Origin of the sequence: Mycobacterium sp. 663a-19 (assembly GCF_035616495.1) — a bacterium.
GTDB lineage: Bacteria > Actinomycetota > Actinomycetes > Mycobacteriales > Mycobacteriaceae > Mycobacterium.
Window position 1 is genome coordinate 56,256 of the sequence record NZ_JAPJAV010000008.1, and the last position, 56,218, is coordinate 112,473.

Here is a 56,218-nt window from a genome sequence, read left to right on the forward strand (position 1 = left end):
CAGTGCGGGTATGTCTTCAGCGTATTCGATTGGGCCGGTGTGTGATTCGATCAGGTGGCATGCCAACGCGGTGGACGCGGCGAACTCGTCGCGCCGCACGGTGTAGCGGGCCAGCACGTCCCCCTCGACTGCGCCGACCTCGGTTACGGGAAGCGCGGTGGTGGGGTGCTGCAGCCGGGCGTCGGTGCGCAGGCCGCTCGCCCGCGCCACATAGCCCAGGCAGCCGAGGGCGTGGGCATCTTCCTTGTCCAGCACCGCCGTGCCGGCGAACCTGTCGTACACCAGGGAGTTGCGAAGGGTCAGTTCGGCGATCTCGGCGACGTCGTCCGCAATGGACCGCAGCTCGGCGATCTCCGGCAGCGCCCGCAGCGCGACCGAGCCGGGTCGGATGGCGCCACGCAGCAACCGGTGTCCGGCGACATTCGCGTTGAGTCGCAGCAGTTGTTCGCGGACCCGTTGGGCGTGCGCATTGGCGAGGGCGAACCCGGCATCGTTGGCCAGCGCGCCCAGGTCCGCGACGTGGTTGTAGAGGCGTTCGAGTTCGACGAGCAGTGCGCGCAGCCGGTGTGCCTCGTCGGGAAGTCGAATCCCGAGCGCGTCTTCTATTGCGAGGCTGTGGGCGAGCGCGTGCGCAGCGGAGGTGTCGCCGCTGACGCGTTCGGCCAGGTCGACCGCGCCTCCTGCCGGCCGGCCCTCGAAGAGCTTTTCCACGCCGCGGTGGACGAACCACAGCCGGGCCTTGAGGCGCAGCACGGTCTCGCCGGCGACCGAGAAGCGGAAATGGCCGGGCTCGATCAACCCCGCGTGGACCGGACCCACCGGGATCTCGTACACCCCGGGCCCCTCGACGGTGAGGAACGGGAAGTGGCCGCTGCCATCAAGTTTGGGCGCAGGTGGGGCTGTGCGCCGCATGGGGTACCATTCCTCGGGCCAATGGGCATGCCGCACCAGCCGGCGCGCCTTGGGATGCCCGACGGGCCGGATCCCGTACAGGTCCGCCATCTCGCGCTCGAAGCGACTGGCCGGGAACGAAAGATATGCCAGTGAACGCACGGCCGGATCAGACGCGGGCACAACGCATTCGAGTTCGACGCGGCGATCGGGGTCGCCTGCGAGGAACAAGTAGATCACGCGGTATGCACCGTCGTCGTCGTGAGCGGCCACCAGTCCCAGGTGAAAGCCATTGCCCAGCAAGTCTTCCGCCATCTCGGCCAGTGAATCCTGAGACAGCCTGTGCTGCAACCGGTCACGGTTCACGGCGATGCACCGACGCTACTGGCCGCGGCGGTGAACAGGCCGGTGAGCGGACCCGCCGTCACACCGAGGGCGATCGACATGGCAACGCCGGCGGTTAGCGAAGCCGCCACCGTTCGCGGCACCGTGATCTCCGGTGTGTCAACGGGGCTGGCGCCCAACAGAATTCGGCCCCAGTTGCGCGCCAGCGCGGCGAAGGCGATCGCGACCAACAGAAGGCCAACCCCGATGGCCCAGGTGAGCCGGGCGTCGACCAGCGAGCGGACGATGGCCAACTCGCTGGCGAACATCGCGAACGGTGGCAGCCCGAGTAGCACTATCACACCGACGGCCAGCGACACACCGATAACGCGGGAGCGCCGCAGCACGGCGCTGATGTCGGCGATCGCGGTGGAGCGGTGCGCCGCCTGCAACTGACCACTCGCCAGGAACAAGACCGTCTTGCCGATCCCGTGGGCCAGGACGTGGAGCAGTAGCGCGGCGACGGCCAGCGTGGTTCCGGCGGCCGCGGCGATCGCGATCAGGCCCATGTTCTCCATGGAGGAGTACGCGAGCATGCGTTTGATGTCGGGTGTCACCGCCAGCATCAGCGCCGCGACCACCAGCGTCGCCAACCCGATGACCAGCAGCCAAGACCGCATGAAGGTGGGCCCGGCGGCCGCGTCGATGATCGGCTTGATGCGCACCAGGACCGAGAATGCCACCGCCAGGAGCACCCCGCTCATCAGCGCCGAAACCGGTGCCGGGGCCTGGCTGTGGGCGTCGGCCAACCACGTGTGGAACGGAAACAGCCCGACCTTCGCGCCGTAGCCGATCAGCAGCAATCCGCCTGCCAGCCGGGCGATGTCGGGTTGCAGCCCTCCTGCGTGCGCCGCCAGCACGTCGAGGTTCAGCGCGGCAGCGGCCGGCGCGCCGGCGTGCTCGGCGGCGTAGTAGAGCAGCACCGTGCCAAGGAAGGCGATCGCGATGCCGACGGAGCAGATCACGACGTATTTCCAGGTCGCTTCGAGCGCGCCACGGGTGCGGCGGTGTCCGACCAGGAAGGCGGTGATCACCGTGGTGGCTTCGACGGCGATCCAGATGACGCCGATGTTGTTGGCGCACACCGCGACAACCATCGCGGCCAGGAATGCCGCGGTCAGCGCACCGTAGACCCGGGCGCCGCGCATGTCGGTTTCGCCGTGCACAAGTTCGGCGTCGATGTAGCCGATGCTGGCCCAGGTGGCCAGTGCGGCAACGATTCCGATGACGATGAGCATCGTGACGGTGAGCGCGTCGACCCGCAGCAGCCCGCCCAACGCGAACCTCGTCCCCGATCCGACGCGGAAGCGGAGCGCCACGCCGCACCCGAGCACCGCCACCGCCGACAAGACCACCAGGGTCGCCGTCGCCCTGCGCCATCCGGCGACCAGTATGGCGATCGACGCGCCGACGGGCGCGAGGATCGCGGTGAGCAGCAGGCCGGTCATCAGTCGTGCAGCTCCCGTAACGCGTCCAGGTCGGCGCCCCCGAAGGTGCGCGACAGCCGGCCGGTCAGGACGCCGATCACGATGACGGCGAACAGCACGTCCAGCGAGGCGCCGAGTTCGACGATCAGCGGCACCCCGGCGGTGAGCAAGAATGCGGTGGCGGCGATTCCGTTGTCCAGCATGAGAAATCCCGCGGCCTGCGACACCGCGTGACGCCGCGTGACCATGACGAGCAACGCGATGAGCACCGCGGCGGTGGCCGCCGGGACGGCGGTGGTCGTCGCCCCGGGCTGCAGATTCACCAGGGGCCGGGTTGCCGCGAAGGCCGCCAGGGTCAGGGCGGCGGTGATGAGCAGCGAAGTGGCGGTGTTGACCAGGGGAGTGGCTTCGCGGTGCGATTGCGGCCCGGACCCGACCGCGCGGGCGAGCAGCCGCGGCAGCACCGCCGCGCGCAACACCAGCACGGCGACGCCGACACCGATGAGCGCGGCGTCGCCGTCGTACACACCGCGCAGCACGGGGATGGCCGTCAGGGCGACGCCCTGCCATGCCAGCAGCCGGACGATGGCAGCCAGGTTCCGGCGCCACACGATCAGCACCGCGGCCAGGAGCAGCCCGCCGGCGGCGAGGTCGACCAGTACCGAAAAGGCGTTGTACGTCATGCCGGCACCGCGAAGAAGTTGGCCGCGACGACCGCGAGCAGCGCCAGCAGAAACGATCCGGCCAGCAGTTCGGGAACCCGGAACAGCCGCAGCTTGGCGACGAACACCTCGACGGTCGCCAGCAGTCCGGCCAGCATGGCGACCTTCGCCGCCACCGCCGCCACGCCGACGACGAGGTCCAGCGCGCTGGGCCGCCCGCCGGCGATCCCCCACGGCGCGAACAGGTTTGCCAACAGCGCCAGTAGCACCGTCAGCCTCATCCCGGCCGCCCATTCGACCAATGCCAGCCGCGGACCGGCGTATTCGAGAACCATCGCCTCGTGGACCATCGTCAGCTCGAGATGGGTGGAAGGGTTGTCCACGGGTAGCCGCCCGGTTTCGGCGACGATCACGATCACCAGCGCGGCGCACGCCAGCACCGTCGCCAGCGACACCACCTGCCCGGGATGAGCGACGGTGTGCGCCACCAGGGCACCGAGGTTGGCCGACCCGGCCGGCATCGACACCGCGAACACCGCCAGCAAAATGGTGGGTTCGACCAGCGCGGCGATGGTGATCTCGCGGCTGGCGCCCATGCCGCCGAACGAGGTGCCCGTGTCGATGCCGGCCAGGGTCAGAGCGACGGTGCCCAGGAACAGCAGGCCGACGACGGCGAACAAGTCGGCGCTGTCATCTAGCGGCGATCCGGTCGCGACCAGCGGTGCGATCGCGGCGATCAGCAACGTCGAACCGGCGACGACGGTGGGTGCGGCCGTGAACACCACCGTCGTGCCACGCGGCGTGATCTTTTGTTTGCCAAGCTGTTTGACGAGGTCGCGCCACGGCTGCAGGACTCCACCACCCACCCGGCCCTCCCAGCGTGCGCGCACCTGGCGGGTAAGGCCCACCACCAACGGCGCCCCGGCCATCACGCCGGCGATTTGCGCCGCGCCCGCGACGTAGGACAGGAAGGTCATCGGGCGACCACCAACACGGTCAGAACGCCGAGCGCACCATAGGCCAGGTAGAGGTGCACGCTGCCGGTGTGAGCCCGCCGGACCAACCCCGCCGCATCCGAGATCGCCCGAAGCACCGGCGTGTAGAAGCGCTCCTCGATCGCGTCCGCGATCCTGGTGCGGTAGGTGATCTTGTCGGCCAGATACCGCGACTCGGAGGTGTGGGTGACTTCGATGTCGGTGTCGGGACGCAGGACATCGTCGAAGACCCGTTGCAGCGGCTCCGCGAACGACGTGGCCGTGTATTGCATGCGTGCAGTGAGATCCTCTGCGCCGCAAGCCCATAACGGCGCCGTCACGGGCGCCGGGCGCAGCCTGCGGCGCCATCTCGCCAGCACGGCGACGGTCAGGGCGGCCACCGCAACGCCGGCAGCGATCACGCCCGGTGCGATCGACCCCTGCAGGCCCGGCAACCGCACCAAGGCGCCGAGGTCGGTGAATTCCACTGTGCGCGCTGCGGGTAACGCGGCGACCGCCCGACGCAGCGCGGGTGCGACGACCGAGGGCGCCACGGCCAGCACCATGCACGCGGCCGCCGCCGTTGCCATGCCGGCCAGCATGCTGCCCGGCGCCTCGCGAGCCCGGGCGGCCTGCTCGGATCGCGGCCGCGCCAGGAATCCGATCCCGAACGCCTTGACCATCGCCGCCACGCCCAGACCCGTGGTGAGCGCGACCGCGCCCACCGCCAGCGGCGTGGTCAGCGCCAGGGCCGCGACATGTTCCGGGGCCGTGTGGATCAGTGACTGGATCAGCAGCCACTCGCTGACGAACCCGGCGCCCAGCGGCAGCCCGCACGCGCCGAGCGCCGCCACCCCGAACAGGGTGGTGGTCGCCGGCATCCGGGGGGCCAAGCCGCCCAACCGGTCGAGGTCACGCAGCCCCGTTGCGGCCAGCACCGAACCCGCCGCCAGGAATCCGAGGCTTTTGAAGGCCGCGTGCGCGATCAGGTGCAGCATCGCCGCGACCGCGGCGATTGTTGCCGGCGCGTGCGCACCGGAGGCCGCGAACAGGGTCGCTGCTCCCAACGCCAGCACGATCAGCCCCATGTTCTCCGTCGTCGAATAGGCAAGCAGCCGTTTGAGATCCGTGGCCACCGACGCCTGCACCACGCCATAGAGCGCCGACACCGCGCCGGCGGCCATCAAGGCGAGCCCCCACCACCGCGGACCCGGGCCGAGCAGCTGCAGGTCGATCCGGCATATGCCATAGACGCCGAGGTTGACCATCGCAGCGCTCATCAGCGCCGACACCGGGCTGGGCGCCTCGGGGTGGGCGCGCGGCAACCAGGCGTGCAGCGGCACCAGCCCGGCCTTCGATCCGAACCCGGCAACCGTCAACAGGAACACCGCGGTGCGTGCGCCCTGCGGTATCCGGTGCAGGTCGGCAAGGCGGTCGGTGCCACCTGCCGTCGACAACACCATCAGCCCGACCAGGATCGCGACGAACCCCAACTGGGTCATCACCGCGTACACCAACGCGGCGGAACGAACCTGCGGTCGAGTGTGCTCGGCCAGCACCAACACCAACGACGCGAGGGCCATCAACTCCCACGCGAGCAGGAAGGTGGTGACCGAGGCAGCGGCCGGCACCAGCAGCATCGCCGCGACGAACAACGGCAACACCGCCAGTGCCACCCGACTTAGATGACCGCGCCGGGCGTACCCGATCGCGTAGAGCCCGACCCCGACCGCGACGGCGCCCGTCAGGGCCATGAAGAATCCGCCCAGCGGGTCGAGGCCCAGCTGCACCCCCGACAGGGGAAGCAACCATCCGATGCGCACCGTGCGTGCAGAGCCGAACATGCCCAGCGCCCCCGCCCATACGCCGGCCCCACCGAGCAGCGACGTCAGCGCGCCGGGCAGTGCGGGTCCGAAGTCCTTGCGGGCCACCGATTCCGCGGTCACTTGCCCGTCACCGATCTGAGAGCCTCGATGATCTGGCTCGGCGTCGGGGGGCAGCCCGGGATCTCCACGTCGACGGGAACCACGTCACCCACCGGGCCGACCACGCCGTAGGCGTCCTGGAACGCCCCTCCGTTCAGGGCGCAGTCGCCGCACGCGATCACCCGCCGGGGCCGCGGGGTGGCGTCGACGGTGGTGCGCAACGGGCCGGCCATGTTGTGTGTCACGACGCCGGTCACCAGCAGCGCGTCCGCGTGGCGGGGGGAGGCCACCAGCCGCGCGCCGAACCGTTCGGCGTCATACACCGGCCCGAACGCGCCCGCGATCTCGACCTCGCACCCATTGCACGAACCCGCGTCAACGTGGCGGACCTGAAGCGAACCACGCACTCCGGCAGGCGGTTTCACTGTCTGCCGGGGTGCAGGCCCCGCCCGTTCGGTGATCCGACCAACACCGAAGGCTTTACGAAACCAGCCCATCAACGCTACTGCCCGCTGCCGGCGCGCAGATCCTCCAACACCGCCACGCGGTCACTCAACACCCCGGTGAGCACCTTGCGCGCAACCACGAGCAGTTCGGCGATGTCCCGTGAGGCGATCGAGTAGACCATCGTGTTGCCGTCTCGCTGCGCGTCGACCACGCCGGCCCGGCGTAGCACGCCCAGCTGTTGGGACAGGTTCGACGATTCGAGTCCGACCTCGGGCAACAGTTCGGCCACCGACTTGTTCCCGGTGACGAGCAGCTCGAGGATCCTGATCCGCGCCGGATGCCCCAGCGTCTTGAAGAATTCCGCCTTGACCTTGTACAGCGGTTCCGACACGAGGGCTCCTGAAGACTACAAACTTTCTATATTCGAACGATTGAAGAATTTATCAGATAGTCTTTCCCGGCGCGCGCCGAGCGACCCGGCGCGGGGTCAGGAGGCGAGCCCGGCGAGGAATGACTCGACAGCCTGGCGGTAGACCTCGGGCGCCTCGTCGTGGACCAGGTGACCCGCCTGCGGGACCGCCAAATATGTTGTCGGAGAATCGGTCTGGGTCATCGCGCGCATCTGGCCCGGCGGGGTGACCGAGTCGCCGGCCTCGATCAGCAGCGCCGGCGCCTGCACGGCCTGCCACTGCGCCCAGTAGTCCCGGGTGCCCCACTCGGCGGCGATCTCGATCCAGCGCGAGGTGTGGCCGTGCAACCGCCAGCCGGAGGGGGTGCGATCGAAGGCGTCCAGGAAGTACTGCCCGGCGATCGGCCCGAATTCGTCGAATACCTGCTGCGCGGAGGCGAATTCGACCGGAAGCGCATGCAGCCAGGGCTCCCACGGGCCGGTGGTGCGGCCGCGGAAGTCCGGGGCCATGTCCTCGACCACCAACGCCGACACCAGATCGGGCCGCTCGGCGGCCAGACACCACGAGTGCAGGGCGCCCATCGAGTGCCCGACCAGCCGGGCCGGTTCCCCCAGGTCGCTCACCGCGTCGGTGAGGTCGGCCACGAACCGTTCGGTGCTGATCGGGTGCGGGTCCGGCACGTCGCGGCCGCGGTGCCACGGCGCGTCGTAGGTGTACACGGTGCCCAACCGGGTCAGCCACGGCAGCTGCCGCGACCAGGTGCTGCCCCGGCCCATCAGGCCGTGCACCAACACCAACGGCGCCCCCTCGCCGCCGTGGCAGGTCAACAGATCGCCGGGCATACGACGCGGTAGCCTAGCGGAATGCCAGTGGTGAAGATCAACGCAATCGAGGTGCCCGCCGACGCTGGCCCCGAGCTGGAGAAGCGGTTCGCCCACCGCGCGCACGCGGTGGAGAACCAGCCCGGTTTCCTCGGCTTTCAGCTGCTGCGGCCGGTCAAGGGTGAGGACCGCTACTTCGTGGTGACACACTGGGAGTCCGATGAAGCATTCCAGGCGTGGGCGAAGGGGCCTGCCATCGAGGCCCATGCCGGTCACCGGGCCAACCCGGTGGCGACCGGCGCGACGCTGCTGGAATTCGAGGTTGTGCTGGACGTTGCAGCCAACGACAAGACCGGCTAGCAAGCAGCGCCGGGTGGCCGCGCTCAGCGCCGCCGCAGCACTCGTGGTGACCATGGCGCCCGGTTGCGCACCCTCACCTTCCCCGCAGGCGAATGCGGCGAACCCGGGGCGACAGATCGACACCCGCACTCCTCCCGGTATCCGGGCACAGCAGACGTTGGACATGCTGAACTCCGACTGGCCCATCGGCCCGGTCGGTGTGCGCACCCTGGCCGCACCCGACAAGGTCGAGTCGGTGGAAACGACGATGGAGGGGTTGTGGTGGGACCGCCCCTTCACCCTCGGCGGGGTGGACATCGGCGCCAGCGTGGCCACACTGCACCTCGTCTCCTCCTACGGTGCGCGGCAGGAGATCCGGATCCACACCGACGACGACGGGCGAGTCGACCGGTTCGACCTCGACACACCACCGCCGACGATCAGCTCGTGGCGCGACGTCGACGCCGTGCTGGCCAAGACCGGTGCCCGCTACTCCTACCAGGTGGCCAAGGTCGACAACGGTCGCTGCGATCCGGTGCAGGGCACCAACACCGGCGAATCCCTGCCGCTGGCATCGATTTTCAAGCTGTATGTGCTGCACGCCCTGGCGGGTGCGGTGAAGAGCGGCGCGGTGTCCTGGGATGACCAGTTGACGGTCACCGAGAAGAGCAGGGCCGTCGGCTCCTCGGGCCTGGAACTGCCTGCCGGAGCGCATGTTTCGGTTCGCACGGCCGCCGAGAAGATGATTGCCACCAGCGACAACATGGCCACCGACCTGCTGATCGAGCGGATGGGCACGCACGCGATCGAGGAAGCGCTCGCCACGGCCGGCCACCACGACCCGGCGAGCATGACGCCGTTCCCCACGATGTACGAGCTGTTCTCGGTCGGCTGGGGCCGACCCGATCTGCGCGGCCAGTGGAAGCGGGGCTCCCAGCAAGTGCGGGCCCGGCTGTTGGCGCAGGCGAATTCCACTCCGTATCAACCCGATCCGGTCCGCGCCCACACCCCGGCCTCCAGCTACGGCGCGGAGTGGTACGGCAACGCCGAGGACATCTGCCGCGTCCATGCGGCGCTGCAGGCCGACGCCGTCGGCGCGGCCGCCCCGGTGCGACAGATCCTTTCCGCCGTGTCGGGCATCCAGCTGGACCGCAACGTCTGGCCGTACATCGGCGCGAAGGCCGGCGGCCTGCCGGGCGACCTGACGTTCAGCTGGTACGCCGTCGACAAGACGCAGCAGCCGTGGGTGGTCAGCTTCCAGTTGAACTGGCCGCGCGATCACGGTCCGACCGCGACCGGGTGGATGTTGCAGCTCGCCAAGCAGGTCTTCGCGCTGATCGCACCGCAGTAACTAGAGCCGCAGCGTCCAGCGCCCGTCCCGGAAGTTCATCGCGGTGCGGCTGAGCGGCGCAATGTCGATGCGCCAGAACGACTTCGGCGGGGCGTCGAGGGTCAGCAGGACGGCCGCCCGGATCACCGCGGGATGCGTCACCGCGACCGTGCGCGACGCCTCGCCGGTCAGCGAGCCCAGCCACCCGTCCACCCGTTCGATCAGGCCGGCTACCGAGTCGCCGCCGTGCGGGGCTTCGGCGGGTTCGGTCAGCCACGCCTGCAGATCAGCGGGATCGATGTCGGCGAGCGCCTGCCCGCGCCACCGTCCGCAGTCGAGGTCGGCCAGCCGCGGCTCCGTCGCGGCCTCCAGGCCCAGCAACTGCGCGGTCTGGCGGGCCCGCCGCTCGGGCGCGGTGAGCTGCCGAACGTCGCCGCGGACCTCGAGTGCGGCAACGGTTTCCACCAGGCGGCGGCCGGTGTCGTTGAGCGGCTCGTCGGCGGGAAAACGCCCGGCCGTCATCGCGTCGGTCATCGCGTGCGACACCAGCGTCAGCCGGACGGTCACGCCGCGGTGCTCGATGACGGCTCGGCCCGCTCCCCCAGCAGCCGCCCCGCCAGCGTCGCGAACACCACGCCGATGGTCGCCCACAGCACCAGCTGCGTGCCCAGGGAAACCAGCCTGAACTCGTAGAGATCGTCGGCGGGAAAGCCCGGATAGACGATCGCGCCGGACGCGTCACGCAGGGGCGCCGGCGTCTCGTCCACCGTCGGCAGCAACACCAGCACCACCGCGATCGCCGCCAGGTAGGCCCCGGCCGCCAGCAGCCAGCCGTTGGGTGTGCCCAGCCGGGCGGCGAGCCGGCGGGCCAGCCACACCCCGGCGATCGCCACCAGCACCGACGCGCCCACCATCACCAGATACCAGCCGGTGCGGCCCCCGATCGTGTCCGCCTGCCCGACGGCCGGCGGGTTGGGGGGGTACTTCAGGAACGGCACCAGGTACACCGCGCCGAAGGCGGCCGTCGCAAGCAGCACCGAAAGCGCCTGCGGCCCAATGCTTCTCACGCGTGTGGCGACGACGCAGAACAGCGCGGCGAACAACGCGCCCATCGCGACGCCGAAAATCAGCACACCGAAACCCAACCCGGCGTTCGCCTGCACCCCACGGGTGAACAGCTCCGCGCCGTGCTCGTGCACGCCGTGCGCGTTCTCGGCGTCGGCCCGGCCCTCCTCGAAGGCGATCGCACGGCCGATGACGGGCTCGGCGCACAGGCGGGCGAACGCGAACGCCACCACCGCGGCGACCGCGCCGGCCACCAGACCGCGCGCGATCAGACGCTTCTCCACGGGGTCAGTGGCAGGGGAAGCCGAGCAGATGCCGGGCGTCGTGCAGGAATTCGTGCACGTGGGAATCGCTGCCGAACAGCGACACCGCGCCCTGATCGATACCGACGAAGTAGAGCGCCAGCAGCGCCAGGAAGACGGTTCCCGCCAGCCAGAGCGCCGCGCTCGCCGCCGACAGATCGATCGAGCGGGTGCGGGGGCCGGTCAGCTGGGGATTGGACATGGACACCTTGGACACCATCGGGCTCCTTCCGGGGATAACGCGTCCCCGCTGGTGATGACGGGCTACGGGTCTGACTTTGGACAGTGGCGCGACCGCTCTGGAGTTTCACCAGATTCCGTTACCCATCAGGACAGGGGTCAGTGTAGACCGTCACTGCTGCGGCGGCGCGACCCCGTAGCCGAGTTGATTGGCCGTGTACTTCGCCGCATCGGTGACGGGCACCGCCTGGACCGCCGTGCCGTAGGCGCAGATCTCGGTCCACACGTCGCCGATCTCGGTGGTGTCGAACCGCATCGCGACGATCGCGTTGCCGCCGCGATTGCGCGCCTCGGCGATCAGCCGGCCCATCGCCTCGTTGCGGCTCTCGGCCAGATTCTTCGTCATCCCGGCCAGCTCGCCGCCGAACATCGACTTCAACCCGGCGCCGAATTGGGAGAACGCGTTTCGGGAGCGAACTGTCAGCCCGAAGACCTCGCCGCACACCCGCTGGATCTCCCAGCCCGGAAGGTCGTTGGTGGTGACGATCAGCACGGCGGGCCCTTCCCTCGAGCAAACGAAAACGGGCGGCTAGTCCCGTCAGAGAGTAGCCGCCCGTTTCCTGCGATCGCTACTGCGTCTCGGGCGCGCTGTGCGCCCCGGCCTTCGCCAGATCCGGCTCGGCCGGCGGCTTGCGGGTTCCGGTGAACGTGAACGTCGCGTCCTCGCCGGGGCCCTCGCCGTCCCAGTTGTCCACATCGACCGTGACGACCTGACCGGGACCGACCTCCTCGAAGAGGATCTTCTCGGACAGCTGGTCCTCGATCTCGCGCTGGATGGTGCGCCGCAGCGGGCGAGCACCCAGCACCGGGTCGAAGCCGCGCTTGGCCAGCAATGCCTTGGCCTTGTCGGTCAGCTCCAGGGCCATGTCCTTGCTCTTGAGCTGCCCGGCGACCCTGGTGATCATCAGGTCCACCATCCGGATGATCTCCTCGCGGGTCAGCTGGTGGAACACGATGATGTCGTCGATGCGGTTCAGGAACTCCGGGCGGAAGTGCTTCTTGAGCTCGTCGTTGACCTTCTGCTTCATCCGCTCGTAGTCGTTCTCCCCGCCGCCCTGGGTGAAGCCCAGGCCCACCGGCTTGGAGATGTCGGAGGTGCCGAGGTTGGACGTGAAGATCAGCACGGTGTTCTTGAAGTCCACCGTGCGGCCCTGCCCGTCGGTGAGCCGACCGTCCTCGAGGACCTGCAACAGGCTGTTGTAGATCTCCTGGTGCGCCTTCTCGATCTCGTCGAACAGCACCACGGAGAACGGCTTGCGGCGCACCTTCTCGGTGAGCTGGCCGCCCTCCTCGTAGCCGACGTACCCCGGCGGGGCGCCGAACAGCCGCGACGCGGTGAACCGGTCGTGGAACTCGCCCATGTCGATCTGGATGAGCGCGTCGTCGTCGCCGAACAGGAAGTTGGCCAGCGCCTTGGACAGCTCGGTCTTACCGACGCCGGACGGGCCGGCGAAGATGAACGAGCCCGACGGGCGCTTCGGGTCCTTCAGCCCGGCGCGGGTGCGGCGGATGGCCTTGGACACGGCCTTGACCGCATCCTCCTGCCCGATGATCCGCTTGTGGATCTCGTCCTCCATGCGCAGCAGCCGCGTGGTCTCGGCCTCGGTGAGCTTGAACACCGGGATGCCGGTCCAGTTGCCCAGCACCTCGGCGATCTGCTCGTCGTCGACCTCGGCGACGACGTCGAGATCACCTGAGCGCCACTGCTTTTCGCGCTCGGCACGCTGCGCGACGAGCGTCTTCTCGCGGTCGCGCAGGCTGGCCGCCTTCTCGAAGTCCTGGGCGTCGATCGCCGATTCCTTCTCGCGGCGGGCCTCGGCGATCTTCTCGTCGAACTCGCGCAGGTCCGGCGGCGCCGTCATCCGGCGGATGCGCATGCGCGCCCCGGCCTCGTCGATCAGGTCGATCGCCTTGTCCGGCAGGAACCGGTCGTTGATGTAGCGGTCGGCCAGCGTCGCCGCGGCCACCATCGCGCTGTCGGTGATGGACACCCGGTGGTGGGCCTCGTAGCGGTCGCGCAGACCCTTGAGGATCTCGATGGTGTGCTCCACCGTCGGCTCACCCACCTGCACCGGCTGGAACCGGCGCTCCAGCGCGGCGTCCTTCTCGATGTACTTGCGGTACTCGTCGAGCGTGGTGGCGCCGATCGTCTGCAGCTCGCCGCGGGCCAGCTTCGGTTTGAGGATGCTCGCCGCGTCGATCGCGCCCTCGGCGGCGCCCGCCCCGACCAGCGTGTGCAGCTCGTCGATGAACAGGATGATGTCGCCGCGGGTGTTGATCTCCTTGAGCACCTTCTTCAGGCGCTCCTCGAAGTCACCGCGGTACCTCGACCCCGCGACCAGCGACCCCAGGTCCAGCGTGTAGAGCTGCTTGTCCTTCAGCGTCTCGGGAACCTCGCCGTGCACGATGGCCTGCGCCAGGCCCTCGACGACGGCGGTCTTGCCGACGCCGGGCTCCCCGATCAGCACCGGGTTGTTCTTGGTGCGCCGGGACAGCACCTGCATCACCCGCTCGATCTCCTTCTCGCGGCCGATGACGGGGTCCAGCTTGCCCTCCATCGCGGCGGCCGTCAGGTTGCGGCCGAACTGGTCGAGGACCAGCGAGGTGGACGGGCTCCCGGATTCGCCGCCGCGGCCACCGGTGCCGGCCTCGGCCGCCTCCTTGCCCTGGTAGCCGCTCAGCAGCTGGATCACCTGCTGACGGACCCGGGTCAGCTCGGCGCCGAGCTTGACCAGGACCTGGGCGGCCACGCCCTCGCCCTCACGGATCAGGCCCAGCAAAATGTGCTCGGTGCCGATGTAGTTGTGGCCGAGCTGCAGCGCCTCGCGCAGGCTCAGCTCCAGGACCTTCTTGGCGCGCGGGGTGAACGGGATGTGCCCGGACGGCGCCTGCTGGCCCTGGCCGATGATCTCCTCGACCTGGCTGCGGACGCCCTCCAGCGAGATTCCCAGCGATTCCAGCGACTTCGCCGCGACGCCCTCGCCTTCGTGGATCAAACCCAACAGGATGTGCTCGGTGCCGATGTAGTTGTGGTTGAGCATCCGGGCCTCTTCTTGCGCCAGGACGACGACCCTGCGGGCACGGTCGGTAAATCTTTCGAACATCGGGTTACCTGCTCTCCCTCACCATCGGTACAGCTGCGTTTCCGGCCAGTGGGGCCGGACTCGCGTACCTGCCATCCACTGTAATGGTCGGCCTTCGGGGTTCCTAACCTTGCGGTTCCTTGTCCTTGGGGGTCGTTGGGGACTCGTTCGGCCGATCCGGGCGGTCTTCTCGCCGCCAACACGGCGGTCACTGAGAAAACGCGGCGCGCCATCGATTCGTTTCCCCATTCGCCGCCGATCGTTTCGCCGCCAGCGAAAGACAAAGAACCGGCGCCCGGGGCCGTCGCGGCCCGGGCGCCGGCCAGGATGTCTCTAGGTCGCCGCGTGGAAGGCGTCGATGACGTCGGCCGGGATGCGGCCCCGGGTGGACACGTTGTGCCCGTTTCGGCGGGCCCACTCGCGGATCGCCGCGCTCTGCTCGCGGTCCATCGCGCCGCGGCCGCGCCCGGAGCCTCGGCCGCGGCGTCGGCCACCGACCCGACGGCCGGCCGCTATCCACTGCTTCAGATCGTTGCGAAGTTTTGTCGCATTCTTGGAAGAAAGGTCAATCTCATACGTCACCCCGTCAAGCCCGAATTCGACGGTTTCGTCGGCCGCGCCCGAACCGTCGAAATCGTCGACCAAGGTGACGGTCACTTTCTTCGCCATCAGATTACCCTCGCATTTCTTCCTGAGCAGTTGCTTTGCAGATTGGATAGGCTCCCCGGCCACCAATCTGCCATAGAAACGCAGCATACTCAATCCGGAAGCACGCCGCACAGTTGAACTTCAGTGCGGGCGAACAATCGGGAACAAAACTGTGTCCCTAATTGACAGCCCGGTCAAAGTCATCAGCAACCGATCGATACCCATTCCGGTTCCGGTGCACGGCGGCATCCCGTACTCGAGGGCGGCCAGGAAATCTTCGTCGAGCACCATCGCCTCGTCGTCGCCGGCGGCCGCGGCGCGAGCCTGTTCGGCGAAGCGCTCGCGCTGCACCACCGGGTCGTTCAATTCGGAATACCCGGTCGCCAGTTCGACGCCGCCCAAGTAGAGGTCCCACTTCTCGGTGACGCCGGGAATGCTGCGGTGCTGACGCGTCAAAGGCGTTGTCTCGACCGGGAAATCCTTGACGAACGTGGGCGCGGTCAGGGTGCTTCCCACCGCGTGCTCCCACAGCTCCTCGACCAGCTTGCCGTGCCCGTAGCCACGATTGGCGGGGATCTCGATGCCAAGCCGGTCCGCGATGGCGCTCAGCCGCTCGACGGTCGTCTCGGGCGTGATCTCCTCGCCGAGTGCCGCCGACAGCGACGGATACATTTGTATCGACGCCCATTCTCCGTCTATGTCGTAGACGCCACCGTCAGGCAACGGTAGTTGTCGGGTGCCGATCGCCTCGTCGGCCACCTCTTGAATAAGCTCGCGGGTGACTACTGCCGAATCGTCATACGTTCCGTAGGTCTGATAGGTCTCCAACATGGAGAATTCCGGAGAATGCGTGGAATCGGACCCTTCGTTTCGGAACACGCGATTTAGTTCGAAAACCTTGTCGAATCCACCGACGATGCAGCGCTTGAGGAACAGTTCCGGCGCGATCCGCAGGTACAGATCGATGTCAAGAGCATTGGAATGCGTGACGAACGGCCGGGCCGCCGCCCCACCCGCCAGCGTCTGCAACATAGGCGTTTCGACTTCGAGAAACCCGCGCCGCTCCAATGCACCGCGTATTGCGCGGACGACGGCGATGCGCTGCCGGGCCACCGAGCGAGCCTGCGGGCGGACGATCAGATCGACGTAGCGCTGCCGCACCCGGGCCTCTTCGCTCATCTCCTTGTGCGCGACGGGCAGCGGCCGCAGCGACTTGGACGTCATCCGCCAGGAGTCGGCCAGGACGGACAGTTCGCCGCGCCGCGAGCTGATCACGTTGCCGTGCACGTAGACGATGTCGCCGAGGTCGACGTCGGCCTTCCAGGCGTCCAGCGCCTCCCGGCCCACCTTGTCCAGGCTGATCATCACCTGCAGGCTGGTGCCGTCGCCGTCCTGCAGTGTCGCGAAGCACAATTTGCCCGAGTTGCGCGCGAAGATGACTCGGCCGGCGACGCCGACGACGTCGTCGGTCGCGGTGTCGACCGGCAGGTCGGGGTGGGCGGCGCGAACCTGGGCCAGAGTGTGGGTGCGCTCGATGGCAACCGGGTAGGGCTCGCGGCCCTCGGCCAGTAGGCGAGCGCGCTTGTCCCGGCGAATCCGGAACTGCTCGGGAAGGTCTGCTGCGTCGGCAGAGTTCACGACGTGCCAGCTTAGTGACACGGCTTGGCGCGAGGTCAGCGCGCCGTCTTGAGCCGGCCGCGCTGGGCGTCCCGGTTGCGCTCGAAGACCAGTCGCAGGCCGTTCAGGGTCAGGTGCTCGTCGTGGTGGGTGACGGTGCGCAGCTGGGGCAGCAGCAGCGGCGCGGTGTGTCCGGTCGCCACCACGACGACGTCGTCGCCCAGGTCGTCGGAGAAGCCGTCCACGTCCTCGCGGATGCGCTGGACCAGGCCGTCGACGAGCCCGGCGAAGCCGAACACCGCGCCGGCCTGCATGCATTCCACGGTGTTCTTGCCGACCACCGACCGGGGCCGCGCCAGCTCGACCCGGCGCAGGGCGGCCGACCGGGCCGCGGCGGCGTCGGAGGAAACCTGCACCCCGGGCGCGATCGCGCCGCCGAGGAACTCGCCCTTGGCCGACACCACGTCCACGCAGATCGACGATCCGAAGTCCACGACGATGGCGGCCTTGCCGAACTTGTGAAAGGCCGCCAGGCAGTTGACGATCCGGTCGGCGCCGACCTCCTTGGGATTGTCGACCAGCAGCGGGATGCCGGTGCGCACCCCCGGCTCGATCAGCACGTGCGGCACCGACGGCCAGTACTGGTCGAGCATGATCCGCACCTCGTGCAGCACCGACGGGACGGTGGACAGGGCGACGGCCCCGGTGAGCCGCTCGGAATCCTCGCCGATCAGGCCGTCGATGGTCAGCGCCAACTCGTCCGCGGTGATCTCGGATTCGGTGCGAATGCGCCACTGCTGCACGACCTTTGCGTGCTCCTTGGAGCCGGACAGCAGCCCGACGACGGTGTGCGTGTTGCGGACGTCGATGGCCAGCAGCACGGTTATCGCGCACCCATCCGGGGGTCGAGCAACTCGGCCGCGTCATCGGGCACGAAGGCCGGATCGTGCCCCAGGTCGATCGGCCTGTTGTCGGCGTCGACGAAGACGATCCGCGGCCGGTAGGCGCGGGCCTCGGCGTCCTCCATCGTCCCGTAGGCGATCAGGATCACCAGATCTCCGGGGTGCACCAGATGCGCTGCGGCCCCGTTGATTCCGATCACCCCGGAGCCGCGCTCGCCGGTGATGGCGTAGGTGACCAGCCGGGCGCCGTTGTCGATGTCGACGATGGTCACCTGTTCGCCCTCGAGCAGGTCGGCGGCGTCCATCAGGTCGGCGTCGATGGTCACCGAGCCGACGTAGTGCAGGTCGGCCTGCGTGACGGTGGCGCGGTGAATCTTCGATTTCAGCATCGTCCGCAACATCAGTTCCTCCAATGTGATTGGGCGAGTTCGTCCGGCCCGTTGGTGCCGGCGAGGTTTGCGACTTCGATCGCGATGTTGTCCAGCAGTCGGGTGCCGCCCAGCCGGGCGGCGATCAGCAGGCGCCCGGGCCGGCCGGCCTGCGGCGGTCCCAGCTCCGCGTCGCGCAGCTCCAGGTAGTCGACCTCGATCGCGGGCGCGGCATCGAGCACCGAGCGGGCCGCGTCCAGCGCCGCCCGGGCGCCGGCCGGCGCGGCGTGCGCGGCGGCCACCAACGCCGCCGACAGCGTCGCGGCCAGTTCGCGCTGTACCGGGCCCAGGTAGCGGTTGCGCGACGACATCGCCAGCCCGTCGGCCTCGCGCACCGTCGGCACCCCGACCACCGTGACGTCGAGGTTCAGGTCGGCGACCAGCTGCCGGATCAGCACCAGCTGCTGGTAGTCCTTCTCGCCGAAGAACACCCGATCGGGCCGCACGATCTGCAGCAGCTTGCACACGACGGTCAGCACACCGGTGAAATGCGTTGGCCGCGAGGCGCCCTCGAGTTCGGCGGCCAGCGGCCCGGGCTGCACGGTGGTGCGCAGGCCGTCGGGATACATCGCCGCGGCGGTCGGCGCGAACACGATCTCGACGCCCTCGCCGCGCAGCAGCGCTAGGTCGTCGTCGAGGGTGCGCGGGTAGGCGTCGAGGTCTTCGCCGGCGCCGAACTGCAGCGGGTTGACGAAGATCGACACCACCACCACCGAGCCGGGCACCCGCTTGGCGGCGCGCACCAGGGCGAGGTGCCCGTCGTGCAGCGCGCCCATGGTGGGCACCAGCAGCACCCGGCGGCCGGTGTGGCGCAGCGCGCGGCTGACCTCGGTGACGTCGCGCGGCGCCGAGTACAGGTTGAGTTCGCCCGCCGCGAAGGCCGATTTCATGCTGTCAGCACCTCGACGACGGCGTCGGGGGCGTGGGCGCGCTGGGCGGTGCGCAGGGCGTTGACCCGATACGCCTGGGCCAGCTCGGGGTCCACCCGATCCAGTGCGGCCAGGTGCTCGGCGACGGCGGCCGCGTCGCCGCGCGCGACCGGCCCGGTGAGCGCGGCCTGGCCGCGTTGCAGGGTGTTCTCCAGCGCCGCCCGGGCCAGCGGGCCGACGATGCGTTCGGCGATGCCGCCCGGCTGGTCGTCGACAGTTTGTTGGCCGAGCAGTTCGCTGCCGCGCAGCGCGGCCCGCAGCGCGTCGAGCGCGTCGGCGAGCACCGCCACGATGTGGTTGCCCGCGTGGGCCAGCGCGGCGTGGTACAGGATGCGGGCGTCCTCGCGCACGCAGAACGGCTCACCGCCCATCTCCAGAACCAGCGACTGCGCGATCGCATACCCGACGTCGTCGGCCGCGGTGATCCCGAAGCAGGTGTCCGGCAGCCGGGAGATGTCCTCGTCGGAGCCGGTGAACGTCATCGCCGGGTGGATCGCCAGCGGTATGCAGCCGTCGCCGGCCAGCGGCGCGAGAATGCCGACCCCGTTGGCGCCGGAGGTGTGCGCCACGATCGTGCCGGGCCGCACCGCCGAGGTGGCCGCCAGGCCGGACACCAGGCCGGCCAGTTCGCTGTCCGGGACCGCCAGCAGTAGCAGCTCGGCGCCGGCCGCCACGTCCTGCGGCGCGACCACCGGGGTGTCGGGCAGCCGGCGCTGCGCCAGCTGCCGCGATGCGTGGGAAATGGCGCTGCACGCCACCACGACGTGGTCAGCGCGCTCCAGCGCGACGCCCAGCGCGGTGCCCACCCGGCCGGCCGAGATGATCCCCACCTTGAGCCTGGCCGGGCGCAAACCGTCGAACTGCACCATCGCAGACGACCTCACTGATTTCTGTCGTTCCAGTCCCAGGCGGGTACCGGACGGTCACTAAGACTGTAGTCGATCGGTCAGGCCGCACCCAATGTGACGATGCCCTCAGCTCAGCCTTCCCGGCGGCGCCGACGGCCCCCGCCGGACGGCTCGACCTGCAGCCGGGCCAGCAGGTCGGCCACCGACTGACCACCCGATGGGCCCTCACCCGCGCCGTCGGGCGCCTCGGCGCCGCGGTGCCGGGGCGCGTGCTCGGGCGGCGGCGGCGGCGGTGCCATGTGCGGTGCCGTGTGCGGGGGTGGTGGCGGTGGCGTTGCCTGCGGCTCGGCGGCGGGCGGCGGCGGTGTTGCCTGCGGCTCGCTGGGCGCCGCGAAGCTCCCGTAGTCGCGGTACTCCGCCGAGTGCCGCGACCCCGCCCGGCGACCGGGCTCGTCGTACGGCCGGGACGGCTCGGGCTCGATGTGTGCGCCGTCCAGGGGCTCGTCCGGGGTGGAATGCCGGGCGCGCCGACCGCCGCCCGGCGCCGCCCACGGGCTGGGCGTTTCGCCGCCGGCCCAGCTGCTGCCCGGCGTTCCCGGCGGCAGCCACAGCCCCTCGGCGCCGACCGGCTGCCAATCCTGCGCCTGCGGCTGGGATTGCGGTTGCGGTTCCGGTTGCGGCGGCGGCGCGGGCGGTGGCTCGGCCGGCTGCGGTGGCGGCCACTGGAACTGCTCGAACCGCGGCTCGGGCTCGGGCGGCGGCGCCATGTAGGGGGCCTCCTGCGAGACCCGGTACGGCGCCTCCGGCGGGACGGCGTAGTGGCCCCGGCGGCGTTCCCGCGGGGGCGGCGGCTGCCGGGGCGGCAACAGCGGCTCCTCTGGCACGTCGATGATCGCCTGTTCGTCGGTGCGCGGGCTCTCGGCGCCGCCGAGCGAGTCGTCCAGATGCGCCGACGTGACCCGATCGCTGGACACCCAGTCGGCGCTCTCGCCGGTTCGCTCCCAGTCGCTGTAGGCGCGGGCGCGCGGCGCCTCGGTCTCGAGGTTCTCCAGCGCCGGGCGGTGCTGGAGGTCGGTGTCGAACAGGATCTCCAGGCTCGTCCGCAGCGCGGCCAGTTCGGCGCGCAGCGCGGCCACGTCGTCGGCGGCCTGCGCGCGCAGCTCCGATGCCAGCTCGCGGCGCAGCTGGGACTCCACGGTGAGCTCGTACTCGCGGCGGGCCGAAATCTCCCGGTCCAGCTGCAGGTCGTACACCAGCTTCAGGTCACGCACCCGGGACTGATCGGCATCGCTTTGCCGGCGGTAGAGCACCGACACGAACGCGCCGGCGACTGCGGCCCACAGCGCCAGGATCACAGCGAGCTTGAGGAGCTCCACCCGGTTGGTGAACACCAGCGCGGAACTGGCCCCCATCGCGAGGACCAGCAACGCCGTCAAGAGCACCCACCCCGGCCTGCGGCCGCCGCGCCGGACCCGGGCGCCGCGGGACAGAACGGTCATGGCCTGACTGTACCTGTGCGAGGTCACTCCGCGTGTCGCCCGAGTCCGGCGATTCTCACCCGCGTTTACTGGGGCGAGCTTTCCGCCCCCTCGCCGTGCTCGGTCGAATCCGGCGGAGATTTGCAGCAATGCTGCAGCCACAGCGCGGCCACCACCAGCGCCAGGGCGCTGACGGCCGCGACCACCGTGCCCGTGGTGTCCTCGGCGGCGGCCTTCAGCCATGACCGCCGCGGCAGGAAGTACACCAGCAGGCCCACCCACCAGCCCAGCATCAGCGCCCCCACCCACGCCGACGCCTTGGCCACCACCACGCTGCGGGCGACGGCCAGCGGATGCAGCCACCCGGGCCCGTCGCCGATTTCGCCTTCGGCGATCTTGGCCCGCACGTGGCGCGCCCACAGCGCCTCGGCGAGGGCGACCGCGAGCAGCGACAGCCCGGTCCAAACCGTGATCGGCGGGAACCATCGGTACAGCTGGATCACCAGGAGGTAGCCCAGCACCGCAGCGCCCACCACCGCGGCCGTCAGGTCACGTTTCCTGGTGGGCCCCATCAGCGCCGCGATTCCCGGTTCGCAGCGGACTTTCCGGCCCCCAGCGTCAGCGGGGACAACCGGACGCTGTCCCGGTCGGCCGGTTCCAGCTCGGCCAGCAGCCGGGCCACCGGCCGCGGCCCGCCGGCGACGGTGAGCCGGGCATCGGGGTCGACGGCCAGCCACGGCACCAACACGAAGGCCCGCAGGTGGGCCAGCGGGTGCGGCAGCGTCAGGTTGGGCTCGCGGGCAATCAGCTCGCGGCCGTCGTCATTGCAGGCGATCAGGTCGACGTCGAGGGTGCGCGGTCCCCAACGCTCCCCGCGCACCCGGCCCGCCGCCCGCTCGAAGTCCTGCGCCCGCCGCAGCCAGCCCTGCCCGTCGCAGCCGGGGTCGTCGGCCATCACCACCGCGTTGAGGAAGGGCGCCTGCTCGACGCGGCCCCACGGGGCGGTCTCGTACACCGGGGAGACCGCCAGCACCGCATCGCCGAGCCCGTCGACGACGGACTGCAGCCGGGCCAGCCGGTCGCCCAGGTTGGAGCCGATGGACAACACGACCCTGGTCATGGGCGCCACTCCTCGATCCCGGCTACGCCGGCATCATCGTCGTCGACGCGGGTCACAGCGTCCCCCCCACCGGAACCACCGAGCCGCGGCCGCCGCGCCGCGACCGCCGGACCACCACCGCGACGTCGGCGAAGTCCCGCGGGATCGGCGCCTGCGGCTTGTGCACCACCACCTCGACGGCGTGCACGCGCTCGTCGTCCATCACCTTCTCGGCGATCTCGCCACCGACGGCCTCGATGAGGTTGCGCGGCGGGCCGGCCACCACGTCGGCGGCGAGGTCGGCCAGCGCGGCGTAGTCGTAGGTGTCGGCCAGCTCGTCGCTCGTCGCGGCGCCAGCCAGGTCGATCCACACCGTGATGTCGACGACGAAGTCCTGGCCGTTGGCGCGCTCGTGGTCCAGCACCCCGTGCCGGCCGCGAACCGTCAAGCCGCGCAACTCGATTCGATCAGCCATGCGTCCACGCCTCGACGACTTTGACGGCGTCGACCGAGGCCCGCACGTCGTGCACGCGCACACCCCAGGCCCCATGCAGGGCGGCCAGCGCCGAGATCACCGCGGTCGCCGTCTCGCGCCCGTCGGGCGGGCGGAGCGTCCCGTCGGGGCCGGCCAGCAACGTACCCAGGAACCGCTTGCGCGAGGCGCCCAGAAGCACCGGCACGCCGGTGGCGACCAACTGCGGCAGGGCGCGCAGCAGCGCCCAGTTGTGTTGCGCCGTCTTGGCGAATCCCAGCCCGGGATCGATCACCAGCTTCGCCGGGTCGACGCCCGCGGCCACCGCGGCGTCGACGCTGGCGAGCAGCTCGGAGCGCACCTCGGCCACCACGTCGCCGTACTGCGGGACCCGATGCGGCCGGTCCGACGACACCGACCGCCAGTGCATCAAAACCCACGTCACCCCGGCCTCGGCCAGCAGCGGCGCCATCGCGGCGTCGGCGCGCCCGCCGGAGACGTCGTTGACGATCCGCGCGCCGGCCTGCAGCGCGGCCCGCGCGACGTCGGCGTGCATGGTGTCGATGCTCACCGTGACGCCTTGTGCGGCAAGCTGTTTGACGACGGGAACCACGCGCGACGCCTCGACCCGGGAGTCGATCCGGGCGGCGCCGGGCCGGGTCGACTCGCCCCCGACGTCGACGATGCTCGCGCCCTGGGCCACCATCGCCAGGCCGTGCGCGATGGCGCTGTCCGCATCGAGGTACCGCCCGCCATCCGAGAACGAATCGTCGGTGACGTTCACAACCCCCATAACCTGCACAGGCGCCGGGCTCACTTACGCAGGATGAGGTCGAGCGCCTCGGCTCGAGAAGCGGCATTGGTCTTGAACAGGCCGCGCACCGCCGACGTCGTGGTGACGGCGCCGGGCTTGCGGACGCCGCGCATCGCCATGCACAGGTGCTCGGCCTCGACGACGACGATCACCCCGGACGGGTCGAGCTGCCTGACCAACGCGTCGGCGATCTGGCTGGTGAGCCGTTCCTGCACCTGCGGCCGCTTGGCGTACAGGTCGACCATGCGGGCGATCTTCGACAGCCCGGTCACCCTGCCGTCCTTGCCGGGGATGTAGCCAACGTGGGCCACGCCGTGAAACGACACCAGGTGATGCTCGCAGGTGGAGTACATCGGGATCTCCTTGACGATCACCAGCTCGTCGTGGTCCTCGTCGAACATCGTGTTCAGCACGCTGTCGGGGTCGGTGTAGAGACCGGAGAACATCTCCTTGTAGGCGCGCGCGACGCGGGCCGGGGTGTCCCGCAGGCCATCTCGCTCGGGGTCCTCGCCGATCGCGTACAGCAGCTCGCGGATGGCGGCCTCCGCGCGCGACTGGTCGAACACCCGTATGCGACTGGTGGCGGCGCGGGAATCCGGCCCCAAATGCGGCAAGGCCATCGAATCCTCCGTTCGTCAGCCGTGGGCCGGCGGGTTGGACGGGCTCACATCCTCGTCCGGCTGGTCGGGGGTCTTCTGGGCGTCCGGGGTGGGTTGACCCGGCGGCGGATACGGCGGATACGGCGGGTATGGCTGATGGCCCTGGCCCGGGTAGCTCGGCGCCGGCTGCGGCCAATAGGGCTGCTGAGGCGGCGCGGGCGGATACCAGTAGCCCTGCTGTTGTTGCGGCGGCGGCCATCCCGGCGCGTGCCAGCCGGCCGGGGCGCCGTAATCCGGCCGGGTGGGGCCGTGCGGCGCGCCCTGACGATCTCCCTGACCTCCGTGGGAACCGTTGGGGCCGTGGGCATTTCGGTCGGCCTCGGCGCGCGCGGCCTCGGCGGCCTCGCTGGCCCGCGCGATCGCGGCCTTGAAGGCCGGCTCGGCGACCGGCGGGGGCCAGGGCTCGCCGCGCTCGATGGCCAGTTCGCCCGGCGTCTTGATCGGCGGCTTGTCCGACGGGATCCGGCCGCCGAAGTCGTCGAACATGGTGAGCCGGGGCCGCTTTTCGACGCCGGCGAAGATCGCCTCCAGCTCGGCCCGGTGCAGCGTTTCCTTTTCCAGCAGCTCGCCGGCCAACGTGTCGAGGATGTCGCGGTACTCGGTGAGGATCTCCCACGCCTCGGTGTGCGCCGCCTCGATCAGCTTGCGGACCTCGTCGTCGATGTCGCGGGCGACCTCGTGCGAGTAGTCGGCCTGGGTTCCCATGGTGCGGCCCAGGAACGGGTCGCCGTGTTCGGTGCCGTACTTGACCGCACCCAGCTTGGAGCTCATGCCGAACTCGGTGACCATCGCGCGGGCGACCTTGGTGGCCTGCTCGATGTCCGAAACCGCGCCCGTCGTCGGCTCGCGGAACACCAGCTCCTCGGCGGCGCGCCCGCCCATCGCGAACACCAACTGCGCGATCATCTCCGAGCGGGTCCGCAGGCTCTTGTCCTCCTCGGGCACCGCGACCGCGTGCCCGCCGGTGCGGCCGCGGGCCAGGATCGTCACCTTGTAGACCGGGTCGATGTCCGGCATCGCCCAGGCCGCCAGCGTGTGACCGCCCTCGTGGTAGGCGGTGATCTTCTTCTCCTGCTCGCTGATGATCCGACCCTTGCGGCGCGGCCCGCCGATCACCCGGTCCACCGCCTCCTCCAGCGCCGGGCCGGTGATGACGGTGCCGTTCTCGCGCGCGGTCAGCAGCGCCGCCTCGTTGATGACGTTGGCCAGGTCGGCGCCGGTCATCCCGACGGTGCGCTTGGCCAGCCCGTCCAGGTCGGCGTCGTCGGCGATCGGCTTGCCCCTGGAATGCACCCGCAGGACGGCCCGGCGCCCGGCCAGGTCGGGGTTGGTCACCGGGATCTGCCGGTCGAAGCGGCCCGGCCGCAGCAGCGCCGGGTCGAGGATGTCGGGCCGGTTGGTGGCGGCGATCAGGATGACGCCGGCGCGGTCGCCGAACCCGTCCATCTCGACCAGCAACTGGTTCAGCGTCTGCTCGCGCTCGTCGTGGCCGCCGCCGAGCCCCGCGCCGCGCTGGCGGCCCACCGCGTCGATCTCGTCGACGAAGATGATGCACGGGCTGTTCTGCTTGGCCTGCTCGAACAGGTCCCTGACGCGGGAGGCGCCGACGCCGACGAACATCTCGACGAAGTCGGAGCCCGAGATGGTGAAGAACGGCACGCCCGCCTCGCCCGCCACGGCGCGGGCCAGCAGCGTTTTGCCGGTTCCCGGCGGGCCGTAGAGCAGCACGCCCTTGGGGATCTTGGCGCCCAGCGCCTGGTAACGGCTGGGGTTCTGCAGGAAGTCCTTGATCTCGTAGAGCTCCTCGACGGCCTCGTCGACGCCGGCGACGTCGGCGAAGGTGGTCTTGGGCATGTCCTTCGAGAGCTGCTTGGCACGCGATTTGCCGAACCCGAAACCCATCCGGGCGCCGCCCTGCATGCGCGAGAACATGACGAACAGGCCCACCAGCAACAGCAGCGGCAGCACGTAGACCAGCAGCTCGCCCAGGATGCTGCCCTCGTTGACGACGGTGCTGACCTTGGCGTTCTTGGCGCTGAGCGCCTTGAACAGGTCGACGGCGTAGCCGCTGGGGTACTTGGTGATGACCTTGTCGGAGTTCTCGGTGTCGTTGTTGCCCTTCTTCAGGGTCAACCGCAGCTGCTGCTCGCGGTCATCGATCTGCGCGCTCTTGACGTTGTCGCCGTTGATCTGTGCCATCGCCACCGAGGTGTCGACGGGCTTGTACCCGCGGGTGTCGTCGCTGAAATAGAAGAACGACCAGCCGAGCAGCACCACGACGGCGATCGCCGTCACGGTGCGAATCACGTTTTTCCGGTTCATCGATCATCGGCCTTGCGGCCAAGTCCTTCCTTCCACGCAGCTGGAAAAGTCCAGGCTACCGCTAGTGGGGATCGCCAGCGCCGGTGGAGCCGGGGCGCGGCCGTCCCCGCTATGGCAACGACCGGGGGTTCCCGCGGTTCACTCTGCGCTCACGCAGACGAAGTGCGAGTGGAGCCCGCCGTCAGCGCAGACTCAACGCGGCGATCACTCGTAGTAGCGGGCCTCGACGACGTTGCCGTCCGGGTCGCGAAAGTAATAGCCCTGCGGCGCCCAGCCCCGGGCCCCGTAGGTGCGCTTCAGCCGCGCGCCGGTGTCCACGCCCTCGGCCTGCAAACGCCGGTCCAGGGCGTCGTATTCGGACTTCGACAGCGCCAGGCAGACGTGATTGACCGGGTGGCCCGCGCTGCCCTCGACCCCGGTGAGCGATTCGGTGGCACCCGCGCCGTCGATCGGCGACAGGTCGATGATCGAGTCCTCGCACACCCGCACACTGGGGAACGGCGCCTCCCCGGCCTCGAACTCCGCAAACCGAACCGGCGCGAGCCCGACCACCCTGGTGTAGAAGTCCATCGCCGCGCGCGGGTCCCTCGTCCACAGGACTACGTGGTCCAATCGCATGCCCAAATTATGGTGCGCCCGCAACGGCCCGCAACGAAGAAGCTCTTCTCAGCCCACCGGGGTTGTGCTTTGGTGAGACCGTGCCCTTATCAACCGAACGGTTAGTGGATACCAATGGTGTGCGGTTGCGGGTGGTCGAGGCCGGGGACCGCGGCGCGCCCGTCGTCGTCCTGGCCCACGGGTTTCCCGAATTGGCCTACTCGTGGCGGCACCAGATCCCGGCGCTCGCCGAGGCCGGCTACCATGTGCTGGCGCCGGATCAGCGCGGTTACGGCGGCTCGTCGCGTCCGGATCCGGTGGAGGCCTACGGCATCCACGAGTTGACCGCCGACATCGTCGGGCTCCTCGACGACGTCGGCGCCGAACGCGCGGTCTGGGTGGGCCACGATTGGGGCGCCGCGGTGGTGTGGAACGCGCCGCTGCTGCATCCCGACCGGGTCGCCGCCGTCGCCGCACTCAGCGTCCCGGCGCTGCCCCGCTCGCACGTGGCGCCGACGAGGGCGTGGCGCAAGACATTCGGCGAGCACTTCTTCTACATCCTGTATTTCCAGGAACCGGGCGTCGCCGACGCCGAACTCAATGCCGACCCCGCGCGGGTGATCCGGCGCATGATGGGCGGCCTGCGGACATCCGATGACAAGGCCGCGGCGCTGCGGATGGCGGCCCCCGGTCCGGAGGGCTTCATCGACCGCCTTCCCGAACCCGACGGGCTGCCGGACTGGATAACCCAGGGCGAACTCGACCACTACATCGCCGAGTTCGCCCGCACGGGATTCACCGGCGGGCTGAACTGGTACCGCAACTTCGACCGCAACTGGGAGACCACCCCGCAGCTCGCCGGCGCGAAAATCCCGGTGCCGTGCCTGTTCATCGGCGGGACGGCCGATCCCGTGCTGTCCTTCACCCGGGCCGACCGCGCGTCCGAGGTGATCTCCGGGCCCTACCGCCAGGTGATGCTCGACGGCGCCGGACACTGGCTGCAACAAGAACGACCCGACGAGGTGAACGCCGCCCTGTTGGACTTCCTCAACGGATTGGAGCTGCGATGAACGCCCCCCTGCGTTTCGGCGTCTTTATCACCCCCTTTCATCCGATCGGCCAATCCCCAACGGTGGCATTGGAATACGACATGGAGCGCGTCGTGGCGCTCGACCGCCTCGGCTTCGACGAGGCGTGGTTCGGCGAGCACCACTCCGGCGGTTACGAGCTGATCGCCTGCCCGGAGGTGTTCATCGCGGCGGCCGCGGAGCGGACCAAGCACATCCGGCTGGGCACCGGCGTGGTGTCGCTGCCCTACCACCATCCGCTGATGGTGGCCGACCGCTGGGTGCTGCTGGACCACCTGACCCGCGGAAGGGTGATGTTCGGCACCGGCCCGGGCGCGCTGCCGTCGGACGCCTACATGATGGGTATCGACCCGATCGAGCAGCGCCCGATGATGCAGGAGTCCCTCGAGGCGATCCTCGCGCTGTTCCGCGCCGCGCCCGACGAGCGAATCGACCGTCACACCGACTGGTTCACGCTGCGCGACGCCCAGTTGCACATCCGCCCGTACACCTGGCCGTATCCCGAGATCGCCACGGCCGCAATGATTTCGCCGTCCGGGCCGCGGCTGGCCGGCACCCTGGGCACGTCGCTGCTGTCGCTGTCGATGTCGGTGCCGGGCGGGTACGCCGCGCTGGAGAACACCTGGGACGTCGTGCGCGAACAGGCCGACAAGGTCGGCCGCGACGAGCCGGACCGGGCCAATTGGCGGGTGCTGAGCATCATGCACCTCGCGGACAGCCGCGACCAGGCGATCGACGACTGCACCTACGGGCTGCAGGATTTCGCCAACTATTTCGGCGCGGCCGGGTTCGTTCCGCTGGCCAACGCCGTCGACGGCGCGCAGACACCGCACGAGTTCGTCGAAGACTATGCGGCCAAGGGCAATTGCTGCATCGGCACGCCGGACGACGCGATCGCGCACATCGAGGACCTGCTCGAGCGGTCGGGCGGCTTCGGCACGCTGCTCATGCTCGGTCACGACTGGGCGTCGCCCGAGGCCACCTACCACTGCTATGACCTGATGGCCCGCAAGGTGATTCCCCACTTCAAGGGACAGCTGCAGGCCTCGCGGTCGTCGCACGAGTGGGCCAAGGGCCACCGCGACCAGTTGATCGGCCGCGCCGGCGAGGCCGTGGTGAAGGCGATCACCGAGCACGTCGACGAGCACAAGCTGGAAAGCGAGAAAAGCTGATGCGTGCCTCGGTGTTGCGCGAGGGCCGGATGGTCTACCGCGACGACGTCCCCGACCCGGTTCCCGAATCCGGCCAGGTGCTGGTCGCGGTCCGATCGTGCGGAATCTGCGGCTCCGACCTGCATTTCGCGGCGCACGGCTCCGAGGTGATGGCGCTGACCGACAGGATGGGCGGCGGCGGTCCGATGAGCCTCGACCTGGCCCGCGACATCTTCATGGGTCACGAATTCAGCGCCGAGGTGCTCGAGGCCGGGCCGGACACCGACACGCACCCACCGGGAACCCTGGTGACGTCGATTCCGGTGTTGCTGTCCGCCAAGGGCGTCGAGCCGATCGTCTACAGCAACAGCACGATCGGCGGCTACGCCGAGCGGATGCTGCTGTCGGCCCCGCTGCTGATGCCGATCCCCAACGGCCTGGATTTCAAGCATGCGGCGCTGACCGAACCGATGGCGGTGGGGCTGCACGCCGTCAACAAGTCCAACATCGCACAAGGGGAGACCGCCCTGGTGCTCGGTTGCGGCCCGATCGGCATCGCGATCATCGCTGCGCTGCGGGCGCGCGGCGTCGAAACCATTGTGGCATCGGACTTTTCGTCGAAGCGCCGCGAGCTGGCCACCGCGATGGGCGCGCATCAGACGCTGGACGCCGCCCAGGGTTCGCCGTTCGACAGCGCCAAACCCGCGGTGGTGTTCGAGGCGGTCGGGGTGCCGGGAATCATCGACGACGTACTGTTGCGGGCGCGCCCGGGCACCCGGCTGGTCGTCGCCGGGGTGTGCATGCAGCCCGACACCATGCACCCATTCTTCGCGATCGCCAAGGAGATCAACGTCCAGTTCTGCCTCGCCTACACCCCCGAGGAATTCGGCGATTCGCTGCGCGCGCTGGCCGAGGGCGACATCGACGTCACCCCGCTGATCACCGGCGAGGTGGGCCTGGACGGCGTCGGCGCGGCCTTCGACGACCTCGCCGACCCCGAGCGGCACTGCAAGATCCTCGTCACCCCGTAGCTTCGTCAACCCCCGACGGGCGGCTGCGCCATGACGGTCGGCTTGAATCCGTAACGGGGAGGCGGAAAGTGGGCCAGGCCCCGTCCACCCCCGGCGCCCGCCACCGGGACGCCACCCATCGCGTTGGTGGCGGGTTGGGCGGCCGCGGCGGCCCCGAGGCCGTTGAGCGTCACGGCTGGGCTTGCCGCGGGGGCCGCGCCGGCCCACGACGCCGGAACCGACAGCCCCCCGACGGACGCCGCCCTGCCGACCGTCCCCGCCGCTCCGGCTGCACCGCCCATAGCCCCGGTGGCACCGGAAACGGCGCGCGGCAACGCCTCGACGGCCTTGGCGGCGCCCTCGGCCGCCTTCGCGGCCTGCGGCATCATCCCCTGGGCGACGCCCTGGATGTCCTTGAACGTGGTGGTGAACAGGCGGGTGGGCGAGACGAGCCGGATGAACGCGTCGAACGGCGTGCTGCCATCCAAGGTTGCCGAACCGGTCAGGCCCTCCAGCACGTCGCCGAGGAACCCGTCCACGACGATGCCGTCGCCTAGATTCAATGCGGACGAGTTCGTCAACCCGGCCAGGCCCAGCAGCGCGGCCGGAATCGCCTGCGGCCCCTGCGCGCCTGCCGAGCCGCCGGCCGCCTGAACCACCGCGGCGGCCTGGCCGGCCAGCCCGGTCGGGTTGGTGATCGACGCCGCCGGGCTGAACGGCGGCAGCGCCGACGCCGCGGCCGACGCACCGGCATAGCCGTACATCGCGGCCGCGTCCTGGGCCCACATCTCGGCGTAATGCGCCTCGGTGGCCGCGATCGCCGCGGTGTTCTGGCCAAGGAAGTTCGTCGCGAGCAACGCCGTCAACAGCGCCCGGTTGGCCGCGATCTCCGGCGGCGGCACCGTCGCCGCGAACGCCGCCTCGTAGGCGCCGACCGCCATTGCGGCCTGGCCGGCGGCCCGTTCGGCCTGGCCGGCGGTGTCGCTCAGCCATGCCACGTGGGGCGCGGCCGCGGCCACCATGGACGCCGCGGCCGGACCGCGCCAGGGCCCGTCGGTCAGGCCGGTGAGCAGCGACCCGTAGGCCGACGCGGTGGTTCGCAGCTCGGCGGCCAGCCCGTCCCAGGCCGCCGCGGCGGCGAGCAGCGGCCCCGGGCCGGGTCCCGAATACATCAGCGCCGAGTTGATCTCCGGCGGCAACTGCGCGAAATCCAGCATCGCGGCCGCTCGCTCAGACGACCGCGCCGGCGTTGGCGGCCTCAGTGGCCGCATACGAACCGGAGCTGAGGCCGAGCGCGGCCGCCAACTGCTCGCGGACCCTCGCCGCCTGGGCGCTGATCTCCTGGTAACTCCGTGCGTGCGAGGCGAACTGCGCGGCGGTCAGCGTCGACACCACGTCGGCGGCGGCGGGGACCACCCCGATCGTGGGCGCCGCCGCGGCCGCATTTCCGGCGACCACCGCGGCGTTGATGGCGTTCAGCTCCGCGGCGGCCGCGGCCAGCATCTCGGGTTGCGCGAGCACAAAAGACATGGCTTCTCCTCAAAAGCATTTCACTTCAACAGCTTTCACTTGATTCGATACGTTAGGACAGGCCTAGCGGAAATGCGGCCGCCGCAATGCCTATTCATTACGGGGTAGAAAACTGTTCATTCACCTGGGCGAATGTCCTGCGACAATTTGGTGATGGCATGAAATTTGTTGGAAACCAATATGTTTAGAGTTGGATATGAATTTCGGGGTTATCGCCACGATCCGCGCTATGCTTTGCCGGTTGTCGCCCATCGTCGCCGCGGAGCGGTTAGGGTGCCACTCATGTCGATCGCAAGAAGCGCCCCGAAATTTGTTCGCCGGTCGATCGTCGTGGCCGTCGCCGGATTGGCCGTCGCCGCGCTGTCGGCGTGCGATGAGCACAGCGCCGCGCCCGCACCGGGCACAAATCCACGTCAGGTGACCGTTGTGGGATCGGGCCAGGTTCAAGGCGTCCCGGACACCCTGACCGCCGGGGTCGGCATCGAGTTCACCGCGCCCGACGTCACCACCGCGATGAACCAGACCAACGACCGTCAGCATGCAGTCATCAACGCGCTCGTCGGCGCCGGCGTCGACCGCAAGGACATCAGCACCACCGAGGTCACCCTGGAGCCCCAATACAGCGGTGGCAGCGCGACCATCACCGGCTACCGTGCCACCAACGCGATCCGGGTCAAGATCCACCCGACCGACGCCGCGTCACGGCTGCTGGCCGTGGTCGTGAACACCGGCGGCGACGCCACCCGGATCAGCTCGGTCAGCTACTCCATCGCCGACGACTCGCAGCTGGTAAAGGACGCTCGCGCAAGGGCTTTCAACGACGCCAAGAACCGCGCCGACCAGTACGCCCAGCTGTCCGGGCTGCGGCTGGGCAGGGTGCTGTCCATCTCCGAAGCGACCGGCGGCACACCCGGGGGACCGCCGCCGGCGCCGCCGCGCAGCATGGCCGCCGTCCCGCTGGAGCCGGGCCAGCAGACGGTCAGCTTCTCGGTGACCGCGGCGTGGGAACTCGACTGAGGCCCTACTGGTAGACGCGGGGATCCAGCGTCCCGATGTACGACAGGTCGCGGTAGCGCTCGTCGTAGTCCAGGCCGTAGCCCACCACGAACTCGTTGGGAATGTCGAAGCCGACGTAGGCGATGTCGACGTTGGCGTGCATCGCGTCGGGCTTGCGCAGCAGCGTGCACACGCGGAGCGAGCGCGGATGCCGGGTGCTGAGGTTGCGCGACAGCCAGGACAGGGTCAGGCCCGAGTCGACGACGTCCTCGACGATCAGCACGTCGCGATCGTTGATGTCGCGGTCCAGGTCCTTGAGGATCCGCACCACGCCCGACGACGACGTCGAGGTGCCGTAGGAGCTGACGGCCATGAATTCGAACTGCGTCGGCACCGGGATCACGCGGGCCAGATCGGTGACGAAGATCACGGCGCCCTTGAGCACGGTGATCAACAGCAGATCCTGGCCGGTCTCGGCGACGACGTCGCGGTAGTCGTTGCCGATCTGCTCTCCGAGCTCGAGGGTGCGGGCCTGAATCTGCTCCCGGGTGAGCAGCACGGACTTGATGTCCCCCGGGTACAGGTCTACCGGCTGCGCGGGGGTGATCGCCGAGGAGATCTGGGCCACGCCCACAGCGTGCCACGCCGGCGGGCGAACAACCAACGCAAGCCCCCGTTTTACACAGGCTCGCGCCGCAACGTCAGGACGCCGTCGTGCCGTCCCGCGAACAACCGCTCACCGCGCGACGGGGACCCGACCGCCACCCCGCCCTGCCCCCGCCAGGCGGTGACGAGGGCGTCCACGCCGCGGATCTGCTTGTCCGTGAGCCCCGTTGCGCCGCCGGCCAGCAGCCAGCCCCGGATCACCCGGCGGCGAACCGGGTCCGGCAGCGCGGCCAGCGCCGCGGCCTGCAGCCCGGCGCCCGTCTTCACCCCGGGCAGCGCCTGCGCGGCAAGGGCGTCGATCAAGTCGGTGTCCGCGCGCAGCGCCGTCGCGGTGCGGGCCAGCGCCTCGGCCACCCCGCCGCCCAGCACGTCCTCCAGCAGCGGCAGCACCTCCAGGCGCAGCCGGGTCCGGGTGAAGCGCCGCTCGCTGTTGTGCGGATCCTGCCACGCGGTCAGCCCCAGCTCCGCGCAGGCGGCGTGCGTCACGGCCCGCCGCACCCCCAGCAGCGGCCGGCACCACGGCGGATCGTAGGGACGCATGCCGGCGATCGAGCGCGGCCCCGATCCGCGGCCAAGGCCCAGCAGCACCGTCTCGGCCTGGTCGTCGAGCGTGTGGGCCAACAGCACCGGCCCCTCGCGGTAGGCCGCCAGCGCGGCGTAACGGGCGGCGCGCGCGGCCGCCTCGGGACCGCCGTCGTTGCCCACGCGCACGCAAATCACCTGTGCGTCAACGCATCCCAGCGAAACGGCCTGCGCCCGGGCGGTTTCGGCGACGGCGGCCGAACCGGGCTGCAGGCCGTGGTCCACCACCAGCGCGGTGGTGGGCCGCAGCCGGGCCGCGACGGCGGTCAGCGCCAGCGAGTCCGGACCGCCGGACAGCGCCACGCCCCATCGGTCCCCGGCGACCGGATAGGCCTTGGCGAACGCCTCGACGGCAGCGCGCAGCTGCCCTACAGCACCCTGTCGATCCATCGCTGGGGGTCTTCGACTTCGGCGGGCAGCGGCAGCGTCTCGGGGCCCGACCAGACGGCGTTGAACCGGTCCATTCCCACCGCGCCCACCACATGGTCGACGAACGCCTTGCCGCGCGCGTACTGGCTGAGTTTGGCGTCGATGCCCAGCAGGGCGCGCAGCAGCCGTTGCAACGGCGGTTGCTTGCGACGGCGACGCTCGTCGAACCGGCGGCGGATGGTGGCCACCGACGGCACCACCATCGGTCCGACAGCGTCCATCACGTGTTCGGCGTGGCCCTCCAGCAGGGTGCCGAGCACCAGCAGCTGATCCAGGGCCTGGCGCTGCGCCTCGGACTGGACGGCGCGCACCAGGCCGAGGATGCCCGACGAGTTCGGGTCGGGATCCCCGGCGGCCCGGTTGCGGACGAAGTCGGCGAGCCGGCCGGCCACCTGCGCGATGTCCTCGCCGGGGTCCCGGGTCAGCAGCGCCAGCGCCCGCGTCATGTATTCGGCCAGCCACGGGTTGGCGGTGAACTGCACCCGGTGGGTCACCTCGTGCAGGCACACCCACAGCCGGAAGTCGGAGGGCTCGACCTGCAGCTGGCGCTCGACGGCGATGACGTTCGGGTACACCAGCAGCAGGCCGCCCTGCTTGGCGGCCGCGAACGGGTCGTACTGGCCGAGGATCCCGGACGACACGAACGCCAGCACCGCGCCCGTCTGCGCCCCGGTGATCCGGCCGGTGAGAAACCCCCGCGGCTGCTCGCTCCCGTTCGTCATCACCCGCATCGACTCGGCCGCCGCCCGCACCCACTCCGGGCGGTCGACGATGCGCGCCGCCGGCACCACGCCGTCGGTGACCAGGCCGGTGACGTCGCGCACCGGCGGTTCGGCTTTGGCGGCCGCGCCGGTGAGCTCGTCGATCGCCTGGCGGCGGGTGTATTCGCTGGACGGCGGGCCCGGCCGGGCCAGCCGGACACCGACGGTGGCGGCGAACCGCCAGTCGACGGCGGTCCCGAGCGTCAACTCAGACGGTGGGCTCATGCGCACCCGCAGGTCCACAGCTTGCCGGCCAGCGCGTCCATCACGTTGCGGCCGTTGGGGCCGGCGTTGTTGGACAGGAACGCGAAGGTGAGCACCCGACCGCTGCGGTCGGTGAGCACCCCGGCCAGGGCGTTGATGGCGGTCAGCGAGCCGGTCTTGGCCCGCAGCCAGCCGGCCGGGCCCTGGTTGGTGGCCGTGTCGAGGAAACGGTCGGCCAGCGTGCCGCTGCCGCCGGCGATGGGAAGCAGATCCAGCAGCGCCCGCAGCGCCGGCTGGTCCGGGCCCGCGGCCGCCTGCACGGTGCCGTCGAGCGTCTTGGCGGTCAACCGGTCGTCGACCGAAAGCCCGCTGGCGTCCATCAGGGCGGCGCCGGTGGTGTCGATGTGGGCGGTGCTCAACCGGTTGGTGATCGCGTCGACCGCGCCGGCGAAGCTGCGCGGCCGGTTGATCGCGGCCGCCACCTCGCGGCCGATGCATTCGGCCAGCACGTTGTCGGAGTGGTCCATCATCAACGACAGCCGCTCGATCAGCGGCGCGGACTGCACCACGGCCAGCTGCCGTGCCCCGGACGGCGCCGAGCCCGTCGTCACCGCGCCGGGATCCAGGCCGAGGGCCTTGGCCAGCTCCCGCCCGGCGTCCAGCGCCGGGGTCCGCGACCGCCGGGAATTGACCGTGCTGGGCTGGATGCGCCCGGCGTCGATCATCACCGACTCGATGGGCGCGATGTCACCGTTGTCGACGTCCGCCGGATCCCAGCCCTGCGCCATCGTCGGACCGGTGAACGCCGAGTTGTCCACCTGCACGGCCGTCGGGGTCACGCCGCTGCGACGGACCTGCTCGACGAGGTCGGCGATGCGCGGCGAGCCGCGGTACCAGGTGGGGACGTCCGGCGGCGCCGCCGACAGCGTCGGGTCCCCGGCGCCCACCAGCACGATGGGTCCCTGCGCGTTCGGGCCGCCGGCGACCACCCGGGTGCTGATCCGGGCCTGACGATCCAGCGTCAGCAGCGCCGCGGCGGCCGTGAGGATCTTGTTGGTCGACGCCGGCACCAGCGGCACGTCGTCGGCCACCTGCCACAGCTCCTTGCCGGTCATGGCGTCGGTGATGCGGCCGCCCAGCCTGCCCAGGTTGGGGTCGGCCGCGACCGGCGCCAGCGCCGCCGCCACCCCGGGGGGGCTGGGCGTCTCGGCGGTGTCGCTGACCGGGACCATTCCCGGCTTAACGATCGGCGGCCGCGGGGGCGGCACGGGCACCCGGGCGCCGCTGCTGCCGTGCCCACCCGTGGTGAAGAACGTCGCCGCCGCCACCACGGCGGCAACGAACGCCAGCACGGCCAACCCAACGAGCACGGGGGTGGATTTCCGCCAGCGAGTAGGACCCATCACTCTCCTGACTGTCTGGTCCCATTCTGCCGAATCGGCCGCAATCCGCTCGACTAGGGTGGATCCGCAACGCACTGACCTACCCAGACGCAAGGAGCCGAGACGGTGCAATTCGACGTGATCATCGAGATCCCGAAGGGCCAGCGCAACAAGTACGAGGTCGACCACGAGACGGGACGGGTGCGTCTGGACCGCTACCTCTACACGTCGATGGCCTATCCGACCGATTACGGCTTCATCGAGGACACCCTCGGCGAGGACGGCGACCCGCTCGACGCGATGGTGCTGCTGCCGGAGCCGCTGTTCCCGGGCGTGACGGTGGCGGCGCGTCCGGTCGGAATGTTCCAGATGACCGACGAGGCCGGCGGCGACGACAAGGTGCTGTGCGTTCCGGCCGGCGACCACCGGTGGGATCAGATCCAGGACATCGGGGACGTTCCGTCCTTCGAACTGGACGTGATCAAGCACTTCTTCTCCCAGTACAAAGCGCTCGAGCCGGGCAAGTTCGTCAAGACGGCCAACTGGGTCGGGCGCGCCGAGGCGGAGGCCGAGGTGCAGCGCTCGGTGGAGCGGTTCAAGGCCTCCGATCACTAAGGGGCACTGAGCGCACTGAGCCGCACGGCGCCCGTTCGCGGTGGCATCCTGGCCATGTGACGCCGGTTCTGCATTTCGCCGCGAACTTCTGGTGGCTGGTCTTCCCGCTGGGCGGCGCGATCGGCGGGGGCCTGCGGGCGATCGCCGCCGCCAGCGAGCGCCGCGCCGATCGCCGGCTGGAGCGGTACCGGCTCAAGCAGCAGGCCAAGATCGCGGCGGCCGAGGCGTCCGGCCGGTCGCGCCACAACGAGGAAAGCTACCGCCGCGAGCTCGCCAAAGTCATTGCGGCACATGACCGTACCGACGCGCGGTGGCTGGAATACGAGGTCGACGTCGCCAAACTTCTCGACTTCCCGATGATGACCGACATGCGGGCCCCGCTGACGATCGCGTTCCACAAGGCCAAGCGGCGCGCGGACCTGCTGCGGCCGGAACGGCCCGAGGACCTGGTCGGCGATCGGGACGCGCAGCTGGAATACCGCGACGCGGTGCACGAGTACATCAGCGCGTTCGAGATCGCCGAGGCCGAGGCGATCCGCCGCCGCCGCAGCGACTTCTCCGAGGACGAACAGCAACGGCTGGCGCGCGCCCAGCACCTGCTGGTCCTGGCGCAGGATGAGGCGGCCACGCGTGAGGAGCGGCAGAACGCCTACGCGCGGGCGAGCAAGGAGCTCGACGGCCTGATCGTGCTGCCGGCCCCGGCGCGGGCCGCCATCGAGAGCCGCGTCGCCGGGCAGATCGAGGCGTAGCCGTTTCTAGATCCGCGAGCGCGCTCATATGTACACCGAAACACCGTCCAAGCCGGCATTTTGAGGACGCTCGGCAAGCGCATTGAAGGATGCAGCGGCTCAGCCGTTCAGGGGTTCAGGCGGGCGGCCCTGGCGGCGCGCCGGTTGCGCAGCACGCTCCACCCCAGGGCCGCACCGATGAAGACCACGCCCACCGACGCGGTGAAGACCTCGGGGATCTGAAAGCGCGGCTCGATGGAAAACAGCATGATCACGGCCAGCGCGCCGATCGCCCAGTGCGCGCCGTGCTCCAGGTAGACGTAGCGGTCCAGCGTCTCCTGGTGGACCAGGTAGATGGTGATGGACCGGACGAACATCGAGCCCACCACCCCGAGACCGAGCGCGATCACGATCGGGTCCGACGTGATCGCGAACGCGCCGGTGACGCCGTCGAAGGAGAACGCCGCGTCGAGCACCTCGAGGTACAGGAACAGCATCAGCCCGGCCCTGCCAGTCGCCGTGCCCGGCGCGGCGTCCGTGGCGTCGATGCGCGACGGCCGGAACGCCCGGCTCAAACCGTTGACGACGAGATAGGTGACCAGGCCCAGCAGCCCGGCCGTCAGCACCGTCGCGCGCTCGTCGGCGGAGTGGGTCAGCAGCGTGCCGGCGAGGACCAGCGCGACGCCGGTCACCACCACCGACACCTGCCCGAGCCGACCGATGCGGGCGAACGGGATTTCAATCCACTTGAGCCACTTGATGTCTCGGTCGTGAAAGACGAAATCCAGGAACAGCATCAGTAGGAACGCCCCACCGAAGGCCGCGATCTGCGGGTGGGCCGCGATGATCAGCTTCTCGTAGCTGGGCGAGCCGTCGGGAAACTCCAGCGCGCCGCGCGGCGGCGGATGAAGCGCCAGCTCCATCGCCCGCACCGGGTCGATGCCCGCGGTCGCCCAGACGATGAGCAGCGGGAACACCAGGCGCATGCCGAAGACGGCGATCAGGATGCCCAGCGTCAGGAACATCTGTCGCCAGAACGAGCTCATCCGCTTCAGGACGGCGGCGTTGATGATCGCGTTGTCGAACGACAGCGACACCTCGAGCATCGCCAGGACCAGCAACAGAAACAGGGCGTTCGGCCCGCCGTGCGCGTACCCGAGCGCAAGGGCCGCCGCGGTCAGCAACAGCGAGAAGCCGAAGATGCGAAAGGCGGCCATGTGTCCTTCCTGACAGGCGCCCACCTTAGCGAAGCCGAACGCCGCCGCCCGGCGGCATCGACGCACTTACTATTTTCAGATTGTGGCGATGCCCGAGGTCGGCGGTACCCAAGCCTCCACCGGGGCCGGACCGATCGCGCGTGGCAGCGTGGCCCGGGTCGGCGCCGCCACCGTGCTGACCGCGTTGTGCGGCTACGCGGTGGTCTACCTGGCCGCTCGTGACCTGGCTCCGAGCGGCTTCTCGGTCTTCGGGGTGTTCTGGGGGGCGTTCGGGCTGGTGTCCGGCGCCACCAGCGGCCTGCTGCAGGAAACCACCCGGGAGATCCGCTCGACGCGCTACGTCGACGTGCTGCCCGGTGACGGCGGGGCGCGCATCCATCCGGTGCGCGTCGCCGCGCTCGTCGGGCTGGGGGCCGCCGTCGTGATCGCGGGCAGCTCGCCGCTGTGGGGCGGCCGCGTGTTCGCCGAGGCGCGCTGGTTGTCGGTGCTGCTGCTGAGCGTCGGGCTGGCCTGTTTCTGCCTGCACGCCACCCTGCTGGGCATGCTGGCCGGCACCGACCAGTGGACCCACTACGGGGCGCTGATGGTGACCGACGCGGTCATCCGGGTCGCGGTCGCCGCGGCGGCGTTCGTGGCCGGGTGGGGGCTGCGCGGATTCCTGTGGGCCACCGTCGCCGGCGCGGTGGCGTGGCTGATCATGCTGGTGGCGTCGCCCGCCGCGCGCGCGACGGCGCGCATGATGGCGCCCGGCAGCACCGCGACGTTCCTGCGGGGCGCCGCCCATTCGATCACCGCGGCCGGCGCCAGCGCGATCCTGGTGATGGGCTTTCCGGTGCTGCTGAAGCTGACCTCGAATCAGCTTGGGGCGCAAGGCGGAGTGATCATCCTGGCGGTGACGCTGACCCGGGCGCCGCTGCTGGTGCCGCTGACCGCGATGCAGGGCAACCTCATCGCCCATTTCGTCGACGAGCGCACCGACCGGCTGCGGGCGCTGGTGGCGCCGGCGGCGATCGTCGGGGGCATCGGCGCGGTCGGGGTGCTGGCCGCGGGTGTCGTGGGTCCGTGGCTGCTGCGGGTGGCGTTCGGGCCGCAGTACGACGCCGGCGGCGCGCTGCTGGCGTGGCTGACCGGGGCCGCCGTGGCGATCGCGATGCTGACGCTCACCGGCGCGGCCACCGTGGCGGCGGCGCTGCATCGGGCGTACTCGCTGGGCTGGGTCGGCGCGACGGTGGCGGCGGGGCTGCTGCTGGCGTTGCCGCTGCCGCTTCAGACCCGCACCGTGGTCGGCCTGCTGTGTGGCCCGCTGGTGGGAATCGGCGTCCATCTGGTGGCGCTGGGGCGCGCCGGGCGCTCAACCGGCTGATCCTGGCTAGCCTGGTGAGCCTAATGGTTACTGAAAAGCATTACCCCGGCGTGTGGATCGTCATCCCCGCCTTCAACGAGGCCGCCGTCATCGGTGAGGTGATAGCCGATGTGCGCTCGGTCTTCGACCACGTCGTGTGCGTGGACGACGGCAGCACCGACGGCACCGGCGAGATCGCGCGGCGGGCGGGGGCCCATCTGGTGCGCCATCCGATCAACCTGGGGCAGGGGGCGGCCATCCAGACCGGCGTCGAGTACGCGCGCAAGCAGCCCGGCGCACGGGTTTTCGCCACGTTCGACGCCGACGGCCAGCATCGCGTCAAGGATGTGGCGGCGATGGTCGAGCGGCTGTGCGCCGGCGACGTCGACGTCGTCATCGGGACGCGGTTCGCCGCGCCGCACGGCAGCCGGCCGCCGCTCGTCAAGCGGATCGTGCTGCGCACCGCGGCGCGGCTGAGCCGCCGCGGTCGCCGCCTCGGCCTGACCGATACCAACAACGGGCTGCGGGTGTTCAACAAGAAGGTGGCCGACGGGCTGAACCTCACCATGAGCGGCATGAGCCATGCTAACGAGTTCGTCATGCTGATCGTCGAAAACCATTGGCGCGTGGCCGAACTGCCGGTCGAGGTGCTCTACACCGAATACTCGAAGTCGAAGGGGCAGCCGCTGCTCAACGGCGTCAACATCATCTTCGACGGGTTGTTGCGGGGCAGGATTCCGAGATGAAAAGGACCGAAAGATGAACTGGATTCAGGTGCTGCTGATCTCGTCGATCGTCGCGCTGCTGGTCTACCTGCTTCGGTCGCGCCGCAACGCGCGATCCCGGGCGTGGGTGAAGGTCGGCTACATCCTGTTCGTGCTCGGCGGTATCTACGCGGTGCTGCGGCCCGACGACACCACGGTGGTCGCGCACTGGTTCGGGGTGCGCCGCGGGACCGACCTGATGCTCTACGCGCTGATCATGGCCTTCAGCTTCACCACGCTGAGCACCTACATGCGGTTCAAGGACCTGGAGTTGCGCTATGCGCGGCTGGCCCGGGCAATGGCGCTGCAGGGGGCGCAGGCACCCGAGGAGGGTTAACCCGCTAGGCCGTGTGCGCGTGCCGGAAGTAGTCGACCGTGCGACGGATGCCGTCGTCCAGCCGCACCCGCGGGCTCCAGCCCAAAACCCTTTCGGCCAAACCGATGTCGAGGCAGGATCGCCTCAGGTCGCCCAGGCGATCCGGAACGAACTCGGGGTCGTCGGGGCCCCCGACGGCTGCGGCCACCGCCGAATGCAGTTGGCGGTCCGAGGTTTCGACGCCGGTGCCGACGTTGAAGCGCTGCCCGCCTCCCGCGTCGCCGGAGGCCTTGACGAAGGCGGCCACCACGTCGTCGACGAACACGTAGTCGCGGGTCTTGCCGCCGTCGCCGAACACCTTGGTGGGCTTGCCCGACAGCAGCGCCTGGGCGAAGATCGCCACCACGCCCGCCTCTCCGTGCGGGTCCTGCCGCGGGCCGTAGACGTTGGCCGGCGCGATGTGCGAGCAGTCCAGGCCGTAGAGATTGCGAAAGGTGTTCAGGTAGATCTCCCCGGCCACCTTGCCCGCGGCGTAGGGCGACGCCGGATCGGTGGGCACCGTCTCGGGGGTGGGGTACTGCGTCGGGGTGCCGTAGATGGATCCCCCCGACGAGGTGTGCACGATCTTGCGCACCCCGCTCAGCCGCGCCGCCTCGGCCAGCCGCACCGTGCCGACGACGTTGACCGAGCAGTCGAACTGCGGGTCGGCCACCGAGTGCCGCACGTCGATCTGCGCCGCCAGGTGGAACACCACCTCGGGCCGGTGCTCGTCGAGGATGGCGTTCAGGTCGGCGGTCACGATGTCCGCCTCGACGAACTGGTGCGACGGGTTGCCGGCGAGGTGCTCGAGGTTGGTCGCGCGGCCGGTGGCGAAGTTGTCCAGCCCCACCACCGCGTGGCCGTCGGCCAGTAGACGGTCGACTAGCGTCGAGCCGATGAATCCGGCTGCCCCGGTAACCAGTGCGCGCACCGGCCCACCATACATATGGGTGGCGGCGGCCGCGCTGATCGCGGTGCAGCTGGCGGTCCGCGGTGTGCTGGCGTTCGGCGGCTACTTCTATTGGGACGACCTGATTCTCGTCGGGAAGGCGGGCACCCACAATCTGCTGTCGCCGTCGTACCTGTTCGACGATCACGACGGCCACGTCATGCCGGCCGCCTTCCTGCTCGGCGGCGCGATCACCCGGCTGGCGCCGCTGGACTGGACGTGGCCGGCGATCAGCCTGGTGGTGCTGCAGCTGCTGGCGTCGCTGGCCCTGTTGCGCGCGCTGTACGTCATCCTCGGCCCGCGCCGGGTGCTGCTGATCCCGCTGACCTTCGCGCTGTTCACGCCGCTGGGCGTGCCCGGGTTCGCGTGGTGGGCGGCGGCGCTGAACTCGCTGCCGATGCTGGCGGCGCTGGCCTGGGTGTGCGCCGACGCGGTCCTGCTGGTCCGCACCGGCAGCCCGCGCTACGCGGTGACCGGCGCGCTGGTCTACCTCGGCGGGCTGCTGTTTTTCGAGAAGTCCGCGGTGATCCCGTTCGTGGCGTTCGCGGTGGCCGCCCTGCTGTGCCATGTGCGGGGCGATCCGGCGGCGGTGCGCACGGTGTGGCGGGCCGGGCTGCGGTTGTGGGTTCCGTCGCTGATCCTGACCCTCGGCTGGGTCGCGCTGTATCTGGCGGTGGTCAACCAGCGCCGCTGGAGTTCCGACCTCGCGATGACGGGGGACCTGCTGTCCCGATCGGTCACGCACGGAATCGTGCCGGGGCTGGCCGGCGGGCCGTGGCACTGGGACCGCTGGGCCCCGGCCTCGCCGTGGGCCACGCCACCGCCGCTGGTGATGGCGCTGGGCTGGCTGGTGCTGGCCGGGCTGCTCGCGGTGTCGCTGCTGCGCAAGCAGCGCGTCGGGCCTGTGTGGTTGACCGCCGCCGGTTACGCCGTCGCCTGCCAGATACCGATCTACCTGATGCGGTCGTCGCGGCAGACCGCGCTGGAGCTCGCCCAGACCCTGCGGTATCTGCCGGATCTCGTCGTCGTGCTGGCGCTGCTGGCCGCGGTCGCATTGTGCGCCCCGAACCGGACCGGGCGCGCGCCGCGGTGGCTGGACGCGTCGCGGCCGCGCGCGGTCGCGGTGACGAGTTTGGCGGGGCTGTTCGTGACCAGCAGCCTGTACTCGACGGCGACGTTTCTGACCAGCTGGCGCGACAACCCCGCCCAGCCGTACCTGCAAAACGCCCGGGCCGGCCTGGCCGCCGCGCGCGCGGCCTCCGACGCGCCGCTGCTGGACCAGGAGGTCGATCCGCTGGTGCTGCAACGCGTCGCCGCGCCGGAGAACCTGGCCAGGCACATGTTCGCGCTGTTGCGCGACCGGCCCGAATTCGCGGCGGCGACAACGCAATTGCGCATGCTGGACAGCTCGGGCCGGCTGATCGGCGCGCGGGTGACCTGGGTGCGGACCATCGTGGTCGGGCCGATGCCGCGGTGCGGCTATTTCGCCCAGCCCGACCGGCCGGCGCGCCTGATCCTCGACGGGCCGCTGCTGCCCGCCGACTGGACCGTCGAGCTGAACTACCTGGCCAACAGCGACGGGTCGATGACGCTGTCGCTCACGCAGGGGCCCGACGTCAAGGTTCCGGTGCATCCGGGGCTCAACCGCGTCTTCGCCCGGCTGCCGGGCGCCGGGGACGCGATCACCGTGCGCGCCAACACCGCCGCGCTCTCGTTGTGCATCGCGTCGGGACCGGTGGGTTTCGTCGCGCCGGCCTGAGAGTCATGTTGTGCCGCAATAACTTACAGCGTTCTTGGCTCACGGTGCGAGCTGGACATGACCCCGCGGCGGCGGCGGGGAAGGCGGCGGAGGCGCCTCGGGTTGTGGCGCGGGCGCCTCGGGTTGTGGCGCGGGCGCCTCGGGTTGTGGCGCGGGTGCCGCCGGCTGTCGCGGGGACAGCGGCTGTTGTGCACGAGGTGGCGGTGCCGCGACCGGCGGCGCGATCTGCTCTACCGTCGGCGCCGGGATCTGTGGATCAGGCGTAATCTCCCCCACCGGGGCAGGCCCGGTCACATTGAATGTCGTTGGTAGCGGCCGCAAATCGTTCGCCGCGCCATGAGCCCACGCAGCGGCGCTTATCAGGGCGGTGATCACCGCATACGTGCATGCCCGTCGCGCCGCGGCCCGAAAGTCCAGTGGTGATGCACGCCCACAAGCAGTTACGATCTCCATCATTGCAGGCGCCAGACGCCGCCACTGTTAAAAGAAATGGAAATCCTGCCGTGCGCACCGGGAGCATCCGCCTCGCAGCCGCTCTGCTCGGCGGCTCGGCGGCGCTGACGGCCGCAATTGTTTGCGCTGGTGGGGCAGGCGCCGACACTCAGCAGGACCAGTTCCTGGCGAGGCTGCAACAACTGCAGATTCCCGCCATCGACAACGTGCCGGGGCTCGTCTACCACGCCCATGAAATTTGTGGCCAGCTCGACAGCGGCACCCCGGCCGACGCCGTGGTGACAGATGTGATGAACAAGGCGTATGACGACAATCCGTCCTTACGCGCTTTGGCCGCGCGCGCTAGAAGGACCGCGGTCAGATTCGTCACCGCGTCGGTGGACGTTTACTGCCCCAGCCATCAAGGCGAGCTTCCGCTCTCGTAATCGGAGCCACCTAACGGAATCGAACCGTTGACCTGCTCATTACGAGTGAGCCGCTCTACCGACTGAGCTAAGGTGGCGTGCCCCGACGGGCGGCACGAGTCTACGGCAGGCGGGCGGGCGCACCCAACTCGCGAGAAATCAATCGCGCAGCTCCTGGCCGATGGTCGCGACCATGGCGTCGACGGCGAACTTGGGTTTGACGTTGACCGCCAGCGCCTCACGGCATTCCAGCACGGCCTCGATGCAACGCAGCAGCCGCTCGGGCGCGGCGTGGGCGGCCAGCGCGGCCACCCGCTCGGCCATGTCGGGATGGTTGGCCGGCACGGCGCCGGCCTGTCCCCGCAGGGCCGAGACCACCAACGCGTCGCGGAAATAGGTCGCCAGGTCGATCAGCGCCCGGTCCAGCGCATCGCGGGACGCCCGGGTCTGCCGCGACTTCTGCCGCCGCTCGAGATCCTTGAGCGCCCCGGTGGCGCCGCGCATCGTCGACGCGGTGCCCTTGCCCGAGCCGCCGGCCCCCAACGCGGTCCGCAGCTCCTCGGTCTCGGCCTCGGCGCGATCGGCGGTCAGCACGACGGCCTCGGTTTCGGCCGCGGCCACCAGCTCCTCGGCGGCCTCGTAGGCCCGCGACGGGTTCACGGCGTCGCGCACCAGGCCGAGTGCCCGCTCCCGTCGCTGCCGGGCCTCGGGATCGGTGGCCAGCCGCCGCGCCCGCCCCACGTGGCCGCCGCTGACCGCCGCCGCCCAGTTCGCCGTGTCGGGGTCGAGGCCGTCGCTGTCGACCAGCACCCGCGCGATCGCCTCGGTCGACGGGGTCACCAGCGCGACGTGCCGGCACCGGGACCGCAGCGTGACCGCGATGTCCTCGGGATCCACCGACGGCGCGCACAGCAGGAACACCGTCGACGGCGGCGGTTCCTCGACAACCTTCAGCAGCGCGTTCGCCGCGCCCTCGGTCAGCCGGTCGGCGTCCTCGATGATGACGATCTGCCGGTGGCCGGTGGTGGGGCGGCGCGACGCGATCTGCACGATGGCGCGCATCTCGTCCACGCCGATGGACAGGCCCTCGGGGATCACCCGCCGCACGTCGGCGTGGGTGCCGGCCATCGTCGTCGTGCAGGCCCGGCAGGCGCCGCAACCCGGCTCACCATCGGACGTGCACTGCAGCGCCGCCGCGAAACACAGCGCCGCGACCGACCGCCCCGAACCCGGTGGCCCGGTGATCAGCCACGCGTGTGTCATAGTCCCGTCGTCGGAGCGGCTGTGGTCCAGCTCACCGCGCGCGGCCCGGGCGGCGGCGAGCAGCGCGGCCTCCACCGCTTCCTGGCCCACCAGGCGCGTAAATACCCCGGACATCACTGGCAACAGTAACGACACCGGCCGACGGAGACCGATCGGCGACCATACCGCGACAATTCCGTTATCTTTCGCGGCGTTTGGCCAGGACCGGCCGACTTGCCGGGCGGCTTTTAGGTTTCCAACAAGTCCGTGCCGACCGATACGGTGGTTTCGTGGCAACCGCGGCAGCACTGCCCGGGCGGATCAGCGCGTTCGTCCGGTGGGTGGTGCGCACCCCGTGGCCGCTGTTCGCGTTGAGCATGTTGCAGGCCGACATCATCGGGTCGCTGTTCGTGTTGGGCTTCCTGCGGTATGGCCTGCCGCCGCAGGATCGCGTTCAACTGCAGGACCTGCCGCCGGTCAACCTGGCGATCTTCGCGAGCACATTGGTGGTGTTGTTCCTCGTCGGTGTTGTGGTCAACCTGCGGCTGCTGATGCCGGTCTTCCGCTGGCAGCGCCGCGACAACATGCTCGCCGAGGCCGATCCGGCCGCCACCGAGCTGGCCCGCAGCCGTGCGCTGCGCATGCCCTACTACCGCACGCTGAGCACGATCGTTTATTGGTGCATCGGCAGCGTGGTGTTCATCGTCGCCAGCTGGTCGGTGGCCCGCTACGCCGCGCCCGTGGTGGCCGTCGCGACCGCGCTGGGGGCGGCGGCGACCGCGATCATCGGCTACCTGCAGTCCGAGCGGGTGCTGCGGCCGGTGGCCGTCGCCGCCCTGCGCAGCGGGGTGCCGGAGAACGTCAAGGCCCCCGGCGTCATCCTGCGGCAGATCCTGACGTGGATGCTGTCCACCGCGGTGCCGCTGCTGGCGATCGTGCTCGCCGTGGTGGCCGACAAGGTCTCGCTGCTGCACGCCGCGCCGGAGAGCCTGTTCAACCCGATCCTGTTGCTGGCGCTGGCGGCACTGGGCGTCGGCCTGGTCAGCACCCTGCTGGTGGCGATGTCGATCGCCGACCCGCTGCGCCAGCTCCGCTGGGCGCTGAGCGAGGTGCAGCGCGGCAACTACAACGCGCACATGCAGATCTACGACGCCAGCGAATTGGGCCTGCTGCAGGCCGGTTTCAACGACATGGTGCGCGACCTGTCCGAGCGGCAGCGGCTGCGCGACCTGTTCGGCCGCTACGTCGGCGAGGACGTGGCCCGCCGCGCCCTGGAGCGCGGCACCGAGCTGGGCGGGCAGGAGCGCGACGTCGCGGTGCTGTTCGTGGACCTGGTCGGCTCCACCCAGCTGGCCGCGACGCGCCCGCCCGCCGAGGTGGTCCACCTGCTCAACGAGTTCTTCCGGGTGGTGGTGGACACCGTCGGTCGGCACGGCGGGTTCGTCAACAAGTTCCAGGGCGACGCCGCGCTGGCGATCTTCGGCGCGCCGATCGAGCACCCCGACGCGTCCGGCGGCGCGCTAGCGGCCGCCCGCGAGCTGCACGACGAACTCCTCCCGGTGATCGGTTCCGCGGAGTTCGGCATCGGGGTGTCGGCCGGCCGCGCGATCGCCGGCCACATCGGCGCGCAGGCCCGTTTCGAGTACACGGTGATCGGCGACCCGGTCAACGAGGCCGCCCGGCTCACCGAGCTGGCCAAGCTCGAGGCCGGGCACGTGCTGGCGTCGGCGATCGCGGTCAGCGGCGCCCTGGACGCCGAGGCCCTGTGCTGGGACGTCGGCGAGGTCGTCGAGCTGCGCGGCCGCGCCGCGCCGACTCAGCTGGCCCGGCCGCAGCAGCTGGCCGCGCCGGCGGAGGAGACCCCCCAGCGCGCGGCCGAAGAGGTGTCCAGCGAAATCATGTGAGCCGCCGGGCTAGCTGCGCCGGGCTAGCTGCGCCGGGCGGCCTTGCGGCCCGGCGACTTTCGTGCCCGCGACGTTTTTCTGGCGGGCCGCTTGGCCGGGCCCCGGGCCCGCCGGTCGGCCAGCAGCTCGGCCGCGCGCTCGTCGGTGATCGACATGACGTCGTCGCCCTTGCGCAGGCTGGCGTTGGTCTCGCCGTCGGTGACGTAGGGCCCGAATCGGCCGTCCTTGACCACCATTGGCTTGCCCGACGCGGGGTCGGTCCCCAGCTCGCGCAGCGGCGGCGCCGAAGCGCTTTGCCGCCCGGAGCGTTTCGGCTCGGAGTAGATCTTCAGCGCCTCGTCCAGCGTGATGCTGAACAGCTGCTCCTCGCTCGTCAGCGACCGGGAATCGCTGCCGCGCTTCAGGTACGGGCCATAGCGCCCGTTCTGCGCGGTGATCTCCTCGCCCGACGCGGGATCCACGCCGACGACGCGGGGCAGCGACAGCAGCTTCAGCGCGTCCTCCAGCGTGACCGTCTGCAGGTCCATGCTGCGCAGCAGCGAACCCGTCCGGGGTTTGGGCCCGGCGGCCTTCTTGCCCTTCTTCGGCGCCTCGCCGTTCGCGTCGGCGGCGGGCTCCGGCTGCGGCAGGATCTCGGTCACGTACGGCCCGTAGCGGCCGTCCTTGGCGACGATCTCGTGGCCGGTTTCCGGGTCCACCCCCAGCACGCGCCCCTCCTGCGGGGTGGCGAACAGCTCCTCGGCGACCTCCAGCGTCAGCTCGTCGGGCGTCAACGAGTCGCTCAGGTTGGCCCGCTGCGGAGTGGGCTCGCCGTCGTCGCCGGTTATCGTGCGCTCCAGGTACGGCCCGTTCTTTCCGACCCGGACGTAGACCGGGCGGCCCTGCGCGTCGTCGAACAGCTTGATGGAGTTGACTTCTCGAGCGTCGATGCCTTCCAGGTTGACGCCGACGAGCTTCTTGAGGCCACCGGAGCGGGCTATCGACTCCGGCACGCCGTGGTCGCCGCCGAAGTAGAAGTGGTTCAGCCAGGTGGTGCGCTGCTCGTTGCCGTTGGCGATCTCGTCGAGCTCGTCCTCCATCGCCGCGGTGAAGCCGTAGTCGACGAGCCGGCCGAAGTGTTGCTCCAGCAGGCCGGTGACGGCGAACGCCACCCACGACGGCACCAGGGCGCTGCCCTTCTTGTGCACATAGCCGCGGTCCTGGATGGTCTTGATGATCGACGAGTACGTCGACGGGCGGCCGATGCCCAGCTCCTCGAGCGCCTTGACCAGCGACGCCTCGGTGTAGCGCGCCGGCGGGTTGGTGGCGTGGCCGTCGGGGGTCAGCTCCAGGGCGTCCAGCCGCTGCCCCTCGGTGAGGTGCGGCAGCCGCCGCTCGGCGTCGTCGGCCTCGCCGCCGGCCAGCTCGTCCACGGTTTCCACGTAGGCCTTGAGGAAGCCGGCGAAGGTGATGGTGCGCCCGGTCGCGGAGAAGGTGACGTCCCGTTCCTCGGAGCGGCCCGCGATGCGCAGGCTCAGCGTGGTGCCGCGCGCGTCGGCCATCTGCGAGGCCACCGTGCGCTGCCAGATCAGCTCGTAGAGCCGGAAGTCGTCGCCGTTGAGCTCGCGGCGCACCGCGTCGGGGGTGGCGAACGTCTCCCCGGCGGGCCGGATCCCCTCGTGCGCCTCCTGCGCGTTCTTCACCTTGCGGGTGTACTGGCGCGGCGACGGGGAGACGTACTCCTCGCCGTAGAGCTGGCGGGCCTGGGTGCGCGCCGCGTTGATCGCCGACTCCGACAGCGTCGTCGAGTCGGTGCGCATATAAGTGATGTAGCCGTTTTCGTAGAGCCGCTGGGCGATGCTCATCGTGCGCTCCGCGGAGAACCGCAACTTGCGGCCCGCCTCCTGCTGCAGCGTCGACGTCATGAACGGCGGATACGGGCGCCGCGTGTAGGGCTTTTCCTCGACCGACGCCACCGTGAGCTGCCCGCCCCGCAGCCCGGCGGCCAGCGCGGTCGCCGCTGCCTCGTCGAGCACGGTGACCTCGTCGGCCTTGCGCAGCTGGCCCAGCGAGTCGAAGTCGCGGCCGGTGGCCACGCGCTCGCCGTCGACGCTCGTCAGCCGGGCGATGAAGGTGGGCGGCTGGGCCTGCGGGTCGGACACGCTGGCGTCCAGCTTGGCGATGACGTCCCAGTACGCAGCGCTGCGGAACGCCATCCGGTCGCGCTCGCGCTGGACGATGATGCGGGTGGCCACCGACTGGACCCGGCCCGCCGACAGCTTGGGCGCGACCTTCTTCCACAGCACGGGGCTGACCTCGTAGCCGTACAGCCGGTCCAGGATGCGGCGGGTCTCCTGCGCGTCGACCAGGTCGGTGTCCAGGTCGCGGGGGTTTTCGGCGGCCTCCAGGATGGCCGGCTCGGTGATCTCGTGGAACACCATCCGCTTGACCGGGATGCGGGGCTTGAGGGTTTCCAGCAGGTGCCAGGCGATGGCCTCGCCCTCGCGGTCGCCATCCGTGGCCAGATAGAGCTCGTCGACGTCCTTGAGCAGGCCCTTCAACTCGGAGACGGTGCTCTTCTTCTCCGGGCTGATGATGTAGAGCGGTTCGAAGTCGGCGTCGACGTTGACCCCGAGCCGCGCCCACGGCTCGGACTTGTACTTGGCGGGGACGTCGGCGGCGGCCCGGGGCAGGTCGCGGATGTGGCCGCGGGAGGATTCGACGATGTACCTGGAGCCCAGGTAGCCGGCCAGCTTGCGCGCCTTGGTCGGCGACTCGACGATGACGAGTCGCCGGCGGCTGCCATTGCCGCTGGTGCCGTGGTCTTCTGCCTCAGCCAACTCCGCTTACGCTCCATCTCTTGTCCCGGCCTCACTCGAGACCGCCCTGCAGGAAGAATGACAGGCGAGCTTCCGAAATTCCGGGGAAATTCAGATACGCCAGCGTTCCTTGGCCTTCGGGCACCTGACAATTTCGCACCCTTGGGTGCGCCGATGCAAACCGACTCCCCGATAGGCGGGCCGAATCAAACGGCTAAACCCGGGGCCACTGCGACAACGCCTCGGCGTCGTCGGGGGGTTCCCCCACGTTTTCTACCAGCCGCGACAGCCGGCGGCGGCCGCTGATCCGCAGCGCGGGCCGGCCGCGGCGGGTGCCGATCAGGGTCGGCGCGATCCCGACGCGCATCAGCGCCGACGCGAGCGGCGAATGCGTGTCCGGAGCGTGCGGATCGAGGCCGAGCAGGTAGTGGTCGCCCTCCGGCGAGCCGGCCGCCAGGGTCCATGCCCGCAGCTCGCGCGGTCCGGGCAGCCAGCGTGGCGGCACCGTCTTGACCGCGCCCCGCGTCCACTCGGCGGCCATGGACGTCAACGAGGGGTTGACGGCCGTGCGCACCAGCGGGGTGTCCTCGTCGGTGCGGCCGATCTCGGGGATCAGGCCCGCCTCCCGGATCATCTCGGCCAGCGCCGTGGCGCGCCAGAGCCGATCCACCACCACCGAAAGCCGGGCGCCCTGCACGCCGCCGTGGGAGGGGGCGCCGACCATCACGATCTGGCCGGAGGCTGCCAGCACCCCGGAGAGATCGGCGACCGCGGGCGGCACCGACTCCGCTGTGAAGAAGGAAAGCTGGCTCACGCCAACGACAGTAGGCCAGGTCGCCGGTCCGCGGGTTGAGGTTGACGGTGCGCCGGGCTTGTGGCCGGCGGCCGGGTGGACAACGAAAACCCCCCGCGTGGCCCGCTAAGCGGGACTTACGGGGGGTTCCGTGGAGAATCTGCTCTCTTATCTATACCGATCTATACCGAGCGGACTCCGGTGGCCTGGGGGCCCTTAGGGCTGTGGCCGATCTCGAACTCGACCTTCTGGTTTTCTTCAAGGGTGCGGAAGCCCGTTCCCTGGATCTCCGTGTAGTGGACAAAAACATCTGCGGAACCATCTTCGGGCGCAATGAACCCGAAGCCCTTTTCCGCGTTGAACCACTTCACAGTTCCCTGTGGCATCTCTCGATCTTTCCTTTTCTTCTGGGTGCGGTGCACCGCCCTTCGGTGCCCCGGGCCTGGTAACGACCGCCATACCTAGCTCAGTCGCCGGAACTTCACCCGAGCGATTAACCTCGCAGGAACCGCGGCCGCAACGTCGATCCTGCGAAAGTTTGACACAAGCACAGAAGCTGCGACCGCAATCAGTCAACCATGTTCGTCGCGTCGGCGACAGACTTGTGTCGCGTAGCGATCCTCGGAGGGCATGACGTGGCGAGTTTCGGCGCCGAGCTGCTGGCCGCGGCGCTGGCCGGCACCGCGGCGGGCGAGCGCCCGCTGCGCCACGTCGCGGAGCTGCCCGCGCGGGGCGGAAAGGCGCGCGACTGGCCGGAGTGGGCCGAGCCCGACGTGGTGCGCGCGTTCGCCGAGCGCAGCGTCGGTTCTCCCTGGTCACACCAGGTGCGCGCCGCGGAACTGGCCCACGCCGGGCGTCACGTGGTGGTCAGCACCGGCACGGCGTCGGGCAAGTCGCTGGCCTATCAGCTTCCCGTCCTCAACACGCTGGCGACCGACCCGCGGGCCAGGGTGCTGTACCTGTCGCCGACCAAGGCGCTGGGCCACGACCAGTTGCGCGCCGCGCACGCCCTGACCGCGGCCATCCCGCGGCTGCATGACGTTGCCCCCACCGCCTACGACGGCGACAGCCCCGCCGAGGTGCGCCGCTTCGCCCGCGAGCGGTCCCGGTGGCTGTTCTCCAACCCCGACATGATCCACCTGTCGATATTGCGCAACCACGCCCGCTGGGCCGTCCTGCTGCGCGGCCTTCGCTTCGTCGTCGTCGACGAATGTCACTATTACCGCGGGGTTTTCGGCTCGAACGTGGCCATGGTGCTGCGCCGGCTGCTGCGGCTGTGCGAGCGCTACTCGTCGGCGCCCACGGTGATCTTCGCCAGCGCGACGACGGACTCGCCGGGGGCGACGGCCGCCGAGCTCATCGGCCGTCCCGTCGAGGAGGTGACCGACGACGGCTCGCCCCAGGGGGCGCGCACGGTGGCGCTGTGGGAACCCGCGCTGCGCGCCGACCTGACCGGAGAGAACGGCGCGCCGGTGCGCCGCTCCGCCGGGGCCGAGGCCGCCCGTGTGATGGCCGACCTGATCGCCGAGGGCGCGCAGACCCTGACGTTCGTTCGGTCGCGCCGCGCCGCGGAGCTGACGGCGCTGGGCGCCAGGGCCAGACTGGACGACATCGCCCCGGATCTGTCCCCCACCGTGGCGTCCTATCGGGCCGGTTACCTCGCCGAGGACCGCAACGCGCTGGAGCGCGCCCTGGCCGAGGGCCGGCTGCGGGGCCTGGCCACCACCAACGCGCTGGAGCTGGGCGTCGACATCGCCGGGCTGGACGCGGTTGTGCTCGCCGGTTTTCCCGGGACGGTGGCCTCGTTCTGGCAGCAGGCCGGCCGCTCGGGCCGGCGCGGTCAGGGTGCGCTGGTGGTGTTGATCGCCCGCGACGACCCGCTGGACACCTACCTGGTCCACAACCCGGCCGCGCTGCTGGACAAGCCGGTCGAACGCGTGGTGATCGATCCCGCCAACCCCTACATTCTCGGCCCCCAACTCCTTTGTGCTGCAACCGAACTGCCGCTCGACGACGCCGAGGTCTCCAGTTTCGGCGCCACGGAGGTGGCCGAGGGCCTGGTAGACGACGGGCTGCTGCGGCGGCGCAACGGCAAGTACTTCCCCGCACCCGGGCTGGAACCCCATGGCGCGGTGGACATCCGGGGCTCCGCCGGTGGGCAGATCGTGATCGTGGAGGCCGACACGGGGCGGCTGCTGGGCAGCGTCGGGGTGGGCCAGGCGCCGGCCTCGGTGCACCCGGGCGCGGTATACCTGCATCAGGGCGACACCTACGTCGTCGACTCGCTGGACACCGAGGACGGCATCGCGTTCGTGCACGCCGAGGACCCCGGCTATGCGACGTTCGCGCGCGAACTCACCGACATCGTCGTCACCGGCGGCGGTGAGCGGCTCGACTTCGGTTCCGTCGCTTTGGGTTTGGCGCCGGTTAGGGTCACCCACCGGGTCGTGGGTTACCTGCGCCGCCGGCTTTCCGGGGAGGTCATCGACTTCGTCGAGCTGGACATGCCGGAGCACACGCTGGAGACCGTCGCAGCGATGTACACCGTCACGCCGGATGCGTTGGATCGCAACGGCATCGACGCGCCGCGGATTCCCGGATCGTTGCACGCGGCCGAGCACGCGGCCATTGGGCTGCTGCCCCTGGTGGCCAGCTGCGACCGCGGCGACATCGGCGGCATGTCGACGGCGGTCGGCCCCGATCCGTTCGGCCTGCCCAGCGTGTTCGTCTATGACGGATACCCGGGCGGGGCGGGATTCGCCGAACGCGGCTTCCGCCGGGCCCGGACGTGGCTGGGCGCTACGGCCGCCGCGATCGAGGCGTGTGAGTGCGCGGCGGGATGCCCGTCATGCGTGCAGTCCCCCAAGTGCGGCAACGGCAACGACCCGCTTGACAAGGCGGGTGCCGTCCAGGTGCTGCGCCTAGTGCTGGCGGAATTGGCCTGAGCGGCACGCTGGGCGATCCGCGGACGGGCGACCGACCCCTCAAAACGGTCGACCTCCACGGATGGCTCCTGACGGCCGCGCCGAGGGCACATTTCCTTCTTGCTGAAGAAATGCCTACCGCCATTACACAGCGCAGCGCATGCCTGGACATCGTTTTCGCCCAATCCCGACTGGGCGAGCGCAGGTGAAGCTACCAAGGCCGCGGTCGGATTTGCAAACCGCCGTCCCGCGGCTCGGCCCCCGCCGGACCCTGCGCACCGCCGTAAACTTGGGCGCATGGCCCACGACTGGTTGCTCGTGGAGACGCTGGGGGACGAACCCGCCGTGGTGGCACAGGGGCGGCAACTCAAAAACCTCGTCCCGATCACGACGTTCCTGCGTCGCAGCCCCGCCCTCGCCGCGGTTCGAACGGCGATAACGGAGTCGGTGCAGACCGGTCAGAGCCTCACCAGCATCACCCCCAAGGCCGATCGGATCATCCGCACGGAACCGGTGCTGATGTCCGATGGCCGCGTCCACGGTGTGCACGTGTGGACCGGTCCCGCCGACATCGAGCCGCCCGAGCGGCCGACCCCGGGTCCGCTGAAGTGGGACCTGACCCTCGGCGTGGCGACCGACACCAGGGAGTCGTTGGCCAACAGCGGCAAGAACCCCGACGTCGAGGTCACCTTAGGCAGGGCCTTCGCCGAAGACCTTCCGTCGCGGGAACTCAACCCCAACGAAACCAAGGTGCTTGCCATGGCGGTGCGGGCGCAGCCGGGTCAGACGCTGTGCAGCACATGGGATCTCACCGATTGGCGGGGCGATCCCATTCGGATAGGTTTCGTGGTGCGCACCGCCCTGGAGCCGGGTTCGGGCGGTCGCGAGCATCTGGTCGCGCGGTCGATGAACTGGCGCGCCGAACTCAACGGCCCGGTGATGTCCATGAGTGATCTGGCGCAGCGGATCCTCAACGGGCTGGCGCAGGCCGGGGTGCACCGCGCGCTCGTCGACCCGCACAACTGGACGCTGCTGAAGTGGCTCGACGAGCCCTGCACC

General features: G+C 70.2%; 54 protein-coding genes, 1 tRNA gene and 1 pseudogene (2 of these 56 only partly in view). 16 read left to right on the forward strand and 40 right to left on the reverse strand.

Going from position 1 to position 56,218, the window contains the following annotated elements; translation table 11 throughout:
• From OQ968_RS15485 to OQ968_RS15520, 8 genes are all read right to left on the reverse strand, one after another.
• Positions 1-1,206 carry the 5' portion of an NADH-quinone oxidoreductase subunit C gene (locus OQ968_RS15485; RefSeq protein WP_324679363.1) on the reverse strand. It extends 222 nt beyond the left edge of the window, so 1,206 of the gene's 1,428 nt are visible here — the first part of the coding sequence; it begins with the start codon at positions 1,204-1,206; its stop codon lies beyond the left edge, outside the window.
• Positions 1,207-1,253: 47 nt separating this feature from the next.
• Positions 1,254-2,723, reverse strand: coding sequence for a proton-conducting transporter membrane subunit (locus OQ968_RS15490; protein WP_324679366.1), 1,470 nt, complete (start codon positions 2,721-2,723; stop codon positions 1,254-1,256).
• A complete protein-coding gene (locus OQ968_RS15495) occupies positions 2,723-3,385 on the reverse strand; it encodes a hypothetical protein (protein ID WP_324679368.1) in 663 nt (220 codons plus the stop codon). Before OQ968_RS15495 ends, OQ968_RS15490 begins: the two co-directional genes overlap by 1 nt.
• Positions 3,382-4,332 carry a respiratory chain complex I subunit 1 family protein gene (locus OQ968_RS15500; protein ID WP_324679752.1) on the reverse strand — a complete coding sequence of 317 codons (951 nt, stop codon included), beginning with the start codon at positions 4,330-4,332 and terminating at the stop codon, positions 3,382-3,384. The genes OQ968_RS15495 and OQ968_RS15500 overlap by 4 nt, the downstream gene beginning before the upstream one ends.
• 5 nt (positions 4,333-4,337) lie before the next feature.
• Complete coding sequence (locus tag OQ968_RS15505) at positions 4,338-6,242, reverse strand: proton-conducting transporter membrane subunit (RefSeq protein WP_324679755.1); 1,905 nt, start codon at positions 6,240-6,242, stop codon at positions 4,338-4,340.
• Between the two features lie 38 nt (positions 6,243-6,280).
• Positions 6,281-6,760 (reverse strand): NADH-quinone oxidoreductase subunit NuoB, encoded by a 480-nt coding sequence (locus tag OQ968_RS15510; protein WP_324679370.1) that lies wholly within the window; start codon positions 6,758-6,760, stop codon positions 6,281-6,283.
• A gap of 5 nt (positions 6,761-6,765) precedes the next feature.
• A complete protein-coding gene (locus OQ968_RS15515; RefSeq protein WP_324679371.1) occupies positions 6,766-7,101 on the reverse strand; it encodes a lsr2/espR transcriptional regulator in 336 nt (111 codons plus the stop codon).
• Positions 7,102-7,197: 96 nt separating this feature from the next.
• Positions 7,198-7,962, reverse strand: coding sequence for an alpha/beta hydrolase (locus OQ968_RS15520; RefSeq protein ID WP_324679373.1), 765 nt, complete (start codon positions 7,960-7,962; stop codon positions 7,198-7,200).
• Between the two features lie 21 nt (positions 7,963-7,983).
• On the opposite strand from OQ968_RS15520, the gene mhuD reads away from it, so the two are divergent.
• Both mhuD and OQ968_RS15530 read left to right on the forward strand, forming a co-directional pair.
• Entirely contained in the window at positions 7,984-8,301 is a 318-nt protein-coding gene (gene mhuD / locus OQ968_RS15525) for a mycobilin-forming heme oxygenase MhuD (protein WP_076064116.1), read from the forward strand.
• Positions 8,264-9,631, forward strand: a complete 1,368-nt coding sequence (locus OQ968_RS15530; RefSeq protein WP_324679376.1) for a serine hydrolase — start codon at positions 8,264-8,266, stop codon at positions 9,629-9,631. The genes mhuD and OQ968_RS15530 overlap by 38 nt, the downstream gene beginning before the upstream one ends.
• Here the strand turns inward: OQ968_RS15530 and OQ968_RS15535 are convergent, their stop codons facing one another.
• The 19 genes and pseudogenes from OQ968_RS15535 to OQ968_RS15625 all read right to left on the reverse strand — a co-directional run bounded on the left by OQ968_RS15535 (position 9,632) and on the right by OQ968_RS15625 (position 27,134).
• Positions 9,632-10,177, reverse strand: coding sequence for a histidine phosphatase family protein (locus OQ968_RS15535; protein ID WP_324679378.1), 546 nt, complete (start codon positions 10,175-10,177; stop codon positions 9,632-9,634).
• Positions 10,174-10,959, reverse strand: a complete 786-nt coding sequence (locus OQ968_RS15540) for a CbtA family protein (RefSeq protein WP_324679379.1) — start codon at positions 10,957-10,959, stop codon at positions 10,174-10,176. Before OQ968_RS15540 ends, OQ968_RS15535 begins: the two co-directional genes overlap by 4 nt.
• 4 nt (positions 10,960-10,963) lie before the next feature.
• Positions 10,964-11,179: a CbtB domain-containing protein gene (locus tag OQ968_RS15545; RefSeq protein ID WP_324679757.1), complete on the reverse strand. Its 216-nt coding sequence runs from the start codon at positions 11,177-11,179 to the stop codon at positions 10,964-10,966.
• Between the two features lie 150 nt (positions 11,180-11,329).
• The gene (locus tag OQ968_RS15550) at positions 11,330-11,710 is read right to left on the reverse strand and encodes a YbjQ family protein (protein ID WP_324679381.1); all 381 of its coding nucleotides are present in this window, start codon (positions 11,708-11,710) and stop codon (positions 11,330-11,332) included.
• A gap of 76 nt (positions 11,711-11,786) precedes the next feature.
• Positions 11,787-14,321 carry an ATP-dependent protease ATP-binding subunit ClpC gene (gene clpC1, locus OQ968_RS15555; RefSeq protein ID WP_324679383.1) on the reverse strand — a complete coding sequence of 845 codons (2,535 nt, stop codon included), beginning with the start codon at positions 14,319-14,321 and terminating at the stop codon, positions 11,787-11,789.
• Between the two features lie 312 nt (positions 14,322-14,633).
• Positions 14,634-14,969, reverse strand: a complete 336-nt coding sequence (lsr2, locus tag OQ968_RS15560; RefSeq protein WP_324679759.1) for a histone-like nucleoid-structuring protein Lsr2 — start codon at positions 14,967-14,969, stop codon at positions 14,634-14,636.
• 120 nt (positions 14,970-15,089) lie between these two features.
• On the reverse strand, positions 15,090-16,586 hold the full coding sequence (gene lysS, locus OQ968_RS15565) for a lysine--tRNA ligase (protein ID WP_324679385.1): 1,497 nt from the start codon (positions 16,584-16,586) through the stop codon (positions 15,090-15,092).
• Between the two features lie 35 nt (positions 16,587-16,621).
• The gene (locus OQ968_RS15570) at positions 16,622-17,446 is read right to left on the reverse strand and encodes a type III pantothenate kinase (protein ID WP_324679388.1); all 825 of its coding nucleotides are present in this window, start codon (positions 17,444-17,446) and stop codon (positions 16,622-16,624) included.
• Between the two features lie 2 nt (positions 17,447-17,448).
• Entirely contained in the window at positions 17,449-17,868 is a 420-nt protein-coding gene (gene panD / locus OQ968_RS15575) for an aspartate 1-decarboxylase (RefSeq protein WP_324679390.1), read from the reverse strand.
• On the reverse strand, positions 17,868-18,785 hold the full coding sequence (panC, locus tag OQ968_RS15580; protein ID WP_324679391.1) for a pantoate--beta-alanine ligase: 918 nt from the start codon (positions 18,783-18,785) through the stop codon (positions 17,868-17,870). Before panC ends, panD begins: the two co-directional genes overlap by 1 nt.
• Complete coding sequence (locus OQ968_RS15585) at positions 18,782-19,693, reverse strand: Rossmann-like and DUF2520 domain-containing protein (protein ID WP_324679393.1); 912 nt, start codon at positions 19,691-19,693, stop codon at positions 18,782-18,784. The genes panC and OQ968_RS15585 overlap by 4 nt, the downstream gene beginning before the upstream one ends.
• Positions 19,694-19,803: 110 nt before the next feature.
• Positions 19,804-21,171 (reverse strand): DUF6779 domain-containing protein, encoded by a 1,368-nt coding sequence (locus tag OQ968_RS15590; RefSeq protein ID WP_324679394.1) that lies wholly within the window; start codon positions 21,169-21,171, stop codon positions 19,804-19,806.
• Positions 21,172-21,236: 65 nt separating this feature from the next.
• On the reverse strand, positions 21,237-21,722 hold the full coding sequence (locus OQ968_RS15595) for a DUF3180 domain-containing protein (protein WP_324679396.1): 486 nt from the start codon (positions 21,720-21,722) through the stop codon (positions 21,237-21,239).
• Complete coding sequence (folK, locus tag OQ968_RS15600) at positions 21,722-22,270, reverse strand: 2-amino-4-hydroxy-6-hydroxymethyldihydropteridine diphosphokinase (RefSeq protein ID WP_324679398.1); 549 nt, start codon at positions 22,268-22,270, stop codon at positions 21,722-21,724. Before folK ends, OQ968_RS15595 begins: the two co-directional genes overlap by 1 nt.
• A gap of 52 nt (positions 22,271-22,322) precedes the next feature.
• Positions 22,323-22,673 (reverse strand): dihydroneopterin aldolase, encoded by a 351-nt coding sequence (folB, locus tag OQ968_RS15605; RefSeq protein WP_420715933.1) that lies wholly within the window; start codon positions 22,671-22,673, stop codon positions 22,323-22,325.
• 24 nt (positions 22,674-22,697) lie between these two features.
• Positions 22,698-23,538: pseudogene (folP, locus tag OQ968_RS15610) on the reverse strand (dihydropteroate synthase); the annotation flags it as partial.
• Entirely contained in the window at positions 23,535-24,155 is a 621-nt protein-coding gene (gene folE, locus OQ968_RS15615; protein WP_324679404.1) for a GTP cyclohydrolase I FolE, read from the reverse strand. The pseudogene folP and the gene folE, both read right to left, overlap by 4 nt.
• 15 nt (positions 24,156-24,170) lie before the next feature.
• Positions 24,171-26,516 carry an ATP-dependent zinc metalloprotease FtsH gene (gene ftsH, locus OQ968_RS15620; protein WP_324679406.1) on the reverse strand — a complete coding sequence of 782 codons (2,346 nt, stop codon included), beginning with the start codon at positions 26,514-26,516 and terminating at the stop codon, positions 24,171-24,173.
• Positions 26,517-26,720: 204 nt separating this feature from the next.
• The gene (locus OQ968_RS15625) at positions 26,721-27,134 is read right to left on the reverse strand and encodes a VOC family protein (RefSeq protein ID WP_324679408.1); all 414 of its coding nucleotides are present in this window, start codon (positions 27,132-27,134) and stop codon (positions 26,721-26,723) included.
• 80 nt (positions 27,135-27,214) lie between these two features.
• Between OQ968_RS15625 and OQ968_RS15630 the strand changes: the two genes are divergently transcribed.
• Genes OQ968_RS15630 through OQ968_RS15640 form a run of 3 tightly spaced genes read left to right on the forward strand, consistent with a single transcriptional unit; the run spans position 27,215 to position 30,383 of the window.
• Positions 27,215-28,183 carry an alpha/beta hydrolase gene (locus tag OQ968_RS15630; RefSeq protein ID WP_324679410.1) on the forward strand — a complete coding sequence of 323 codons (969 nt, stop codon included), beginning with the start codon at positions 27,215-27,217 and terminating at the stop codon, positions 28,181-28,183.
• The gene (locus OQ968_RS15635) at positions 28,180-29,373 is read left to right on the forward strand and encodes an LLM class flavin-dependent oxidoreductase (RefSeq protein WP_324679412.1); all 1,194 of its coding nucleotides are present in this window, start codon (positions 28,180-28,182) and stop codon (positions 29,371-29,373) included. Before OQ968_RS15630 ends, OQ968_RS15635 begins: the two co-directional genes overlap by 4 nt.
• The gene (locus tag OQ968_RS15640) at positions 29,373-30,383 is read left to right on the forward strand and encodes a zinc-binding dehydrogenase (RefSeq protein ID WP_324679415.1); all 1,011 of its coding nucleotides are present in this window, start codon (positions 29,373-29,375) and stop codon (positions 30,381-30,383) included. Before OQ968_RS15635 ends, OQ968_RS15640 begins: the two co-directional genes overlap by 1 nt.
• Before the next feature lie 5 nt (positions 30,384-30,388).
• Here OQ968_RS15640 and OQ968_RS15645 read toward each other — a convergent pair whose 3' ends face one another.
• A complete protein-coding gene (locus OQ968_RS15645; RefSeq protein ID WP_324679417.1) occupies positions 30,389-31,579 on the reverse strand; it encodes a PPE family protein in 1,191 nt (396 codons plus the stop codon).
• Positions 31,580-31,592: 13 nt separating this feature from the next.
• Positions 31,593-31,892, reverse strand: a complete 300-nt coding sequence (locus OQ968_RS15650; protein WP_324679419.1) for a PE family protein — start codon at positions 31,890-31,892, stop codon at positions 31,593-31,595.
• A 282-nt stretch (positions 31,893-32,174) separates the two neighbouring features.
• On the opposite strand from OQ968_RS15650, the gene OQ968_RS15655 reads away from it, so the two are divergent.
• A complete protein-coding gene (locus tag OQ968_RS15655; RefSeq protein ID WP_324679421.1) occupies positions 32,175-32,909 on the forward strand; it encodes an SIMPL domain-containing protein in 735 nt (244 codons plus the stop codon).
• A gap of 4 nt (positions 32,910-32,913) precedes the next feature.
• Here the strand turns inward: OQ968_RS15655 and hpt are convergent, their stop codons facing one another.
• The 4 genes from hpt to dacB are packed head-to-tail and all read right to left on the reverse strand — an operon-like array spanning position 32,914 to position 36,933.
• A complete protein-coding gene (gene hpt, locus OQ968_RS15660) occupies positions 32,914-33,522 on the reverse strand; it encodes a hypoxanthine phosphoribosyltransferase (RefSeq protein ID WP_324679423.1) in 609 nt (202 codons plus the stop codon).
• Between the two features lie 44 nt (positions 33,523-33,566).
• Positions 33,567-34,526, reverse strand: coding sequence for a tRNA lysidine(34) synthetase TilS (gene tilS / locus OQ968_RS15665; protein ID WP_324679425.1), 960 nt, complete (start codon positions 34,524-34,526; stop codon positions 33,567-33,569).
• Positions 34,505-35,551, reverse strand: coding sequence for a zinc-dependent metalloprotease (locus OQ968_RS15670; RefSeq protein ID WP_324679427.1), 1,047 nt, complete (start codon positions 35,549-35,551; stop codon positions 34,505-34,507). Before OQ968_RS15670 ends, tilS begins: the two co-directional genes overlap by 22 nt.
• Positions 35,548-36,933: a D-alanyl-D-alanine carboxypeptidase/D-alanyl-D-alanine-endopeptidase gene (dacB, locus tag OQ968_RS15675; RefSeq protein ID WP_324679429.1), complete on the reverse strand. Its 1,386-nt coding sequence runs from the start codon at positions 36,931-36,933 to the stop codon at positions 35,548-35,550. Before dacB ends, OQ968_RS15670 begins: the two co-directional genes overlap by 4 nt.
• Positions 36,934-37,038: 105 nt before the next feature.
• Here dacB and OQ968_RS15680 point away from each other — a divergent pair, with 105 nt between their 5' ends.
• Both OQ968_RS15680 and OQ968_RS15685 read left to right on the forward strand, forming a co-directional pair.
• Complete coding sequence (locus tag OQ968_RS15680) at positions 37,039-37,527, forward strand: inorganic diphosphatase (protein ID WP_324679430.1); 489 nt, start codon at positions 37,039-37,041, stop codon at positions 37,525-37,527.
• A gap of 56 nt (positions 37,528-37,583) precedes the next feature.
• Entirely contained in the window at positions 37,584-38,276 is a 693-nt protein-coding gene (locus tag OQ968_RS15685; protein ID WP_324679432.1) for a hypothetical protein, read from the forward strand.
• 107 nt (positions 38,277-38,383) lie between these two features.
• Here the strand turns inward: OQ968_RS15685 and OQ968_RS15690 are convergent, their stop codons facing one another.
• Positions 38,384-39,472: a DUF475 domain-containing protein gene (locus OQ968_RS15690; protein ID WP_324679434.1), complete on the reverse strand. Its 1,089-nt coding sequence runs from the start codon at positions 39,470-39,472 to the stop codon at positions 38,384-38,386.
• A gap of 88 nt (positions 39,473-39,560) precedes the next feature.
• Here OQ968_RS15690 and OQ968_RS15695 point away from each other — a divergent pair, with 88 nt between their 5' ends.
• The 3 genes from OQ968_RS15695 to OQ968_RS15705 are packed head-to-tail and all read left to right on the forward strand — an operon-like array spanning position 39,561 to position 41,915.
• Complete coding sequence (locus OQ968_RS15695; protein ID WP_324679436.1) at positions 39,561-40,835, forward strand: hypothetical protein; 1,275 nt, start codon at positions 39,561-39,563, stop codon at positions 40,833-40,835.
• Between the two features lie 11 nt (positions 40,836-40,846).
• Positions 40,847-41,560, forward strand: a complete 714-nt coding sequence (locus tag OQ968_RS15700) for a glycosyltransferase family 2 protein (protein WP_420715934.1) — start codon at positions 40,847-40,849, stop codon at positions 41,558-41,560.
• Positions 41,561-41,573: 13 nt separating this feature from the next.
• Positions 41,574-41,915, forward strand: a complete 342-nt coding sequence (locus tag OQ968_RS15705) for a DUF2304 domain-containing protein (protein ID WP_324679440.1) — start codon at positions 41,574-41,576, stop codon at positions 41,913-41,915.
• A 4-nt stretch (positions 41,916-41,919) separates the two neighbouring features.
• Here OQ968_RS15705 and OQ968_RS15710 read toward each other — a convergent pair whose 3' ends face one another.
• Positions 41,920-42,864, reverse strand: a complete 945-nt coding sequence (locus OQ968_RS15710; protein ID WP_324679441.1) for an NAD-dependent epimerase/dehydratase family protein — start codon at positions 42,862-42,864, stop codon at positions 41,920-41,922.
• Between OQ968_RS15710 and OQ968_RS15715 the strand changes: the two genes are divergently transcribed.
• Together OQ968_RS15715 and OQ968_RS15720 are read left to right on the forward strand one after the other, a co-directional pair.
• A complete protein-coding gene (locus OQ968_RS15715) occupies positions 42,830-44,641 on the forward strand; it encodes a hypothetical protein (RefSeq protein WP_324679443.1) in 1,812 nt (603 codons plus the stop codon). The genes OQ968_RS15710 and OQ968_RS15715 overlap by 35 nt on opposite strands.
• A gap of 422 nt (positions 44,642-45,063) precedes the next feature.
• A complete protein-coding gene (locus OQ968_RS15720; RefSeq protein ID WP_324679761.1) occupies positions 45,064-45,519 on the forward strand; it encodes a DUF732 domain-containing protein in 456 nt (151 codons plus the stop codon).
• 4 nt (positions 45,520-45,523) lie between these two features.
• On the opposite strand, the gene OQ968_RS15725 is transcribed toward OQ968_RS15720, so the two are convergent.
• Both OQ968_RS15725 and OQ968_RS15730 read right to left on the reverse strand, forming a co-directional pair.
• A tRNA-Thr gene (locus tag OQ968_RS15725) sits at positions 45,524-45,596 on the reverse strand.
• A 61-nt stretch (positions 45,597-45,657) separates the two neighbouring features.
• Entirely contained in the window at positions 45,658-46,875 is a 1,218-nt protein-coding gene (locus OQ968_RS15730) for a DNA polymerase III subunit delta' (protein WP_324679445.1), read from the reverse strand.
• 80 nt (positions 46,876-46,955) lie between these two features.
• Between OQ968_RS15730 and OQ968_RS15735 the strand changes: the two genes are divergently transcribed.
• Complete coding sequence (locus tag OQ968_RS15735) at positions 46,956-48,644, forward strand: adenylate/guanylate cyclase domain-containing protein (protein ID WP_324679447.1); 1,689 nt, start codon at positions 46,956-46,958, stop codon at positions 48,642-48,644.
• A 23-nt stretch (positions 48,645-48,667) separates the two neighbouring features.
• Here OQ968_RS15735 and topA read toward each other — a convergent pair whose 3' ends face one another.
• The 3 genes from topA to cspA form a co-directional block, all read right to left on the reverse strand.
• Positions 48,668-51,463, reverse strand: a complete 2,796-nt coding sequence (topA, locus tag OQ968_RS15740; RefSeq protein WP_324679449.1) for a type I DNA topoisomerase — start codon at positions 51,461-51,463, stop codon at positions 48,668-48,670.
• Positions 51,464-51,656: 193 nt separating this feature from the next.
• A complete protein-coding gene (locus OQ968_RS15745) occupies positions 51,657-52,256 on the reverse strand; it encodes a hypothetical protein (RefSeq protein WP_324679451.1) in 600 nt (199 codons plus the stop codon).
• Between the two features lie 161 nt (positions 52,257-52,417).
• The gene (gene cspA, locus OQ968_RS15750) at positions 52,418-52,621 is read right to left on the reverse strand and encodes a cold shock protein CspA (RefSeq protein WP_036363014.1); all 204 of its coding nucleotides are present in this window, start codon (positions 52,619-52,621) and stop codon (positions 52,418-52,420) included.
• Between the two features lie 249 nt (positions 52,622-52,870).
• Between cspA and OQ968_RS15755 the strand changes: the two genes are divergently transcribed.
• Positions 52,871-55,180, forward strand: coding sequence for a DEAD/DEAH box helicase (locus tag OQ968_RS15755; protein WP_324679453.1), 2,310 nt, complete (start codon positions 52,871-52,873; stop codon positions 55,178-55,180).
• 276 nt (positions 55,181-55,456) lie between these two features.
• Positions 55,457-56,218, forward strand: partial view of a PAS domain-containing protein gene (locus tag OQ968_RS15760; RefSeq protein ID WP_324679455.1) — the 5' portion only. 261 nt of this gene lie beyond the right edge of the window; only the first 762 of its 1,023 coding nucleotides appear in the window; it begins with the start codon at positions 55,457-55,459; the stop codon falls past the right edge of the window.

Excerpts from the sequence above, each read along its gene's own strand:
- OQ968_RS15490 (WP_324679366.1), bottom strand. The coding sequence starts at position 2,723 with ATGACCGGCCTGCTGCTCACCGCGATCCTCGCGCCCGTCGGCGCGTCG.
- OQ968_RS15495 (WP_324679368.1), bottom strand. The coding sequence starts at position 3,385 with ATGACGTACAACGCCTTTTCGGTACTGGTCGACCTCGCCGCCGGCGGG.
- OQ968_RS15510 (WP_324679370.1), bottom strand. The coding sequence starts at position 6,760 with ATGGGCTGGTTTCGTAAAGCCTTCGGTGTTGGTCGGATCACCGAACGG.
- OQ968_RS15520 (WP_324679373.1), bottom strand. The coding sequence starts at position 7,962 with ATGCCCGGCGATCTGTTGACCTGCCACGGCGGCGAGGGGGCGCCGTTG.
- mhuD (WP_076064116.1), top strand. The coding sequence starts at position 7,984 with ATGCCAGTGGTGAAGATCAACGCAATCGAGGTGCCCGCCGACGCTGGC.
- OQ968_RS15545 (WP_324679757.1), bottom strand. The coding sequence starts at position 11,179 with ATGTCCAATCCCCAGCTGACCGGCCCCCGCACCCGCTCGATCGATCTG.
- clpC1 (WP_324679383.1), bottom strand. The coding sequence starts at position 14,321 with ATGTTCGAAAGATTTACCGACCGTGCCCGCAGGGTCGTCGTCCTGGCG.
- lsr2 (WP_324679759.1), bottom strand. The coding sequence starts at position 14,969 with ATGGCGAAGAAAGTGACCGTCACCTTGGTCGACGATTTCGACGGTTCG.
- panD (WP_324679390.1), bottom strand. The coding sequence starts at position 17,868 with ATGTTGCGGACGATGCTGAAATCGAAGATTCACCGCGCCACCGTCACG.
- panC (WP_324679391.1), bottom strand. The coding sequence starts at position 18,785 with ATGAAATCGGCCTTCGCGGCGGGCGAACTCAACCTGTACTCGGCGCCG.
- OQ968_RS15585 (WP_324679393.1), bottom strand. The coding sequence starts at position 19,693 with ATGGTGCAGTTCGACGGTTTGCGCCCGGCCAGGCTCAAGGTGGGGATC.
- OQ968_RS15590 (WP_324679394.1), bottom strand. The coding sequence starts at position 21,171 with ATGACCGTTCTGTCCCGCGGCGCCCGGGTCCGGCGCGGCGGCCGCAGG.
- OQ968_RS15595 (WP_324679396.1), bottom strand. The coding sequence starts at position 21,722 with ATGGGGCCCACCAGGAAACGTGACCTGACGGCCGCGGTGGTGGGCGCT.
- folK (WP_324679398.1), bottom strand. The coding sequence starts at position 22,270 with ATGACCAGGGTCGTGTTGTCCATCGGCTCCAACCTGGGCGACCGGCTG.
- folE (WP_324679404.1), bottom strand. The coding sequence starts at position 24,155 with ATGGCCTTGCCGCATTTGGGGCCGGATTCCCGCGCCGCCACCAGTCGC.
- ftsH (WP_324679406.1), bottom strand. The coding sequence starts at position 26,516 with ATGAACCGGAAAAACGTGATTCGCACCGTGACGGCGATCGCCGTCGTG.
- OQ968_RS15625 (WP_324679408.1), bottom strand. The coding sequence starts at position 27,134 with ATGCGATTGGACCACGTAGTCCTGTGGACGAGGGACCCGCGCGCGGCG.
- OQ968_RS15635 (WP_324679412.1), top strand. The coding sequence starts at position 28,180 with ATGAACGCCCCCCTGCGTTTCGGCGTCTTTATCACCCCCTTTCATCCG.
- OQ968_RS15640 (WP_324679415.1), top strand. The coding sequence starts at position 29,373 with ATGCGTGCCTCGGTGTTGCGCGAGGGCCGGATGGTCTACCGCGACGAC.
- OQ968_RS15645 (WP_324679417.1), bottom strand. The coding sequence starts at position 31,579 with ATGCTGGATTTCGCGCAGTTGCCGCCGGAGATCAACTCGGCGCTGATG.
- OQ968_RS15650 (WP_324679419.1), bottom strand. The coding sequence starts at position 31,892 with ATGTCTTTTGTGCTCGCGCAACCCGAGATGCTGGCCGCGGCCGCCGCG.
- OQ968_RS15655 (WP_324679421.1), top strand. The coding sequence starts at position 32,175 with ATGTCGATCGCAAGAAGCGCCCCGAAATTTGTTCGCCGGTCGATCGTC.
- tilS (WP_324679425.1), bottom strand. The coding sequence starts at position 34,526 with ATGGATCGACAGGGTGCTGTAGGGCAGCTGCGCGCTGCCGTCGAGGCG.
- OQ968_RS15670 (WP_324679427.1), bottom strand. The coding sequence starts at position 35,551 with ATGAGCCCACCGTCTGAGTTGACGCTCGGGACCGCCGTCGACTGGCGG.
- dacB (WP_324679429.1), bottom strand. The coding sequence starts at position 36,933 with ATGGGTCCTACTCGCTGGCGGAAATCCACCCCCGTGCTCGTTGGGTTG.
- OQ968_RS15690 (WP_324679434.1), bottom strand. The coding sequence starts at position 39,472 with ATGGCCGCCTTTCGCATCTTCGGCTTCTCGCTGTTGCTGACCGCGGCG.
- OQ968_RS15695 (WP_324679436.1), top strand. The coding sequence starts at position 39,561 with ATGCCCGAGGTCGGCGGTACCCAAGCCTCCACCGGGGCCGGACCGATC.
- OQ968_RS15705 (WP_324679440.1), top strand. The coding sequence starts at position 41,574 with ATGAACTGGATTCAGGTGCTGCTGATCTCGTCGATCGTCGCGCTGCTG.
- OQ968_RS15715 (WP_324679443.1), top strand. The coding sequence starts at position 42,830 with ATGAATCCGGCTGCCCCGGTAACCAGTGCGCGCACCGGCCCACCATAC.
- OQ968_RS15720 (WP_324679761.1), top strand. The coding sequence starts at position 45,064 with ATGCACGCCCACAAGCAGTTACGATCTCCATCATTGCAGGCGCCAGAC.
- OQ968_RS15730 (WP_324679445.1), bottom strand. The coding sequence starts at position 46,875 with ATGTCCGGGGTATTTACGCGCCTGGTGGGCCAGGAAGCGGTGGAGGCC.
- cspA (WP_036363014.1), bottom strand. The coding sequence starts at position 52,621 with ATGCCACAGGGAACTGTGAAGTGGTTCAACGCGGAAAAGGGCTTCGGG.